Source organism: Curtobacterium sp. MMLR14_002 (assembly GCF_001864975.1).
GTDB classification, from domain to species: domain Bacteria; phylum Actinomycetota; class Actinomycetes; order Actinomycetales; family Microbacteriaceae; genus Curtobacterium; species Curtobacterium flaccumfaciens.
Genome location: NZ_MJGT01000116.1, coordinates 1 through 44,303, shown reverse-complemented (window position 1 = coordinate 44,303; position 44,303 = coordinate 1). Strand labels below are relative to the sequence as shown.

Annotated in this window: 34 protein-coding genes and 1 other RNA gene; 18 read left to right on the top strand and 17 right to left on the bottom strand. The window is 71.3% G+C overall.

Annotation, left to right across the window (positions count from 1 at the left end):
* Nucleotides 1–51 precede the first annotated feature (51 nt).
* From glgB to BIU91_RS16805, 3 genes are all read right to left on the bottom strand, one after another.
* On the bottom strand, nucleotides 52–2,604 hold the full coding sequence (gene glgB, locus BIU91_RS16815; RefSeq protein WP_139196508.1) for a 1,4-alpha-glucan branching protein GlgB: 2,553 nt from the start codon (nucleotides 2,602–2,604) through the stop codon (nucleotides 52–54).
* A complete protein-coding gene (locus BIU91_RS16810; RefSeq protein WP_171907870.1) occupies nucleotides 2,601–4,601 on the bottom strand; it encodes an alpha-1,4-glucan--maltose-1-phosphate maltosyltransferase in 2,001 nt (666 codons plus the stop codon). Before BIU91_RS16810 ends, glgB begins: the two co-directional genes overlap by 4 nt.
* A gap of 174 nt (nucleotides 4,602–4,775) precedes the next feature.
* Nucleotides 4,776–6,875, bottom strand: a complete 2,100-nt coding sequence (locus tag BIU91_RS16805; protein ID WP_071406369.1) for an alpha-amylase family glycosyl hydrolase — start codon at nucleotides 6,873–6,875, stop codon at nucleotides 4,776–4,778.
* Between the two features lie 59 nt (nucleotides 6,876–6,934).
* Here BIU91_RS16805 and BIU91_RS16800 point away from each other — a divergent pair, with 59 nt between their 5' ends.
* The 4 genes from BIU91_RS16800 to BIU91_RS16790 all read left to right on the top strand — a co-directional run bounded on the left by BIU91_RS16800 (nucleotide 6,935) and on the right by BIU91_RS16790 (nucleotide 9,837).
* On the top strand, nucleotides 6,935–8,116 hold the full coding sequence (locus tag BIU91_RS16800; protein WP_071406368.1) for a cysteine desulfurase family protein: 1,182 nt from the start codon (nucleotides 6,935–6,937) through the stop codon (nucleotides 8,114–8,116).
* A 15-nt stretch (nucleotides 8,117–8,131) separates the two neighbouring features.
* Nucleotides 8,132–8,314 (top strand): hypothetical protein, encoded by a 183-nt coding sequence (locus BIU91_RS18660; RefSeq protein WP_139196507.1) that lies wholly within the window; start codon nucleotides 8,132–8,134, stop codon nucleotides 8,312–8,314.
* A gap of 32 nt (nucleotides 8,315–8,346) precedes the next feature.
* Nucleotides 8,347–9,150: a hypothetical protein gene (locus BIU91_RS16795; RefSeq protein ID WP_071406367.1), complete on the top strand. Its 804-nt coding sequence runs from the start codon at nucleotides 8,347–8,349 to the stop codon at nucleotides 9,148–9,150.
* Between the two features lie 189 nt (nucleotides 9,151–9,339).
* Nucleotides 9,340–9,837, top strand: coding sequence for a hypothetical protein (locus BIU91_RS16790; RefSeq protein WP_071406366.1), 498 nt, complete (start codon nucleotides 9,340–9,342; stop codon nucleotides 9,835–9,837).
* Here BIU91_RS16790 and BIU91_RS16785 read toward each other — a convergent pair.
* Complete coding sequence (locus BIU91_RS16785; protein ID WP_071406365.1) at nucleotides 9,830–10,465, bottom strand: hypothetical protein; 636 nt, start codon at nucleotides 10,463–10,465, stop codon at nucleotides 9,830–9,832. The two genes, BIU91_RS16790 and BIU91_RS16785, sit on opposite strands and share 8 nt — an antisense overlap.
* Nucleotides 10,466–10,616: 151 nt before the next feature.
* Here BIU91_RS16785 and BIU91_RS16780 point away from each other — a divergent pair, with 151 nt between their 5' ends.
* The gene (locus BIU91_RS16780; protein ID WP_216099684.1) at nucleotides 10,617–11,111 is read left to right on the top strand and encodes a GNAT family N-acetyltransferase; all 495 of its coding nucleotides are present in this window, start codon (nucleotides 10,617–10,619) and stop codon (nucleotides 11,109–11,111) included.
* Between the two features lie 143 nt (nucleotides 11,112–11,254).
* Here the strand turns inward: BIU91_RS16780 and BIU91_RS16775 are convergent, their stop codons facing one another.
* Complete coding sequence (locus BIU91_RS16775; RefSeq protein WP_071406363.1) at nucleotides 11,255–12,277, bottom strand: LacI family DNA-binding transcriptional regulator; 1,023 nt, start codon at nucleotides 12,275–12,277, stop codon at nucleotides 11,255–11,257.
* Between the two features lie 68 nt (nucleotides 12,278–12,345).
* Here BIU91_RS16775 and BIU91_RS16770 point away from each other — a divergent pair, with 68 nt between their 5' ends.
* From BIU91_RS16770 to BIU91_RS16735, 8 genes are all read left to right on the top strand, one after another.
* Entirely contained in the window at nucleotides 12,346–13,233 is an 888-nt protein-coding gene (locus tag BIU91_RS16770) for a sugar phosphate isomerase/epimerase family protein (RefSeq protein WP_071406362.1), read from the top strand.
* Nucleotides 13,234–13,235: 2 nt separating this feature from the next.
* Nucleotides 13,236–14,231 (top strand): Gfo/Idh/MocA family oxidoreductase, encoded by a 996-nt coding sequence (locus BIU91_RS16765; RefSeq protein WP_071406361.1) that lies wholly within the window; start codon nucleotides 13,236–13,238, stop codon nucleotides 14,229–14,231.
* A gap of 45 nt (nucleotides 14,232–14,276) precedes the next feature.
* Complete coding sequence (gene prfB / locus BIU91_RS16760) at nucleotides 14,277–15,386, top strand: peptide chain release factor 2 (protein ID WP_071244840.1); 1,110 nt, start codon at nucleotides 14,277–14,279, stop codon at nucleotides 15,384–15,386.
* A 61-nt stretch (nucleotides 15,387–15,447) separates the two neighbouring features.
* The gene (gene ftsE / locus BIU91_RS16755) at nucleotides 15,448–16,203 is read left to right on the top strand and encodes a cell division ATP-binding protein FtsE (RefSeq protein WP_017888215.1); all 756 of its coding nucleotides are present in this window, start codon (nucleotides 15,448–15,450) and stop codon (nucleotides 16,201–16,203) included.
* On the top strand, nucleotides 16,200–17,114 hold the full coding sequence (gene ftsX / locus BIU91_RS16750) for a permease-like cell division protein FtsX (protein ID WP_027465852.1): 915 nt from the start codon (nucleotides 16,200–16,202) through the stop codon (nucleotides 17,112–17,114). The genes ftsE and ftsX overlap by 4 nt, the downstream gene beginning before the upstream one ends.
* Nucleotides 17,115–17,244: 130 nt before the next feature.
* Nucleotides 17,245–17,721: an SsrA-binding protein SmpB gene (smpB, locus tag BIU91_RS16745; RefSeq protein WP_027465851.1), complete on the top strand. Its 477-nt coding sequence runs from the start codon at nucleotides 17,245–17,247 to the stop codon at nucleotides 17,719–17,721.
* A 95-nt stretch (nucleotides 17,722–17,816) separates the two neighbouring features.
* Nucleotides 17,817–18,193, top strand: a transfer-messenger RNA (tmRNA) gene (ssrA, locus tag BIU91_RS16740).
* A gap of 162 nt (nucleotides 18,194–18,355) precedes the next feature.
* Entirely contained in the window at nucleotides 18,356–19,231 is an 876-nt protein-coding gene (locus BIU91_RS16735) for a hypothetical protein (protein WP_071406360.1), read from the top strand.
* Nucleotides 19,232–19,247: 16 nt separating this feature from the next.
* Here BIU91_RS16735 and BIU91_RS16730 read toward each other — a convergent pair whose 3' ends face one another.
* From BIU91_RS16730 to BIU91_RS16710, 5 genes are all read right to left on the bottom strand, one after another.
* Entirely contained in the window at nucleotides 19,248–20,552 is a 1,305-nt protein-coding gene (locus BIU91_RS16730) for an LLM class flavin-dependent oxidoreductase (protein WP_071406359.1), read from the bottom strand.
* Complete coding sequence (locus BIU91_RS16725) at nucleotides 20,553–21,938, bottom strand: PLP-dependent transferase (RefSeq protein WP_071406358.1); 1,386 nt, start codon at nucleotides 21,936–21,938, stop codon at nucleotides 20,553–20,555. It abuts the gene before it with no gap.
* An 88-nt stretch (nucleotides 21,939–22,026) separates the two neighbouring features.
* Nucleotides 22,027–22,740, bottom strand: a complete 714-nt coding sequence (locus BIU91_RS16720; protein ID WP_071406357.1) for a M50 family metallopeptidase — start codon at nucleotides 22,738–22,740, stop codon at nucleotides 22,027–22,029.
* 163 nt (nucleotides 22,741–22,903) lie between these two features.
* Nucleotides 22,904–24,718 carry a glutamine--fructose-6-phosphate transaminase (isomerizing) gene (gene glmS, locus BIU91_RS16715; protein ID WP_071406356.1) on the bottom strand — a complete coding sequence of 605 codons (1,815 nt, stop codon included), beginning with the start codon at nucleotides 24,716–24,718 and terminating at the stop codon, nucleotides 22,904–22,906.
* 466 nt (nucleotides 24,719–25,184) lie between these two features.
* Nucleotides 25,185–27,884: a LuxR family transcriptional regulator gene (locus BIU91_RS16710; protein WP_071406355.1), complete on the bottom strand. Its 2,700-nt coding sequence runs from the start codon at nucleotides 27,882–27,884 to the stop codon at nucleotides 25,185–25,187.
* A 526-nt stretch (nucleotides 27,885–28,410) separates the two neighbouring features.
* Here BIU91_RS16710 and BIU91_RS16705 point away from each other — a divergent pair.
* A complete protein-coding gene (locus BIU91_RS16705; RefSeq protein ID WP_253183791.1) occupies nucleotides 28,411–29,994 on the top strand; it encodes an MFS transporter in 1,584 nt (527 codons plus the stop codon).
* Nucleotides 29,995–30,012: 18 nt separating this feature from the next.
* Here the strand turns inward: BIU91_RS16705 and BIU91_RS16700 are convergent, their stop codons facing one another.
* From BIU91_RS16700 to aroA, 4 genes are all read right to left on the bottom strand, one after another.
* Nucleotides 30,013–30,801, bottom strand: coding sequence for an inositol monophosphatase family protein (locus BIU91_RS16700; protein ID WP_084741405.1), 789 nt, complete (start codon nucleotides 30,799–30,801; stop codon nucleotides 30,013–30,015).
* Between the two features lie 19 nt (nucleotides 30,802–30,820).
* Complete coding sequence (locus tag BIU91_RS16695; protein ID WP_139196506.1) at nucleotides 30,821–31,993, bottom strand: hypothetical protein; 1,173 nt, start codon at nucleotides 31,991–31,993, stop codon at nucleotides 30,821–30,823.
* Nucleotides 31,994–32,359: 366 nt separating this feature from the next.
* Nucleotides 32,360–33,406 (bottom strand): ribosome small subunit-dependent GTPase A, encoded by a 1,047-nt coding sequence (gene rsgA / locus BIU91_RS16690; RefSeq protein WP_071406353.1) that lies wholly within the window; start codon nucleotides 33,404–33,406, stop codon nucleotides 32,360–32,362.
* Between the two features lie 3 nt (nucleotides 33,407–33,409).
* Nucleotides 33,410–34,795, bottom strand: coding sequence for a 3-phosphoshikimate 1-carboxyvinyltransferase (gene aroA / locus BIU91_RS16685; RefSeq protein WP_071406352.1), 1,386 nt, complete (start codon nucleotides 34,793–34,795; stop codon nucleotides 33,410–33,412).
* 81 nt (nucleotides 34,796–34,876) lie between these two features.
* On the opposite strand from aroA, the gene BIU91_RS16680 reads away from it, so the two are divergent.
* Both BIU91_RS16680 and BIU91_RS16675 read left to right on the top strand, forming a co-directional pair.
* Entirely contained in the window at nucleotides 34,877–35,728 is an 852-nt protein-coding gene (locus BIU91_RS16680) for a sigma-70 family RNA polymerase sigma factor (protein ID WP_071406447.1), read from the top strand.
* Nucleotides 35,725–35,967: a zf-HC2 domain-containing protein gene (locus BIU91_RS16675; RefSeq protein ID WP_027465838.1), complete on the top strand. Its 243-nt coding sequence runs from the start codon at nucleotides 35,725–35,727 to the stop codon at nucleotides 35,965–35,967. Before BIU91_RS16680 ends, BIU91_RS16675 begins: the two co-directional genes overlap by 4 nt.
* Nucleotides 35,968–36,033: 66 nt before the next feature.
* On the opposite strand, the gene BIU91_RS16670 is transcribed toward BIU91_RS16675, so the two are convergent.
* A complete protein-coding gene (locus BIU91_RS16670; protein WP_071406351.1) occupies nucleotides 36,034–37,473 on the bottom strand; it encodes a LamG-like jellyroll fold domain-containing protein in 1,440 nt (479 codons plus the stop codon).
* 74 nt (nucleotides 37,474–37,547) lie between these two features.
* Nucleotides 37,548–38,129 (bottom strand): hypothetical protein, encoded by a 582-nt coding sequence (locus BIU91_RS16665; protein WP_071406350.1) that lies wholly within the window; start codon nucleotides 38,127–38,129, stop codon nucleotides 37,548–37,550.
* A 114-nt stretch (nucleotides 38,130–38,243) separates the two neighbouring features.
* On the opposite strand from BIU91_RS16665, the gene BIU91_RS16660 reads away from it, so the two are divergent.
* Nucleotides 38,244–38,684: a GNAT family N-acetyltransferase gene (locus BIU91_RS16660; protein WP_027465835.1), complete on the top strand. Its 441-nt coding sequence runs from the start codon at nucleotides 38,244–38,246 to the stop codon at nucleotides 38,682–38,684.
* A gap of 76 nt (nucleotides 38,685–38,760) precedes the next feature.
* Here BIU91_RS16660 and BIU91_RS16655 read toward each other — a convergent pair whose 3' ends face one another.
* Entirely contained in the window at nucleotides 38,761–42,522 is a 3,762-nt protein-coding gene (locus tag BIU91_RS16655; RefSeq protein ID WP_171907869.1) for a multifunctional oxoglutarate decarboxylase/oxoglutarate dehydrogenase thiamine pyrophosphate-binding subunit/dihydrolipoyllysine-residue succinyltransferase subunit, read from the bottom strand.
* A gap of 177 nt (nucleotides 42,523–42,699) precedes the next feature.
* Here BIU91_RS16655 and BIU91_RS16650 point away from each other — a divergent pair, with 177 nt between their 5' ends.
* Nucleotides 42,700–44,139 carry a GuaB1 family IMP dehydrogenase-related protein gene (locus BIU91_RS16650; RefSeq protein WP_071406349.1) on the top strand — a complete coding sequence of 480 codons (1,440 nt, stop codon included), beginning with the start codon at nucleotides 42,700–42,702 and terminating at the stop codon, nucleotides 44,137–44,139.
* Nucleotides 44,140–44,303: the final 164 nt, after the last annotated feature.

The following is a 44,303-nucleotide window of genomic DNA, read 5'->3' as shown; positions in this document are numbered from 1 at the left end:
GGCACCGGGCCTCCCGTCGGTCGGTCGGTCGCGTCGCGGACGCTGGCCGGGCTACTGGGCCAGCTTCAGCCAGACGGCACCGAGCGGCGGCACCACGAGGTGCGCCGAGGCGGGGCGGCCCGCCCACGGGGTGTCCTCGGCGGTGACGACGCCGAGGTTGCCGACTCCGGAGCCGCCGTACTCGGCAGCATCGGTGTTGAGCACCTCGTGCCACTCGCCGGCGGTCGGCAACCCGAAGCGACGCTCCACCGGCACGCCGGAGAAGTTCACGAACACCGCGACCCGGTCGTCGCCGTCCTTTCGCAGGAACCCGAGGGTCGAGTGCGGTGCGTCGCCGCCCTCGAGCCACTCGAAGCCGTCGGCCGTCGAGTCGTGTGTCCAGAGCGCGGGGGAGTCCTTGTACACGCGGTTGAGCTCCGCGACGAGGTCCTGCACACCGCGGTGGCCGGGCTGGTCGAGGAGCCACCAGTCGAGGCCCTTCGCCTCGGACCACTCGGCGGGCTGGGCGAACTCCTGGCCCATGAAGAGCAGCTGCTTGCCGGGGTGCGCCCACATGAACGCCAGGTACGCACGCACGTTGGCGAGCTTCTGCCACTCGTCGCCGGGCATCTTGCCGTACAGGGAGCCCTTGCCGTGCACGACCTCGTCGTGACTGATCGGCAGCGTGAACTGCTCGCTGAACGCGTAGACGAACGAGAACGTGATCTCGTCGTGGTGGTAGCTGCGGTACGCGGGGTCGCGCTGCACGTACTCGAGCGAGTCGTGCATCCACCCCATGTTCCACTTCTGCCCGAAGCCGAGTCCGCCGGCACTCGTCGGCTGGGTCACGCCCGGCCACGAGGTGCTCTCCTCGGCGATCATGACGATGCCGGGGTAGCGCTTGTACGCCGTCGCGTTCGTCTCCTGCAGGAACGAGATCGCGTCGAGGTTCTCGCGGCCGCCGTGGATGTTCGGCAGCCAGTCGGAGCGGGAGTAGTCGAGGTACAGCATCGAGGCCACCGCGTCGACCCGCAGGCCGTCGATGTGGAACTCCTCGAACCAGTACAGCGCGTTCGCGACCAGGAAGTTGCGCACCTGCGGCTGCCCGAAGTCGAACACGTAGGTGCCCCAGTCGAGCTGCTCGCCGCGGCGGGGGTCCGGGTGCTCGAACAGCGCGTAGCCGTCGAAGCGGCCGAGGGCCCACTCGTCCTTCGGGAAGTGCCCGGGGACCCAGTCCATGATCACGCCGATGCCGGCGGAGTGCAGGCGGTCGATCAGGTAGCGCAGGTCGTCCGGCGAACCGAAGCGTGCGGTCGGCGCGTAGTACCCGGTGACCTGGTAGCCCCACGAGCCGCCGAACGGGTGCTCGGCGAGCGGCAGGAACTCCACGTGCGTGAAGCCGGTGTACTCCATGTGCCCGATGAGCTGGTCGGCGACCTCGCGGTACGACAGGCCGGGGCGCCACGAGCCGAGGTGCACCTCGTAGACGCTCATCGGGGCGTCGTGCGTGGTGGTCTGTGCGCGCCGCTCCATCCACGCGGCGTCGCCCTCGGACCACGTGTACGTGGACTCGGTGACGACGGAGGCCGTGGCGGGCGCGATCTCGGCCTCGCGGGCGAACGGGTCGGCCCGCTCCACCCAGCCGGAGTCGGTGAGGATCTGGAACTTGTAGCGCTGCCCGACGACGGCGCCGGGCCAGAACAGCTCCCAGACGCCGAGGTCGCTCAGACGGCGCATCGCGGTGGTGCGGCCTTCCCAGCCCTCGAAGTCGCCGATCACGCGGACGGCGGTGGCCCGGGGCGCCCAGACGGCGAACGCGACACCGTCGACACCGTCGACCGTGCGGGCGTGTGCGCCGAGGTGGTGCCAGAGCTGCTCGTCACGGCCCTCGCCGAACAGGTGCAGGTCGAGCTCGCCGAGCGTCGGGGCGAACCGGTACGCGTCGTCGGTGGTCCAGGTGGCGTCGTCCTCGTCCGTGGACTCGTCGTAGTCGTACTCCGACTCGACGCGGTAGCGACCGAGGGTCTCGGCAGTGGCGCCGGCCCAGAGCCCGTCACCCTCGTGCGTGAGTTCGATGTCGTCGCCGTCGGGGCGCACGAGGCGCACCGCGCGGGCCAGGTGCCGGACGACGCGGACGCTGGTGCCGCCGTCGACCGGGTGCGGGCCGAGCACGTCGTGCGGCTGGGACCAGCGGCCCTCGGCCACCTGCAGACGCAGCCAGTCCTCGATCGGAGCCGGACGCGGATCCGTGGCCGTACCGGTGGCGGCCGGAGCCGAGGCAGCAGTCGGCGCCGGAGCAGCAGCGCTGGGGGCGACGGGCGCGTCGACGGAGGCCGGGCGGACCACGGGTGCAGCGCCGCCGGTCGGGGCCGTCGGGGCGTCCGACGATGCCGCGGCTGCCACGGACGGCTGCCGCGGGTGCGTCGGGTCGGCGGGGTGCCCGGCGAGCGTGGCGGACTCCGACACGCCGCGGTCGGGCGCCTCCCGCTGCGCCGGCGGAGCGCCGGGCAGGTCCTCGTCGGGCGCGGACGCCTTCGGCTCGTACCGCGGCACGGCCGGCGGCGGAGGCGGCACCGGCGGGACGGCCGGTCCGCGCTTCGTGGGGTCGGTCGGTTCGGGGGTCATCGGTGGGGTCCTTCCACGACGAGCAGGTGCACGGGCTCCTGGAACGCGTCCAGGCGGACGTAGTTCGACGCGCCCCAGGTCCAGCGCTGACCGGTCACGACGTCACGGACGTCGAACAGGCCCTCGGTCGGCAAACCGAGTGCGGCGAGGTCCAGGTGCACGGTGGTCTCACGGGCGGAGTGCGGGTCGACGTTGGCGACCACGATCACGGTGTCGGGGCGTCCTGACCGGATGTACTCGCCCGACAGGTGCTTCGAGTAGACGACGATCGCCGGGTCGTCGGCGGCGTGCACGTGCAGGTTCCGCAGCTGTCGCAGCGCGGGGTGCGCCGCCCGGAGGCGGTTGAGCATCGTCACGTACGGCGCCAGGGACGCACCCTCGGCCTCGGCCAGGGCGAAGTCGCGCGGCTTGTACTCGTACTTCTCGTTGTCGATGTTCTCTTCGGAGCCCGGTCGGGCGACGTCCTCGAACAGCTCGTACCCGGCGTACATGCCCCACGTCGGCGCACCGGTGGCGGCGAGCGCCGCCCGCACCTTGTAGCCGGCACGGCCGCCGAACTGCAGGTACTCGGTGAGGATGTCGGGCGTGTTCACGAAGAGGTTCGGGCGCAGGTAGTCGCTCGTCTCGTGCGAGAGCTCCGTGAAGTAGTCCTCGATCTCGTCCTTCGTGTTGCGCCAGGTGAAGTACGAGTACGACTGCTGGAAGCCGGCCTCGGCGAGCGCGCGCATCATCGCCGGGCGGGTGAACGCCTCGGCGAGGAACACGGTGTCGGGGTGCTCGTCGCGGATCTCACGGATGACCCGTTCCCAGAACCAGAGCGGCTTGGTGTGCGGGTTGTCGACGCGGAAGATCCGGATGCCGAATGCGATCCAGTGGCGCAGGACACGCTCGACCTCGGTGACCAGGCCCTCGGGGTCGGTGTCGAACTGGATCGGGTAGATGTCCTGGTAGCGCTTCGGCGGGTTCTCGGCGGTCGCGATGGATCCGTCGGCACGCTGCGTGAACCACTCCGGGTGCTGCGTGACCCAGGGGTGGTCGGGGGAGCACTGCAGCGCGAAGTCGAGCGCGACCTCCATGCCGGTGTTCTTCGCCGTCTCGACGAAGTCGCGGAAGTCGTCCTCGGTGCCGAGGTCGGGGTGGATCGCGTCGTGCCCGCCCTCGGGGGAGCCGATCGCCCAGGGGCTGCCGGGGTCGTTCGGCCCGGGCGTGAGCGTGTTGTTCGGCCCCTTGCGGGCCGTGGTGCCGATGGGGTGGATCGGCGGCAGGTAGATGACGTCGAAGCCCATCCGGGCGACGGCGGGCAGCCGGCGGGCCGCGGTGCGGAAGTCGCCGCTCTTCCAGGAGCCGTCGGGGTTCTTCTTCGCGCCTTCCGAGCGCGGGAAGAACTCGTACCAGGCGCCGACGCCGGCGCGGGTGCGTTCGACGTCGAGCAGCTGGGTGGCGGAGTGGGTCCGGAGCGAGGTGAGCGGGGCTTCCTCGACCTCGGCGACGATCCGCGGGTCGTCGACGGCGGCCAGGCGCTCGGCCGGGTCGAGGTCGGTGTCGCGGACGCGTGCGGCGGCACGGGTGGCGGCGGGGGAGTCGGTCTCCTCGGCCAGCCGGTCGAGCAGCACGGCACCGTCGAGCAGGGTCGCCTCGGTGTCGACGCCGGCCGCGATCTTCAGGCGTGCGCCGTGCAGCCAGCTCGCCCAGTCGTCGGAGTACGACTCGACGTGCCACGTCCAGACGCCGACGTGGTCGACCTGCACCGTGGCTTCGTAGCGGTCGGTGCCGGGGGCACCGAGGGTCATGGGGACGGTGCGGGTTCCACCGTCTGGGCGTTCGAGGACGAGGTCGGCGCCGATGATGCCGTGTCCTTCTCGGAAGACGGTTGCACCGAACGTGATCACCTCGCCGTCGAATGCCTTGCCGGGGAAGCCGTTCGGCGTCCTCGGGGCGAGCTCGGTGATCGGGATGCGCCCGATCTTCGGGCGGCGGGGTCGGTCTGCGGTGGCCACGGAAGCGACGCTACCCGGCGAGCGGCTCCGCGTTCCCCGGAATCGGCCCGCTGTGGAGGGCCGGGCGCGCCGTGGAGCCTGTTGAGGACCGGACGGGAGGCCCGTGGCGGGGCCGCCACGGGCCTCCCGTCCGCCACCCGGTCGCGACGCCGGGCCGCACCCGCCTGCTCGGCGCTACGCCACCTCGAACAGGTGGATGCCGGGGCCGTAGGCGGTGAAGACCTGCCCGGCGGGACGGAGGCGCTCGTGGTCGCGGTGCTTCTCGCTCGACCAGGCCAGGCGGTACCCGAGGACGTCCTCGCGCACCGGCAGGGTCAGGTCGCGGGTGCGGCCGCTGCCGTGCACGACCACCAGGACGCGGTCGAAGGGCTCGTGCTCCGGCGTCGACTCGACGAAGTACTGCAGGGCGCGGTGCACCGGCTGGTCCCAGCCCTCGATCGTCATCGGGTGCCCGTCCGGCCCGTACCAGGACATCCGCGAGGCCCCGGGGGTCTCCTGCCCCTCGACGCCGAAGCGGGTGGGGCGGAGCGACGGGTGCGCCTGCCGGAACCGGGCCAGCGCGGCGACGGCCTCGGTCATCGTCTCGGCGTCCTCGTCGTCGGACCAGTCCACCGGGGTCAGGTCGTCGGACACCACGTAGGCGTTGTTGTTGCCGTGCTGCGTGCGGCTCCGCTCGTCGCCGGCGGTGAGCATCGGCACCCCGGCGGAGAGCATCAGGGTCGCCACCAGGTTGCGCATCGACCGGCCGCGCGCGGCGCGGACCCCGCGGTCGGCGGTGTCACCCTCGATGCCGTGGTTGAACGAGCGGTTGTCGTTCGAGCCGTCGCGGTTGTCCTCGCCGTTGGCCTCGTTGTGCTTGCCGTCGTACGACACCAGGTCGAGCAGGGTGAAGCCGTCGTGCGCGGTGACGAAGTTGACGCTCGCCAGCGGGCCGCGGTCGGCGCCGAAGACGTGACGCGAGCCGGTCAGGGCTCCGGCGAGCGCACCGATCCCGGTCTGCGGCAGGCCGGTGCGGCGCTCCTCGGCGATGTCGGTGAGCCAGAACTGGCGGACCGTGTTGCGGAACCCGTCGTTCCACTCGCTCGTGCGGTGTCCGGCCGCGCCGAACTCCCCGGTCTTCCAGCCGTCCGGGCCGACGTCCCACGGCTCGGCGATCACCAGGGTGTCCTGCAGGTCGGGGTGGTTCCGGATGCGCTCGAGCAGCGGGTGCGACGGGTCGAACCGGTGCTCGCCGTCGCGGGCCAGGGCGGCCATCAGGTCGAAGCGGAACCCGTCGACCTGGACCTCGCGCGCCCAGTACACCAGGCTGTCGACGATGAGGTCCGCCGTCGCCTCGGCCGAGGTGTCGAGCGTGTTCCCGCACCCGGTGGTGTCGTAGTAGGTGTCCCGGCGGGGCGGGTCGGTCTGTGCCCAGCGGTAGCGGTTCGCACCGTCGATGCCGCGCAGGCTCGTCGTCGGACCACCCAGGCCCTCTTCCGCGGTGTGGTTGTAGACGACGTCCAGGACGACCTGGATGCCGGCCTCGTGCAGCAGCCGGACCATGCCCTTGAACTCGCGCAGGACGGCGTCGGCGCCCTCCTGCTGCGCCGGTGCCGAGGCGTGCGCGGCGTGCGGGGCGAAGAACCCGAGCGTGTTGTAGCCCCAGGCGTTCTGCCGGCCGGCATCGCGGAGCCACCGCTCGGTGTCGAACGCCTGCACGGGCAGCAGCTCGAGCGTGGTGACGCCGATGCGGTGCAGGTGCGCGATCGTGCTCTCGTGGGCGACCCCGGCGTACGTGCCGCGCAGGTGCTCCGGCAGGTGCGGGTTCGCGGCCGTCAGGGTGCGGACGTTCGCCTCGTAGACGACGGCACGGTCGAGCGGGACCTGCGGCTTCACGACGCCGCCCCAGTCGAACGCGTCGTCGACGACCACGCTGGTCCACCGGGGGCCGGCCGCCTCGTCGTCGCCGGTCGGCAGGATGCCCCGCGCGTACGGGTCGAGCAACGGACTCGTCGGGTCGAACTCGTGCCGCGGCCCCACCGGCCCGTCCACGAGCAGGTGGTAGCGGTCGCCGGGCACGACCCCGGGGACCTCGCCGGTCCACACGTCCGTGTCCGGCACGCGCTCGAGCGGGTACCGCGTCGGCCGCACGTCGGAGGGGTCGGCTCCGTCGGCGCTCCCCGCGCTCGCCACGACCAGGACGACGTCCGTCGCCGTCGCGGACCGCAGGGTGAACCGGGGGACGGTCCCGCCCAGGGAGAACCCCGGCGTCAGGTCGATCGCTGTCTCGTGCACGCGACAAGGGTACGAGGACCGGCGCGTATCCTGGACACTGCTCGATCCAGGGGGTGCATTTGTCGGTCTACCTCGACCACGCCGCGACGACGCCGATCCTGCCGGAGGCGCTCGCCGCCTTCACCGATGCCCTGGGCACCGTCGGCAACCCGTCGTCCATCCACAGCGCCGGTCAGCGCGCCAAGATGCTGCTCGAGGACGGCCGCGCCGCCGTCGCCCGCTCGCTCGACGCCGACCCCGTGGAGGTCGTGTTCACCTCCGGCGGCACCGAGAGCATCAACCTCGCCGTGAAGGGCCTGTTCTGGGCTCGCCAGCGCGACCGCCAGCGGCCCCGCATCGTCGTCCCGGGCGGCGAGCACCACGCCACCGTCGACACCCTGACCTGGCTGGAGACGCACGAGGGCGCCGTCATCGACGTGGTCCCGTTGGACGCGCAGGGTCGCGTCGACCTCGCCGGACTGGAGGCGCGGCTCGCCGACGCCTCGGACGTCGCCCTGGTCACGTTCCTGTGGGCGAACAACGAGGTGGGCACCATCCAGCCCGTGTCACGGATCGTCGAACTCGCGCACGCCGCAGGCGTGCCCGTGCACAGCGACGCGGTCGCCGCCTACGGGCAGGTGCCGGTGTCGTTCGCCGGGTCCGGCCTCGACGCGCTCAGCGTCTCCGCGCACAAGGTCGGCGGGCCCGTCGGCATCGGTGCACTCGTGCTCGGACGGAAGGCCACCGTCGAACCCCTCATCCACGGCGGGGGGCAGCAGCGGCAGGTGCGGAGCGGCACGCAGGACGCCCCGGCGGCTGCGGCCTTCGGTGTCGCGGCCAGCGCGGTCGTCGCCGAACCGATGCCGCACCCGTCGCTCGTCGCCCTGCGGGACCGCCTGGTCGCCGGGGTCCGTGCGGCCGTGCCGTCTGCGGTGCTGATGGGGGACCCGGTCGACCGGCTGCCGGGCAACGCGCACTTCACGTTCCCCGGGTGCGAGGGCGATTCGCTCCTGTTCCTGCTCGACGCCGCCGGGGTCGCGGTGTCGACCGGGTCGGCGTGCCAGGCCGGTGTGCCCGAGGCGTCGCACGTGCTGCTCGCGATGGGGCTGTCGGAGCAGGACGCCCGTGGTGCGCTCCGGATCACGCTCGGCCACACGACGACCGATGCCGACGTCGACGCGTTCCTGACGGCGCTGCCCGATGCGGTCGCGCGGGCTGGTGCAGCTGGGATGGCATCGAGGGAGCCGCTGCTCGGGCGGTAGTGGTTGACTCCGGGCATGCTTCGATCGTCCGCCGTGTGGGTCGTCTTCGCCCTGCTCGGCATCGTGTTCTTCGGGGTCTCGGTCGCGCTGTTCACCCACCCGGGATCCCGGCCCTTCGGGTTCGTCACCTTCATCTGCGCGGTCGTCGTCCTGGTCAGTGCTTGGGTGGGACACCGGCGATCTCGGCTGCGACGCTGACGCCGGTCCCTTTCCAGGGCATACTGCTGCTCGTGGTGCCGGGGCCGGACGACGTACACGACGCAGGGGACGTCCGCCGTCCAGCGCGAGTCCGACCGCCGCGGGACGACAACTGGTACCGCTCGACCGAGTGGAACGACGAGATCGCTGCGGCGTTCGAAGCGAAGCTCGCACGTGCGAGATCGTCCAGGCTCGAGTACATCCGCATCCAGGGGGTGACCCTCGCCCTGCAGGGCGACGCAGACGAGGGCGTCCGCGAGGTCGGTCGGGGGCTGCTCGTCCGGTTCATGGCGGAGATCGAGGCCGTCGGCGGGTCGCAGGCGCGCGTGAACGACGGCGGGGAGGTGCTCGCGATGTCGCTGGCGTTGTCGGGACGTCTGCGTGACGCCGCTGACGAGTACTGGAGCGTCCTCCGGCGGATCGCCGAGTGCGGCTCCGACTCGTTCACCACCGGCATGTCGGAGGTCCTCCTGGCCGAGGTGCTCCTGCAGCTCGGCGATCCCTCGTCGCTCGCCGAGGCGGACGCACTGCTCGCCGGCGCCGAGGACTCGATCCGGAGGACGGCGTTCTTCCGCGACCGCGTCGTCCGGTACCTGACAGCGCGGGCCCGCGTCGCGAGCCGGCTGGGCGACCCGGAGTCGGCATCCGGGCACGCCCACGCCGCACTGACCGTGCTCGGGATCGAGGGCAACCCGTTCCCTCGGCACCCGGGTGTCGGGGTGCCGACCGTTGATGCGGACCTGCGTGTGGAGCTGACGCGATTGGCAGAAGGGCCTCGGCCCGTGGCGGTTCGGCGACGGTCGTTCCGGTTTCCGTTCCGCAAGGGACGACCGTGACGGGCGAGTGATCCGGTGCTCCTCGCGTCGGCTGAGCAGGCACTGGCGGTCGCGCGGTCTCGGGCACGTGACGGCACTGCGGAAACAGCCACCGGGAGCGGCGAGGTGGACGGACGTCCGCCAGTAGCCTGAGCTCGTGACCTCTCCGAAACCGCAGGGCAGCGCCGACCTGCGCCGGGAGCGCTGACCGTGGCCACGAGCAGCGGTGAGCACCACCCGCGGAACGGCACCCGGCGGGACAGCCGCTGGGCCGTCCCGATCCGTCGGGTCTTCCCCTGGTGGTACCTCGGCGGTGCGGTTGCGACGATGGCGATCCTGATCGTGGTCGATCCCGACGGCAGCCAGGCCACGGTGGCCTTCTGGGGGCCGACGATCGGGATCGCGATCCAGGACCGCGAGCGAGCTGCGCGTGCTCGACTGGACAACGGCCTCCCGGTCGATCGACGGTCGCTCCTGTCGCCTCCGTGGCTCGAACCGACCTGCGCGGTGTTGCTCACCGGCGTGGCCGTCGGACTCGGCATGCTCATCAACGCGCTCTTCGGGCACGGCACGTCCGTCACGACGTGGGTCGGTGCGGGGGTGTTCCTCGGGAGCGCCGCGTCCTTGGTCGGTCTCCTGCTGGTCCTGAGGAGCCGACGCCGCCGACGGTCGAGCGGTGCGGACGGCCAGCCGGACGACGTCAGCTGACGGGGCGCTCCGAGAGGAACCGCCCCGCTCGTCGGTACTGCACGGCCAGTTGCACGAGCCCGAGCACCACCGCGAACGACGCGACGAGCTCGATCAGCTTGATGGGCAGACTGTCCGTGCTCACCGCCGTCGAGGCGGCGAACAGCATCACGGCGCCGAAGATCGGCAGGATCCCGAGCGTGGCTCGACGGTTCTGCACGGCCACCGCGACGACGATGTCCGCGTGCTCGTCGTCGATCGGCTCCTTGCCGGCGATCTGACGCCGCACCGACCGCTGCTCCGCGCGGGAGAGCGGGCTGCTCACCGATCGCCAGCGAGTGACGTAGTGACCGGAGCGGTAGGCCCACACGAAACCGACGATGCCGACGACCAGCCCGAGCAGCAACAGCACGAGTTGGACGAGCAGCTGCACGCCGCCGTCGCCACTCGCGTGGTCGCTCCCGTTGGCCGGCACCAGCACCAGTGCCAGGACCACTCCGACCGCCCACGACACCAGGACGAGTGCCCCCGCCCACACGAACACGCGCGTCCGGCGACGGCGGAGCCCGTCGTCACTCTGGCCGTCGGCGAGCCGGGCGGCGGCTGCCCACCGCTCGGCTCCGGCTGGGTCGGTTGCGGGGCTGGTCATCGTTCGGGTCCTGACGTCGAGAGTCTCTCGACTCTACGGGTCACGGTCGGTGCGGGTCGCGCGTGCGACTCCGGAAGCGACTGGCGTCGGATCCGCACGAGGGGATCGCCACCGACCCGCTTCGTTGTGATACTTGGACATGCTCGAGTTGGTGAGGCCGCAGACGGCGTTGTACGAGGCGTGGGCCGAAGCGCATGCCGAGTGGGGGCCGGGCGCGCACGAGGACGGATTCGGGATCACCGCCCACGACGACGTCGGTGACGAGGACGGGTTCCGCACCTGGGTCGGCCGACTGCACGCCAGACCCGGGGCCCTCTGGTGGATCGTCGAGGACGGCCGCGTCCTGGGCGGGATCGCACTCCGGGCGCCGGGAGACGCGGCCGGCGTGCAGCGGTTCGGCCACGTCGGGTACGGGATCCGCCCCTCGGCGAGGGGCCGAGGCGTGGCGACCTGGGCGCTGGGCCAGGTGCTCGCGCACGCATCGCGCGTCGGGATCGACCCTGTGATCGCCGTCTGCCGCGATGACAACGACGGCTCCATCGGGGTGTTGGAGCACTACGACGCCGTCCTGCTGTCGACCGAGCGCCGCGGTGGCGTGCGGCTGCGACGGTACGCGATCGCCAGGTCGCACCGGAGGCCCGGATGACGGGGCCGGGGCGGGTGTGCGAGGCGTGCGGAGGGAGACCGCGACAAGCGGGACGGACCTGCGCCGGGCCTCCCGGTCGGCCTTCCGGGTGCGCGCCGGACAGGCGGGCGCGCTGGGACCCCGGACCGTCGGCGACGTCGTCGTCAGCGGTCGCCGTCCGTCGGTCTCGGACCGCTCGTGGTGCGCCGCACCACGAGTGACACCGGTACTCGGTGCACGCGCGGCTCCGGGTCTCGCCCCTGCACGCGTTCACCGAGCCACCGTGCCGCCTGGGCCCCGATCGCGAACGTCCCGTTGTCGACCGTGGTGAGCGAGATGTGCCGGATGCTGCCGAGGTAGGTGTCGTCGTACCCGACGAGGGACACGTCGTCCGGGACGACGAGGCCGAGGTCGTCGGCCGCGGACAACGCGCCGATGGCGACGAGGTCGTTGTAGGCCACGAGCGCGGTCGGACGGTCGGCCACGCCCAGGACTCGTCGGGCCGCCGCGTACCCGCTCTCCTCGCTCATGCCGGCCGGCACCACGACGGCGTCGGCACCGTGGCGGGTCATGGTCGCGCGGAAACCCTGCTCGCGGAGCTCTCCGACGCGCCCCGGGCCGACGAGGTGACCGATCCGGGTGTGTCCGAGCGCGAGGAGGTGCTCTGTCGCGATCGAAGCGCCGGCATGGTCGTCGTTCACGACCACGTCGGCGTGCAGGTCGTCAGGCTCGTACGTCCCGGCGAGGACCACCGGGACCTCCTGGACCGCCCGACGGAGCGCGGCGTCGTCCTCTGTGGTGCCGACCACGACGATGCCGTCCACCTGTTGTCGCAGGAGCATGTCCACGGGCGAACCGCCCACGCGCCGTGTGGTCGCCGAGTCGACCAGGATGGGTGCCAGTCCGACGGTGTCGAGCGTCGCGGTGAGTCCGGCGAGCAGGTCGACGAACCAGGGGTTCCGCAGGTCGTTCAGGAGTACTCCGACCGTGCCCGTCCGCTGCTCGCCGAGGCTCCTCGCTGCGCGGTTCGGTCGGTAGCCGAGTTCGTCGACTGCTCGTTCGACGGCCGCCCGACGGGCGTCGCTGACTCCTGGGTCGCCGCGGAGCGCGAGTGAGACCAGCGACTTCGAGACCCCGGCGCGCTCGGCGACGTCCCGGATGGTCGGAGCGTGGTGCGGTCTCGACATGAGAGCAGGCTAGTCCTATTCTGGACCGGTCCAGTTAGTTCCAGTCCTGTCCAACGAAGCGAGCGCAGATGCCCCCGAAGATCTCCATGAACGTCACGACGACGTTCCACGGCAACGTCGTCCAGGACGTCCGCCTCGCGAAGGAAGCCGGCTACGGCGGCATCGAGCTGCAGAGCCCGAAGCTCTACCGGTACCTCGATGCCGGCTACGACGTCCAGACACTGCCGCCACTGCTCGAGGGCCTCGAAGTGACGGGGCTCGGTGCCGTGCTCGACATCGAGCGTCAAGGTGCCGGTCGCGACGACTTCGTCGCGGAGGTCGAGCGGATGTGCGGTGTGGCGACCGCCGTCGGTGCGCCCATCGTGCAGCTGTGCACCGGGCCGGTCGATTCCGCCGTCGTCCGTGACCACCGCGCTGGCCGGCTGGCCGACGACGACACCCGGTACCGGGCGACGCTCGGACTCGACGAGGACGCAGCGGTCCGCATCACCGGTGCGAACGTCCGTCTGGCGGCGGACATCGCCGCGGACCACGGGCTCGAGGTCTACCTGGAGCCCCTCGCCTGGGCGCACCTCAACCGATGCCGGCACGCGCTGGACATCATCGAGGAGGCCGGGCGCGACAACGTGGGGATCGCACTCGACACCTGGCACTTCTGGACGACCGGGGACACGCTGGCCGAGGTCCGAGCGCTGCCCGCGTCCATCATCAAGGCCGTCCACCTGTCGGACGGGTTCGACCTGGACCGCGACCGGACGGTTCCCGACCAAGCCGTCCACCGCAACGTCGTCATCGGTGGCGGCGCGATCCCGCTGCAGCAGTGGGTCGACGCGATCAAGGCCACCGGGTACGACGGATGGTGGGTCACCGAGATGTTCTCCGACCGGGCGAACGAACAGGATCCCGCCGTCGTCGCACGCACCATGCACGACCTGACCGCGATCCTGGTGGGCTGATCATGACGCAACGCTTCGCACTCGTCGGTGCCGGCTTCATCGGCGCCGTGCACGCCGCGTCCCTCGCAGCGCACCCCGACGTCGAGTTCGTGGGGATCCACGACGTCGACCGTGACCGCGCTGCATCGCTGGCGGCACGGCACGGCACGCGGGCACTCACCCAGGACGAGGCGTTCGATGCGGCGCAGGTCGACGCGGTCTTCGTCGCTTCCTCCACCGACACCCACGCGCAGCACCTGCACGCTGCCGCCGACGCCGGGATCGCCGTGCTCTGCGAGAAACCCATCGCTGCCGGGTACGCCGACGCGGTCGCGGTGGTGGAGCACGTGCTTGCCAGCGGCGTGCCGGCGATGCTCGACTTCAACCGGCGATGGGACCGTGACCACGCCGAGTTGCAACGCATCGTCGCCACGGGGGAGATCGGTGCGGTCGAACTCGTCCAGCTCAGCTCCCGCGGCCCGTCCCTGCCGCCGCTCGACTACCTGCGGGTCTCGGGTGGCCAGCTCCGCGACCAGACCGTGCACTTCTTCGACCTCGTGCGGTGGATCACCGGCGAGGACCCGGTGACGGTCGCGGTGGCGGGTTCGGCGCTCGTCGACCCGGCCATCCGCGAGTTCGGCGACGTGGACACATCGGTCACGACCCTCACGATGCCCTCCGGCGCGCTCGTGCAGATCGACAGCGTGCGGCGCACCGGCTACGGCTACGACGAGCGCATCGAGGTCATGGGATCGTCCGGACTCGTCGAGTCGCGGCGGAACCACCGCGGGAACGTCGCTCGTTACACCGATGGGCAGATCGTCGCGGACGGACTCCACGACGGCTGGTTCGAGCGTGTGCAGCCCACCTACGCCGCGACGCTCGCCGCCTTCGTCGCGTCGCTCGAGTCCGGATCCGAGCCGCCGGTCTCCCTGGAGGACGGGCTCAGGGCCCAGGCCATCGCCGAGGCGGCCACTCGTGCCCTGTCGTCGGGACGGACGGAGCACATCGACTACTGACCCCCGGTCGGCCGAGTCGGACTCGCGCCGGTAGGATCGATGACCATGGTCGAACTGGACTTCACCGAGCAGCTCTCCGCCCTTCGCGAGACCTTCGGCAACATCCGCTCGGTGGTCGACGTCGACCGCCTGCAGCGTGAGATCGCCGACCTCAGCGAGCAGGCCGGGGCCCAGGACCTCTGGGACGACGTCGACCACGCGCAGCAGGTGACGAGCGCGCTCTCGCACCGCCAGTCGGAGCTGAAGAAGATCACCGACACCGAGCAGCGCATCGACGACCTCGAGGTGCTGGTCGAGATGGCGAACGAGGGCGACGACCAGGAGTCCGCCGACGAAGCGCTCGCCGAGCTCAAGGCGATCCAGAAGATGATCGGCGACTTCGAGGTGCAGACGCTCCTCGACGGCGAGTACGACGACCGTCCGGCGGTCATCACGATCCGCGCCGGTGCGGGTGGTGTCGACGCGGCGGACTTCGCCGAGATGCTCCTCCGCATGTACCTCCGGTACGCCGAGCAGCACAACTTCAAGACCACCGTGATGGACACCTCGTACGCCGAAGAAGCGGGCATCAAGTCCGCGACGTTCGAGATCGACGCCCCGCACGCGTTCGGCACGCTGTCGGTCGAGGCCGGCACCCACCGCCTGGTCCGGATGTCGCCGTTCGGTGCCGCCGGCAAGCGCCAGACGTCCTTCGCCGCGGTCGAGGTCATCCCGCTCATGCCGGAGACCGCCGTCATCGACATCCCCGAGAACGACATCCGCGTCGACGTGTTCCGCTCGTCGGGCCCCGGCGGGCAGTCCGTCAACACGACCGACTCCGCGGTGCGCCTGACGCATATCCCGACCGGCACCGTCGTCTCGATGCAGAACGAGAAGTCGCAGATCCAGAACCGTGCGGCCGCCATGCGCGTGCTGCAGTCGCGCCTGCTCCTCCTGAAGAAGGAAGAGGAGAACGCGAAGAAGAAGGAACTCGCCGGCAACATCACGGCGAGCTGGGGCGACCAGATCCGCTCCTACGTCCTGGCGCCGTACCAGATGGTCAAGGACCTCCGGACGGAGCACGAGGTGAACAACCCCTCAGCCGTGTTCGACGGCGATCTGGACGGCTTCATCAACGCGGGCATCCGCTGGCGCAAGCAATCCGCTGCCGAGTAGGGGTTCCTGAGCCGCGCGCCTCGCTTGCTTTCCAAGCGGGGCGACCTACCCTGATCCGGTCATGATCAAATTCGACCAGGTCACCAAGGTCTACTCGGGCAACCCGAGTCCGGCGCTCGACAACCTCACCCTCGAGATCCTCAAGGGTGAGTTCGTGTTCCTCGTGGGCGCGTCCGGTTCCGGCAAGTCCAGCTTCCTGCGCCTCGTGCTCAAGGAGGAGAAGCCCACCAGCGGGCAGATCCACGTGCTCGGGCAGCGCCTCGGGTCCCTGGCATCGCGGAAGGTCCCGTACTTCCGCCGCAACCTCGGGGTGGTCTTCCAGGACTTCCGTCTGCTGCCGAACAAGAACGTGTTCGACAACGTGGCGTTCTCGCTGCAGGTCATCGGCAAGAGCAAGGGCTTCATCAGCGAGGCCGTGACCGACGTGCTGAAGCTCGTCGGGCTCGCCGGCAAGGCCACTCGCATGCCGCACGAACTCTCCGGTGGTGAGCAGCAGCGTGTGGCCATCGCCCGCGCCGTCGTGAACAAGCCGGCGATCCTGCTGGCCGACGAGCCCACCGGAAACCTGGACCCCACGACGTCCGCCGGCATCATGGCGCTCCTCGAACGCATCAACCAGGGAGGCACCACCGTGCTGATGGCGACGCACGACGCCAGCATCGTGAACCAGATGCAGCGGCGGGTCATCGAGCTCTCGAACGGCACCGTCCTGCGCGACGAACAGTCCGGCGGCTACCAGACCCAGGCCGTCCCGATCCAGCGAGGCACCGTGTCCAACACCACCGGCATCCAGACGATCCCGGGGCTCATCCGATGAGGCTCGGGCTCGTCATGTCCGAGGTCGGCTCGGGCCTGCGGCGCAATGCGTCGATGGTCGTCTCCGTCGTCCTCGTGACCTTCATCTCCCTGACCTTCGTCGGCACGGCGATCTTGCTCCAGATGCAGATCAACCAGATGAAGGGGTACTGGTACGACCGGGCGCAGGTCGCCGTCTACCTGTGCACCGACACCGACACCACAGGCAACTGCACCGGCGCGAAGGCCACCGCCGACCAGCGCGAGCAGGTCCAGGCGCAGCTCGACTCGTCGACGCTCAAGCCGTACATCGAGAAGACCTACTACGAGAACCAGGACCAGGCCTTCACCCGGTTCAAGGAGCAGTTCAAGGACTCGGCCGCGACGGAGTTCGTCAAGCCGGAGTACCTGAACGAGACCTTCTGGGTGAACCTGAAGAACCCGTCGCAGGCAGACGTCCTGGTCGAGAGCCTGTCGAAGGTCGCCGGCGTGCAGAGCGTCGTCGATCAACGCGGGTACCTGCAGCCGATCTTCAACCTGCTCAACGCCTCGTCGTACACGGCGATCGGCATCGCGGCGCTGATGCTCGTGGCGGCGGTGCTGCTCATCGCGACGACGATCCGCCTGTCGGCGTTCAGTCGACGGCGAGAGCTCGGCATCATGCGGCTCGTGGGTGCGTCGAACCGGTTCATCCAGACACCGTTCGTGCTCGAGGGGGTGATCGCCGCCGCCATCGGAGCGGTCCTGGCCGGTGGCGCCATCACCGCCGTGGTCTGGTTCTTCGTCCGGAACTTCCTGGCGGAGCGCTTCACCGGCACGGCGTTCATCGGCATGGGGGACGCGGCCATCGTGGTCCCCGCGGTGATCGTGATCGGGGTGCTCCTCGCCGCGGCATCGGCGTCGATCGCCATCCGCCGGTACCTGAAGGTCTGACGCACACAGCATCCGCGAACGGGCGGCGCGCCGGGAAGGTGCGTCGCCCGCTTCGTGTTGAGTAGTCTGTAGGGCTGCGCGGAACCACCCACGCAGCGCACTGCACCGGTCACCATCGAGAGGAGTCGTCATGGCGAAGGAACGCGGGGAGAAGATCGTCGCGACGAACCGTCGCGCCCGGCACGACTACCTCATCGAGGACACGTACGAAGCGGGCATGGTCCTGTCCGGCACCGAGGTGAAGTCCCTGCGGATGGGGCGCGCGTCCCTGGTCGACGGGTACGCCTACATCGACGGTGGCGAAGCGTGGATCGACGCCGTGCACATCCCGGAGTACACCGAGGGCACCTGGAACAACCACTCGCCGCGGCGGAAGCGCAAGCTGCTCCTGCACAAGCAGCAGATCGTGAAGATCTCGCACAAGACGGCGCAGGGCGGCTACACCCTCGTGCCACTGCAGATCTACTTCCACGACGGTCGGGCCAAGATCGAGATCGCCGTCGCGAAGGGCAAGCGCGAGTTCGACAAGCGCCAGGCCCTGCGCGAGAAGACCGACAAGCGTGAGGCCGAGCGGGCCATGCGCACCCGGAACCGCGTCGGAGAGTAGCGCCGACGCACCTCCTCGGCTAGACTGAGGGACTGCTCCGACAGGGGCATTGGCAACTCAACAGCGTGACAGCGGCTCGCACGTCCGGCCCGCATGGGGATGATCGGTTTCGACATTGCCTGTGTGCCGACGGGAAGCGGGCCGAGGACCCACGGTTATCTCGTAAACGATCCGTGGAAAACAACAAGTGCCAATTCCAAGCGCACTGACTTCGCTCTCGCTGCGTAAGCAGCCCAGCACATGAAGTCCGTCGGCCAGGTGACCGTCTTCTAACCTGATCCCGACGTCATCCAGAGGACTTGCTGCACGGTTGCGCCTCAGGGCCGTGCGGGACTTGCACTGAGACTGGGCCCGTCGTCCTAGAAGCCGGTAGCAAAGGACGGGGCCGAGCAGAACGAACTATCCGGATACGCCCGTAGAAGACGTCGAATTGCAGCGATGGACGGGGGTTCGATTCCCCCCATCTCCACCATTCGCCGAACGACGAACCGCTGTCACGCTGCGCCACCTGAACGCCCCGGCACCGTCCCCTGGACAGTGCCGGGGCGTTCGCTGTTCCGCCACGTCCGAGGACTACGCTCCGGAGCAGGCGCGCAGAACACGCTCGCGTCGAACCCGAACGAGAGGTCAGCACGTGGTGCAGGAGATCGCGATCCGTGTCCGTCTGCGGGAGCAGGAACGAGTGGTGCTCAGCGAGTACGAGCGGATCGTGGGCTCCGTCGCCACGGTCGCCGCTCTCGCCGCATGGCTGCCGAACCCCGACACCCGTCTGGTCGTTCGCGGCCGCGGCGCGGAGCCGGTTCGCCTCGAGACCGTCACCTACGGCTCGGTGGTCGAGATGCTCGTCGTGCTCGACCAGCGCTCCGCCGGGGTCGAACGTGCCGCCGCAGCCATCGCCGCGCTCATCGAGTCGGTCCGCCACGAGCACGTCGCCGACGACGTCTCCGGGGTCGCCGGGGAACTCGATCGGCTCGACCGCGCTGCCCCGCGCGGACGCTCAGCCGTGGAACGCGCCCTGCGCACGTTCCTCGAGGGGGCACGGTCCGACGTCCTCGAGCGTAAGACGACCACCCGGGTCCGGACCGCGCAGGCGCTGCTCCGACTCGCCGAGGCGGACGCGGTCCTGACGGTCGAGCGGGTCGCCGACGCCCTGGCACCGGTGCTCGAGGAGCACGCGGTCGACGTCGAGCTGGACACCGGCTCGGCCGTGGTCGTCGAGCCGATCGACGGGGTGGAGTCGCCGGAGACCGAGGCTGCGGCCAGCGACGCCGACGCCGACGCCGACGCCGACGCTCACGTCGCGCAGGCGGAGCCGGAGGCCGTGTCGGCCGTCCTGCCGCTGCCGACGGGTGCGAGCAAGGCGAAGTCGAAGAAGGACGACGGCAAGAAGAAGTCGAAGAAGGACGACGACGGCAAGAAGAAGTCCAAGAAGGACGACGACGGCAAGAAGAAGTCGAAGAAGTCGAAGAAGGACGACGACGCGAAGAAGAAGTCCAAGAAGAAGAAGTAGCTCGCAGCCGCTCCCGCTAGAAGTCGAACAGGTTCGCCCGGATCCCTCCGGCGCCGTACTCCCGTCGCAGGAGCCCTCGGCGCCGGAGCACGGGAACCAGGTCGCCGAACATCCGGTGGATCTGCGCCGGGTGCAGGTCGCCCGAGAAGATGATCCCGTCGTTGTCGGCGTCGCTGCCGAGCTCCTCGATGAAGTCCGCGAACTCGTCGGCGGTCCCCACGAACCCCGAGCGTGACGCGATCCGCCCCTGCCGCGCCTTGCGGGTGAGCAGCTCCCGCAGCGGTGCGTCCGGGGTGTCCCCGAGCAGCCCGCGGATCGTGCCGGCCGAGACGTGCTCCCCGAAGGTCCCGTCGGGCACCGGGGCGTCCAGGTCGAGTGCGAGCAGATCGGTCTCGGAGTCGCTCGACCACGCGATCGCCGCCGCACGCAGCGCGTAGTCGGTGGGGTGCTCGGACGCCGCGACGATGCGGTCGGCCTCCTCCGGTGAGGACACGATCACGGGCTTGAGCACGAACAGGATCCGCAGGTCCGCGGTGGACCGCCCTGCGGCCTCGGCTGCCGCGATCACCCGGGCGCGGTACTCCGTGACCGCGGCGGCGGACAGCGGTGCGAGTGCGAGCTGCACGTCCGAGTGGGTCCCGGCGAACGCGAGCCCTCGACCCGAACCACCGGGGGAGACGACCACGGGGTCCGACGCCAGCGGCAGGGCGTTGAGCGGACCGTCGGCGGTGAAGTGGGCGCCCTCGTGGTGGAACGCGTCGAGCGCGTCGCCGTCCGCGAAGTGCCACGAGTCCGGTGCGCCGACGTACGCGTCGCCCCACGAGTGCCAGAGCCGGCGGAGCAGCGTGATCCACTCCTCAGCGCGGTCGTACGCCTGGTCGTGCGGCAGCGGCGGCAGGCCGGCGTGGCGTGCACTGCCGACGTCGGTGACGACGTTGATGCCCAGCCGGTCCGAGGACAGGTGCGCCAGGGTCGCGAACTGCCGTGCCGCCAGGTACGGCGGGGTGATCCCCGCGTTGACGGTCGGCGCGATGCCGATGTGCGAGGTGGCGGCGAACAGGTACGGGGCGAGCAGCAGCGGGTCGTGCTTCGGGCCGCCGTACGCCTGCCGGATGCGCAGGTCGAGGGTGGCGGGGGAGCCGAGCGAGACGGCGTCCTCGGCGATGACCAGGTCCATGCCGGCCTGCTCGAGCGTCCGGACGGACTGCTGGTACAGGTCCGGCTTCGTCCAGTCGTGGCCCCAGTCCCAGTCGGACCGGCCCCACGCCTGCGGGCCGAAGCCTCGCGAGAAGAAGTACCCGAAGTGCTGCAGCTCGGCCATTCAGCGCTCCTGCCGGTCGAGGGCCGGCCCACGGACTGCCGTGCGCTGCGCGTCGGACGCTCCACGTGCCTCCAGGCCGGCGGCGGCGTCTGCGGACCGCACCGCGACGAGCCCGCGTTCCAGGTCGCGGAGCAGGTCCGCGACGTCCTCGATGCCGACCGACAGCCGGATCAGGCCGTCCTCGATGCCCTGCTCGGCTCGCTCCTCCGGCGTGCGGCCGGCATGCGTGGTGGTCGCCGGGTGCAGGATCAGCGAGCGGACGTCGCCCAGGTGGGTCATCCGGCTGAACAGCTGCACGGCGTCGATGAACGCCCGCGCGGCGGCTTCGCCACCGGCGAGCGTGAAGGCGAAGACGGACCCGGCCCCGCGGGGCAGGTAGCGCTGGGCGAGGTCGTGGAACGGACTGGAGGCCAGGCCCGCGTGGTCGACGCTCGTCACCTCCGGCTGCTGGTCCAGCCAGGACGCGACGGCCAGCGCGTTCGCGCAGTGGCGTTCCACCCGCAGCGACAGCGTCTCGATGCCCTGGCGGAGCAGGAACGCGTTGAACGGCGACGGCGCCGGGCCGATGCGTGCGGCGACGACGTCGCGGGCGAACACGGCGAAGGCCCGGTTGCCGTACCGGTCGACGTAGCTCTCGCCGCCGAGGGACCGTTCGGGGCTGGTCAGGTGGGTCCAGCGCTCGGGGGCGGCGGACCAGTCGAAGCGGCCGCCGTCGACGACCACGCCGCCGAGTCCGGCGCCGTGCCCGGAGAGGAACTTCGACGCCGAGTGCACGACGATGTCCGCACCGTGCTCGACCGGGCGCACCAGGTACGGCGTGGCGAGGGTGTTGTCGACGATCAGCGGGACGCCGGCGCGGTGCGCGGTCTCGGCGACGCCGGTGATGTCGAGGACGTCGTTCTTCGGGTTCGGGATCGTCTCGGCGAAGAACGCCTTCGTGTTCGGTCGGACCGCGGCGGCCCAGGCGTCGAGGTCGCGGGCATCGGTGACGAAGTCGACCTCGATGCCGAGCCGGCCGAGGTTCTGCAGCAGCAGCCCGCGCGTGCCCTCGTAGATGCTCCGGGCGCTGACGACGTGGTCGCCGGCCTGCAGCAGGCCGAGGAACGCCACGGTCGCCGCCGCCTGACCGCTGCCGACCAGGATCGCCTGGACACCGCGTTCGAGCAGCGCCACGCGACGCTCGACGTCGGCGTTCGTGGGGTTGCCGAGGCGCGTGTAGGTGTAGCCGTCGTCGGTGTCGGCGAAGCGGTCGCGGGCCTGGTCGAAGTCGTCGAACAGGAACCCGGAGGACATGTGGATCGCGGGGACCCGGGCGCCGTGCCCGGCGTCGGGCACGAAGCCGCCGTGTACCTGCTCGGTCGCGAAGCCGTGGTCGTCGGTCGCCATGGGACACCTCCGGGGGTCGTCTGGCGGTAGCCTCGCAGCCGCTCGGCGCGGACAGGCGATTGCGGCCCCCGGTTACGCGAGCGCAGCCTCAGACGAGCGCGCGGACCCCGGTGACGACAGTGTCCCAGACCTGGAGCAGCGGCTCGCGCGCCAGCCACACCGCGACGGCGTTCACGGCGACGAACAGCACGAACCACAGGGACGCCGGCACCCGCATCTCGGCCGCGGCGATGTGGAAGTCGGTCTGCACCCGGGCACCGGTGAGCAGCCAGCGGCCGACCTGCACCACCGAGCGCAGGCCGTCGACGACGAAGAACGCCCCGACGGCCGCGACGACGAGGACGGTCGCCTCGGACGGGCGGACGGCCACCCACAGGGCGAGCGCGTCGAAGCCGAGCACGACGAGCAGGCCGAACCAGTTCCGGACGAACGCCAGCGCCACGAGCCCGATGACCGCGAGCACCACCACGGGCAGCCAGCGGGAGCCGTGCAGCACCCCGGTCACCAGGAGCACCCCCGCCCACAGGGGTGCGCTGTACCCGGCGTACAGGTTCAGGATCCGCACGAGCCACCGGATGCCACCGGGCACCCGGCCGAGCTGGACCCAGGCCTCGCCGGACCCGTCCGGGTGCAGCTCGATCCGCTGGATCCGCCCGCCGAACGGCACGACGACGATCGCGTGCCCGACCTCGTGCGCGATGGTCGCGGCGATGCGGGCCACCCGGCCGACGAACGGCACGAACGGCAGGACGGCGCCGACGAGGAGCGCGACGAAGACGAGGGGCGGGGCTGCGGTGGTCAAGTGACCAGCATCGCAGCCCCGCCCAGGAAGACCCTGCGGGACCGGCGTCAGGGGAGCCCGGGCGTCGTCAGCACCACCGTGACCAGGACCACGGTGCCGGCGATCGCCAGGGCGGTGAGGACGGCGAGGAAGACCGTCAGGCGGTTCACGCGTCGGCGCCCGGCTATTCGACCGTCACCGACTTCGCCAGGTTCCGGGGCTTGTCGACGTCGCACCCGAGCTGCAGGGCGAGTTCGCGGGCCAGCATCTGCAGCGGCACGACGGCCTCGAGCGGACCCCACGGCGCGGTCATCGCACCCCAGGCCAGGTCGCCGGTGCCACGGCGGCCGAGCGCGGGGATGTCCGCCGACTCGCCGCCGATCGTGATGACGAAGCCACCGCGTGCCCGGACCTCGGCGATCGCCGACTGGATCTTCGGCTCACCGTGGTCGATGACGACCACCGGGGTGCCGTCGTCCACCAGCGCGAGCGGCCCGTGCTTGAGTTCGCCGGCGGGGTACGCCTCGGCCCAGCGGTAGCTGAGCTCCTTGAGCTTCAGGGCGCCCTCGGCGGCGTACGGCAGTCCGGCACCGCGGCCGAGGAACAGGAAGCCGGTCGCCTCCTTGACGCTCGACACCAGCAGGGGCATCCGCTCGGCGGACACCCGCGCGGCGTGCTCGATCCGGGCCGGCAGGTCGAGCAGTTCGTCGACGAGCACCTGCGCGCGGGACGGTTCGATGCGGCCGGAGGCGACCATCGCGGAGATCATCGCCGCGACCCCGACGACGACCTGCGCCGTGAACGTCTTCGTGGCGGCGACCCCGATCTCCGGGCCGGCGTGGCAGTCGAGCACGGCGTCGGCCCGTCGAGCGAGCGAGGAGTGCATGTTGTTCGTCAGCGCGAGCACCGGGTGGCGGTCCTCGAACCGGTCCAGGGCGCGGAGCACGTCCGCGGTCTCACCGGACTGGCTGATCGCGACGACCAGGGTTCCCGGACCGAGCACGGCCTGGTCGGCCTCGCTCGCGACGACGATGTCGGTCGGCACCCCACCGATCCCACGCAGTGCGGTCGCGATCACCTGGCCTGCGTTCAGCGACGTGCCGCAGGCGACGATCGCCAGCCGGTGGAAGCCGGCCAGGCCGAGGCCCACCCACATGCTGCCGTCGGCGGTGCGGCGGGTCACCCGGTCCAGGATCGTCGCGACGACGTCGGCCTGCTCGTCGATCTCCTTCGCCATGTGGTCGGTGTGGTCGCCGAGGTCGAGTGCTGCGGCGGCGAACGGGGACGGCGTGGGGAACGGCACGGGCACCGTGATGCCGTCGGACGACCAGGTCCAGGCCTCACCGAGCTCGACGACGTCGCCGTCGCGCAGCGCCACGAACGTCTCGCACCACTCGGCGATCGCGCCGATGTCGCTCGCCACGAAGTCACCGCGGCCGGAGCGTGCGACGACGAGCGGCGAACGGTCCGCCGCCACGACCATGCGGCCGTCCCGGGCGTCCAGGACCACGATCGCCCACGAGCCCTCGAGCTGCGCCGTCGCGATCTGCACCGCGAGCATCAGGTCCGGGTCGACCGCCAGCGCCCGCTCGACCAGGTGCGCGATGACCTCGGAGTCGACGTCGGACCGGAAGCGGTGGCCCTGCGCCTCGAGCGTCTGGCGCAGCCGGTCCGCGTTCTCGACGATGCCGTTGTGCACGATCGAGATCCGGCCGGTGCAGTCGGCGTGCGGGTGTGCGTTCGCCTCGCGCACGGCACCGTGCGTGGCCCAGCGGGTGTGACCGATGCCGACGCCGGTGAGCGCGTCACCGGAGCGTGCAGCGACGAGCGTGCGCAGGTCGCCGACGCGGGAGACCGAGCGGATCGTCTCGGTGCGGCCGACGGCCGTCCGGACGGCGATGCCGGCGGAGTCGTACCCGCGGTACTCGAGTCGTTCGAGTCCGTCGAGCAGGTAGGGGGTCGCGTCGTCAGACACGCGGGCCGCGATGATGCCGCACATCGGCTGTCCCTTCGGGGGAACGAGGGTGGGTGGAACGGGGAGGTGGGACTGGTGCGGCACCGACCGCCGTCGGGTCTGCCGCGCGTCCGGGGCCTCCCGGCCCGGGAACCGACGCCCGTCCTCGGATCAGGCGAGGACGGACGTCGGTGTCGTTGGGCCGAGGGGTTCGGGTACCGGACGGGGTACCGCGGGCTGGCCCCCGGGGGAGGGGCACGGCGGTCGGTGCAGGAGAAGCCTCACCCGCCGCCGACCACACGGCAACACCCGTCGGACGCTCTTGCGGTTCCCCGCGTGCGGGGGCACACCGCGCTGCGGTCGCGTGCGGACTCCCGCAAGCGCGCGCAGACAGGAGGCCCGGTACCAGCTGGTACCGGGCCTCCCGCGCGGTCTTCGCTCTGAGCGACGCGCCAGCGGCGCGCGGACCCAGCGCCGGGCGAGCCTGCGAGCCCGGTTGGATGTGTCTCTCCTACGTGAGGAGCGCGACCAGGTGCGATCGCGATCGCGCGCCGACCTTGCGGTAGATCTGCGTGAGCCGCAGTTCCACCGTGCGCTGCGACATGAACAGCGACGAGGCGATCTCGCGGTTGCGGTAGCCCTCGGTGACCTTCTGCACCACCGCACGCTCCTCGGCGGTCAGTGACGTGAGCACCGCCGACGCGTCGGGGGCGCTGCGCGGCGTCCCGGGGAACGCCGGCGAGAGCACCGGTGCGGACCGGATCGACGACGAGCCCGTGCCGAACTGCGGCATCGCCGCAGCCGGCGCCGGCGTCACGAGCGGTCGACGCAGGCCGGCCGCTTCGTACGCCGCCGCGGCCGCCGCGCCGAGACGCGGTCGTTCCGCCGGGTTGCCGACCGCGGCCAGCGCCGCGAACGTGCGAGCCCGCTCGTACTGCGAGTCGTGTGGCTGGAACAGTTCCAGCGCACGGCGACGGGCCGGCTCGCGGGTGGTGTCGTCGGCGACGAGCGCGAGGCTCCGCGCCAGCACCAGGGCACCCCAGCGCCCGGGCCGGGCGTGGTGGTCCGCCGCCAGGCGGGCCGTGATCGTCCGGGCGTCGTCGATCCGTCCGAGCCGCACGTACGCCTCGACCAGGTCGCCGAGGTGCCGGAGCACCGCGGGGTTCCGGAGCGACCGACCGATGGCGTCGGCTGCCTCGAGCGCGGTGGCTGCCTCGTCGAGGCGGCCGTCGAGCAGCAGGACCTTGCCGCGGAGCGCGTGCAGCTTCGCCGTCGCACCCCAGAGCCGACTCGTCGAACGGTGCTCGAGGCACCGGTCCACGACGTCGAGCGCCTCGGCGGAACGGCCCTCGGCGAAGTGCCGCCACGCGACGGCGATCGCCCGGGAGGGCTCACGCAACCGCTCGGCGACGGACGAACCGGACTCCCACACGTCGATCGCGCGGAGCGCCTGCCGGAAGTTGCCGGAGCGCACCTCGTTCTCGGCCGTCAGGTAGCGGGCCGCCTCGGTCCACACCGCCGCGGTCTCCGGCCCCCGGGCGAGCACGAGTGCGAACACCCGTCGCGCGCTCCGGTAGCGCTCGCCGATGCTCAGCGCGTGGGCGAGGAGCAGCAGGGCCGGGTCCGACATCGCCACGAGCTCCGACGTCGCGAGCCCGTCGTGCAGTTCGGTGTCCGGCGGCAGCACGCCGTCCACGGCGGCGATGAGCTCCCGCGCGGTCGTCGCGATCTCGAGGGTGTGCGCGGACGCCGACCCCTCGAGCGGTTCGATCCGGTGCAGCAGGTCCTTCGCCTGGTCGAGCTCCCACGCCTCGGCACGGAAGCACGCCACCATGGCCATCAGCCCGGCGACGGCGTCCACCTCGGCCGGGTCGGTCGCGTCGACGGGGACGAGCAGCTCGTCCGCGTGCACGGCGTCACCGCTGAGGTACTCGGCCGAGTACTGCAGCCGGAGCCGGCGGACCTCGTTCGGCGTCGTCCGGAACGGACGGAGCGCCGCGAGGTACCGCGCGGCGAAGCCGAGCATGCGCTTGCCGAGCATGGCCTCCGCGACCCCGAGGAGCGCGACGTGCTCGTCCTCGGTCCCGCCACCGATGTGCAGGGCACGTTCGGTCAGCGCGATCGCGGCGTGCACGTTGCCGTCCACGACGTACGACCGTGCAGCCTGGAGCAGTGCGACCACGTCGGGGACGTCGTCGACGAAGCTCCGGTGCCACGCGGCCGACCGCGGGTCGTTCTCCGCGCTCGCCGTGGCCAGCTCGGCGTGTGCCGCACGACGGTCACGGGCGGGCATCCGCCAGTAGAGCGCGGAACGCACGAGCGGGTGCCGGACGGTGACGCTCTGCCCGCGGACGGTCGCGAGACCGGCCCCGACCAGGTCGTCCAGCTCGTCCCGGTCCCACGCCGTGGTCTTCGCGACGGGCACCAGGGCGAGCTTCGCGAGGACGTCCAGATCGCGTCCCGCGGCGGGCCCGAGTGCGAGCGCCGCGATGGCCTCGGTCGTCGGAGTGGGTCGGAGCGGGAGCACGATCGGCTCCGCGCCGGTGAGCTGCTCCCGGGTGAGCACCGCGAGCTGTTCGCGGAGCGCGCCGGGGTTGCCACCGGTCTCCTCGGCGAGGACGGCGAGGACGCCGTCGTTCGCTTCGGCGGGTGCCATGGCCCGGGCGAGGATCAGTGCCTCGTCCGAGGGCAGCGGTTCGATCCGCAGGGTCGGCAGGGCCGCGAGCGGCCCGTCCGACGGCACCGAGCGGACCGTCGCCACGACACGCAGGGCGGTGCCCGCGAGTCGTCCGGCGAGGAACGCGATGAGTTCCTGGCTCTCCGAGTCCATCCGGTCGAGGTCGTCGATGAGGACGAGCGTCGGCGGGAGGGTCAGGGCGTGCACGGCGTCGAGGAAGTCGTGCGCCGCCGCCAGCCCGGCCGTCACGGCGGCCGCGGTCCCGCCGGCCTGCAGCAGGTGGGCGATGTGTGCGGTCGCTCGGGGGTCGTCGAGCGCGGTGAACAGGGAGGTCACCCCGGCCAGAGGCCAGCGGGATTCACTCCCGTTGACACCGACCCGGACGACGGGGAGGGAAACGCGGTTCGAGACCGCGTCGAGGACGCTGCTGCGTCCGGAACCAGGGTCGCCGACCACGACCATCGCGGACTCCCGTGGGAGCACTGCGAGGGTCGCGATCCGGTCGACCTCGAGACGTCGACCGGTGAGTGCCATGACTCACCGGCCTCCGGGTCCGGAGGCGGATGCTGCGAGGAGGGCGTCGGCGAACACGGGCGTCGCTGCGACGGGGCGCACGGAGGCGGACCGGACTGCTGCACGGCGGGTGACCGTGGCGGAGTGCGGACGAGCGGCGGCGACTGAGCGCGCGCCGGAACTGTCGTGGATTGGATGCGGTCGACGAGTGTGGGTGCACTCGGTTCCGCTCGGGAACGATGATGTCATCGTCTGTATCACCCCTCGGGTTAGGGTCTTCGGACGAACACGACCGGTCTGTTCCGCCGTCCGGATCTAGGGAATCCGAGAGCGTCACGTGACCTGCCGTCTGGAGCACGATAACTCAGGTACCGGCCCGCCGAGCGGACTCCGGCTCGCAGATGTCCAGAACGGTGCCCCCAGTACGGGGGGGCCACGAGGGGGGTGTGGCACCCGCCCTCTGCACCCCGATCCGGGTCCGCCTGACGGAACCGGGGTACAGCTCTGTCCGGACCTCGTTCGTCGTCGCAGGTGTAGCACGGACGGGATGTCCAACGCTGAACCGACCGACGCCCGCCTCGATGACCGCACCCGGTGGCGCGCCTTCGCCGTGTGCGTCGCGGTGGCGGCCCTGACGATCCTCGACCTGTCCAAGGTGAACGTCGGGCTGCCCTCGATCGAGCAGTCCCTCGGGGCCACCAGCTCGTCGCTCCAGCTCATCGTGGCGGGGTACGCGCTGGCGTTCGGCCTCGCCCTGGTGCCCGCGGGTCGGCTCGGGGACCTGAAGAGCCGGCGCGTCATGTTCATCGTGGGGCTCAGTGCGTTCACCGGATCGAGCCTGCTGTGCGCCGTCGCACCGAACATCGAGGTCCTGATCGTCACCCGGATCCTGCAGGGATTCGCCGCCGGGATCCAGATGCCCCAGGTCATCGGACTGGTGCAGCAGCTGTTCCGCGGACCGGAGCGGGGCCGCGCGTTCGGGCTGTTCGGGGCGATGATCGGCATCTCCACCGCCCTCGGGCCGACCATCGGCGGTGGCCTCATCGCGATCGGCGGCGAGGAGTCCGGCTGGCGGCTGCTGTTCTGGATGAACGTGCCCCTCGGGATCGCCGCACTGCTCTTCGCCGTCCGCCTGCTGCCGAAGGGTGCCCAGGGGAAAGCGCAGGACCGTGAACTGGACGTCGTCGGCATCCTGCTGCTCGGCGCGGCGATCATCACCCTGATGCTGCCGTTCGTGCTGACCAGCGGCGGTGGTGGTTCCGCGACCCGCTGGTTCTGGTTGGTCGGCTTCGCGGTGTTCCTCGTGCTGTTCGTGCTCTGGGAGCAGCGGTTCAAGCGGCAGGGCAAGTCGCCGGTCGTGCACTTCGAGCTGTTCCGGCTGTCGTCGTACCGCAACGGTCTGTCGATCGTGGCCGTCTACTTCGCGGCGCTGCCGGCGTCGTTCCTCATGGTCACGCTGTACCTGCAGGAGGGCCTCGGGCTCTCGCCCCTGTTCGCGGGCATGGTGAGCATCCCCTTCGCCGCGACGAGTGCCGTCGGCTCGTACATCGGCGGACGGATCGTCGACCGGGTCGGGCGGGCGCTGGTCGTCGCCGGGCTCGGGATGGTCGTCGTCGGCTTCCTGCTGCTCATGGTCGCCGCCGTCGCCACCCCGCCGGAAGTCACCCCGTGGGCGATGGCGGGCGCGTTCCTGGTGGGCGGGCTCGGTGGCGGGTTCGTGGTGTCGCCGAACCAGACCCTGACCCTGGCCGAGATCCCCGTCGAGCAGTCCGGGGTGGCGGGGTCGATGCAGCAGCTCGGCCAGCGCGTCGGCACGGCGATCGGCACCGCGGTCGCGACGAGCATCTTCTACGGGATCGTGCGGAGCGAAGCAGCGGGGTCGGGATCTGGCGGGTCCGGAAGCCGTCTTGACGCGTACCACGACGCGTTCCGCAGCGGCACGACGTTCACGGTGTCGCTGATGGCGCTCGCACTGGTGCTGGCCGGCGCGGACCTGGTGACGCGTCGGCGGGCGGCGCGGCGGTCGGACGGGGACTGCGAGCACGCTGGCGCGGCCGCGGGGTCCGAGCGCGCCGGGGCGAACGGATCCGCCGAGCGGACCGAGGCGCCGGGGTCCGCCGAGCGGGGCTGACCTGGCCGCCGACCGTGCCTAGGAGTCGCGGCGGATGACCTCGACGACGGCGTCGTGCACCAGGCCGTTCGAGGCGAGCGCGCTGCCGTGCCACGGCCCGGGATCGCCGTCGAGCGAGGTGAAGCGGCCGCCGGCCTCTTCGACGATGGGGACGAGGGCCGCGATGTCCCACGGCTTCAGGTCCGGTTCGCCGGCGACGTCGAGGACGCCCTCGGCCACCATCATGTACGACCACATGTCGCCGTAGGCCCGGGTGCGCCAGACCCGGCGCGACAGGTCGACGAGCGGCTCGAGGCGGTCGTCGTCGTCCCACTGCTGGATGCTGTTGTAGCTCAGGCTCACGTCGGCGAGCTCGGACACCCCGGAGACCCGGAGCGGTCCGTCCAGCGAGAACGCGCCGGAGCCCTCGGCCGCCCACCAGCGCTTGCCGAGGGCGGGAGCACTGACGACGCCGAGCACCGGGCGGCCGTCGACCGCGAGCGCGATGAGGGTCGCCCACACCGGCACGCCGCGCAGGTAGTTGGCGGTGCCGTCGATCGGGTCGACCACCCACTGGCGGTGCCCTTCGCTGACGGCCTCGGCCCCGGTGTCCGCCGTCGTCTCCTCGCCGAGGAACGCGTCGTCCGGTCGCTCGGCGGCGAGCCGCTCGCGCAGGGCCCGTTCGACGGCCTGGTCGGCGTCGGTGACGTGCGTGCTGTCGGCCTTCTTCGTCACGTGCAGGTCGGCGGCACGGAAGCGCTCGAGGCTGATCGCGTCGGCGGTGTCGGCGAGGGAGCGGGCGAAGTCCAGGTCGGCGCTGAGGTCCACGTCGCCCAACCTACCGTCGCTACGCGGCGACGACCTCTTCCTCCTCGAGCCGGGTGACCTCGCGCTCGCGGGCGATGCGGGTCCGGCGGGCGACGAGCCCGTGCACCACGACGCAGAGCAGGAGCGCGGCGGCCAGCCAGAGGGCGAGCACGAGCGACGACCGGCCGAGCGACGCGTCCGGGAAGTACTGCAGGTCCTGTGCGGCCTGCAGCCACGCGGCACCGCTCCAGAAGGTGTGCAGGGCGGCGAAGAACCCGGGCTGGAACGCCGGCTGGAAGATCCCGCCGGACGACGTGAAGTTCAGCATCACGAACAGCATCGTGAGGATCGGGGTGGTCCACCGTCCGAGCACGGGGTGCAGCCCGACGCCGAGTGCGACGATGATCGAGTCGTAGAGCCAGGCGAACAGGAACACCTGCCAGTGGTGGGTGGTGATGACGCCGTAGATCGGTCCGGCGACGATCACGCCGATGCCGGCGACGACCCCCGCGGTGGCGAGCCCGATGACCGCGGTCCACACGGCACGGAGCTTCGTCGCGACCGAGGCCACGGCGATCGCGGACGCGTACCCGCCGACGCTCAGGGCCACGAGCAGGAAGAACAGCCCCTGGCCGGTGGTGTCCTGGTCGCCCGTGGGCACGACGTCGACGACCCGGAACGGCACGTGCTGGTCGTAGGCGATCGGCAGGAACACCTTCTGCGCGGCGCTCGCGGTGGTCTCCGACGCGGCGGTCGAGACGTAGAGCGTGGCACCCGTCGCCGTCGGTGCGTACACGGCGGCGAGGTCGCGGTCGCGCACCTGCTGCTCGGCAGCCTTCGTCGATGCGACGACGTGGGCCACGAGGGCGCCGTCGGACTGGTCGGTCACGGTCTGGGCGAACACCTGGGTGGCCGCGCCCTGGCCGACGATGCCGACGGGCAGTTCCTGCGGGGCCGGAGCGTGGAAAGCACCGAGGTAGGCCAAGCCCATGCCGGCGGCCAGGAACAGCGGCACGAGGATGTGCGAGGCGAACGTCAGCAGCACACGACCGAGGCCGGCGGGGCGCAGGACGCTGTCGGACCGCTGCGGCTTCGGGGCTCGTGGGGACTTGTGGGTGGGGGAGTGGTGCGCGTGCGACGTCGTCGTCGTGCTCGGGGACGGGGCGTCGACAGCGGGGGTCGGCGCAAAGTTGTACTTTGCAACTTCAGACACGACCGCAACTGTACAACCCCGATGCGCGCTTGTCGACGTCGGCCCGGTGCCGAGGCATCGTCCCGTGCGAGTTTGCCCACTCCGTGCGAGGCCCACGAGCCCGCACGGAGTGCACAACGTCGCACCGTTCGTGCGCCCCTCGCACGGTGCGAGGTCTGCACGGTGCGAGGGGGCGCGGGAACCGGAGTGGTCACGACTCACCGCGCGCCGACGCTCGAGTGGTCACGAACTGTCGAGTGCCGCCTCGCCAGCCGACAGTTCGTGACCCCTCGACGCACACACCGCGGGGTGTCGTGACCAGCCGCCGCCCAGCCGCCGACCAGCGCCGGCCGGCGACGACAACCGCCGGCCAGCGCCCCCGGCGCGCTACTCGGAACCGGGGTCGGACGCGCCCATGCCGGTCAGCAGCGCCCGGAACGAGTCGAGCCGCTCGACGCCGGTCGGCCCGAGCTCCCCGTCCTGCACCCGGTCGACGATCTCCCAGTCGTGCGCCTGCGCCAACGGGATGCCGTCCCGCGCGGGCCGCACCGGCACGGCGTGCGACGCGAACGCCCGGAAGACGTTCGCGGGGTCGACGTGCCCCAGGCCGAACGACCGCACACCCGGCGTGTCGATGATCCACCCGCCGTCACGGACCTGCAGCGCGATCGACGACGACGACGTGTGCCGCCCCCGCCCGGTCACGGAGTTCACGACCCCGATCGCCCGCGTCGAGCCGGTCAGGGCGTTCACCAGGGTCGACTTGCCGACGCCGGAGTGCCCGACGGTCACGGTCACCTTGTCGTCCAGGAGCTCGTGCAGCGCCTCGAACGGGACGTCGTCCGATCGGCTCGTCACGATCCGCAGATCCAGGCACGCGAAGTGCGCCAGGAACGCAGCCGGGTCGGCGAGGTCGGTCTTCGTGATGCAGAGGATCGGGTCGAGGCCGGCGTCGAACGCGGCCACCAGGTACCGGTCGATCAGGCGGGTGCGCGGCTCGGGGTCGGCGGCGGCCACCACGATGAGCATCTGGTCGGCGTTCGCCACGATGACGCGCTCGACCTCGTCGGAGTCGTCGGCACTCCGTCGCAGCAGGGTGGTGCGCTCGGCGACCTTCACGATGCGCGCGAGCGACCCGGGGTCGCCCGAGACGTCCCCGACGAGCGACACGTGGTCGCCCGTGACGACGGACTTCTTGCCGAGCTCGCGAGCCTTCGTCGCGGTGATGACGTGGTCGTCGATCAGCACGCCGAACCGCCCGCGGTCGACGTTCGTCACCCAGCCGACGGGGGCGTCGTCGTACGTCGGACGGGTCTTCGTGCGCGGTCGGTTGCCCTTCGGGTTCGGACGCACCCGGACGCTCGACTCGTCGTACTGCCCGTACGGCTCGTCCGCGTCGGAGTCGTCACCGTCGACGTCGTCCCACCAGCTCATGCGTCAGTCCCCACTCACCCGTGCAGCGGTCACCGAGGACGCCACGAGCGCCGCCCACAGCTCCGGGAACTGCGGCAGCGTCTTCGCGGTCGACCCGATGTCGTCGACGGCGACGCCGTCGACGACGAGGCCCACGATCGCCCCCGCGGTCGCCATCCGGTGGTCGTCGTACGCGCCCCAGGCGCTGCCGTGGAGCGGCGCCGGCTCGATCCGCAGGCCGTCGTCGAGTTCGTGCACCGCGCCTCCAGACCGGTTGAGGTCCGCCGCCAGCGCGGCCAGGCGGTCCGTCTCGTGCCCCCGCAGGTGGCCGATGCCGGTGATCTCGCTCGGGCCGTCCGCCAGCGCGGCCAGCGCGACGAGCGCCGGGGCGAGTTCGCCGCCGCGGCTCAGGTCGAGTTCGAGACCCGGCAAGGAGGCCCCACCCCGGATCCCGACGCCGCCGTCGACGACCAGGTCGTCACCGTCACGGGCCACGCTCGCCCCCCACAGGGGCAGGAGCGTCTCGAGGTCGGCGCCGACCTGCGTCGTCTCGGTGGGCCAGGTGCGGATGCGCACCGTGCCGCCGGCGACGAGCGCGGCGACCGCGAACGGCGCGGCGTTCGACAGGTCGGGCTCGATCGTGACGTCACGCGCGCCGATCGGGCCGGGGTGCACGACCCACTCGCCGACCGACGGCTCGTCGACGCGGACGCCGCGGGCACGGAGCGCCGCGACGGTCATCTCGATGTGCGGCATGCTCGGCAGGCGTTCGCCGACGTGGGTGAGGTGCAGGCCCTCGTCGAAGCGGGGGGCCGACAGCAGCAGGCCGGAGACGAACTGCGAGGACGCCGACGCGTCGATCGTCAGGGCGCCGCCGCGGACCGAGCCGGTGCCGGTGAACGAGAACGGCATCGAACCGCCGCCGTCGTCCGTGACGTCCACACCGAGGTCCACCAGTCCCTGCACGATGGCGTGCATCGGCCGCTTGCGGGCGTAGGGGTCGCCGTCGACCGTGACGGGCCCGACGGCCAGGGCGGCGAGCGGCGGCAGGAAGCGCATCACGGTGCCGGCCAGCCCGCAGTCCAGGCGGACTTCGCCGTGCATCGGGGCGGGCGTGATCCGGAGGTCCGGGCCGTAGGGGTTCGGGGCGGTGCCGGCCGCCGGCTCGAGCTCCTCGATGCCGACGCCGAGCGCACGGAGGCCCGCGATCATCAGTGCCGAGTCGCGGGAGTGCAGCGGGAGCCGGATCGTCGAGGGGCCGTCGGCGAGGGCCGCGAGCACGAGCTCCCGGTTCGTCAGCGACTTCGACCCGGGCAGCGCGACATCGCCGCGCAGCGGACCCCCTGCGACCGGGGCGATCCAGGGGTCGGCGGGCTGGGCCCCGCTGTGGGAATGCGTCGTGTCTGCCATCGGTTCACCAGGGTACTGAACGCACCGGGAGGATCAGTGGCGACAGCAACACTCGCACGAGAGCGGACCGGCACGGCGACCGTGCTGACCGCGGTGCCGACGACGCTCGGCACGCTCGGCCTAGACTTGGCGGCGATGACGACCGACGAACCGCAGGCAGCTCCGCACCACCTGGTCGACGAGACCGAGGTGCAGCTCGACGCCGTCGAAGAGGAGCACGAAGCCCTCGACGACGCCGCAGACGAGCCGGTCGACGCGAAGACCGTCTCCGAGGCGGAGCTGCGGTCCCTCTTCGAGGACCAGGCCCTGCCCTTCATGGACCAGCTCTACGGTGCGGCCATGCGGATGACCCGCAACCCGGCCGACGCGTCGGACCTGGTGCAGGAGACGTTCGTCAAGGCCTTCGCCGCGTTCCGCCAGTTCAAGCAGGGCACGAACCTGAAGGCCTGGCTGTACCGGATCCTCACGAACACGTTCATCAACACGTACCGCAAGAACCAGCGGAACCCGTACCAGGGCACCATCGACGAGCTCGAGGACTGGCAGCTCGGCGGCGCGGAGAGCGTCACCCAGTCGATCTCCGCCCGGTCCGCCGAGGCCGACGCGATCGACCACCTGCCGTCCTCCGCCGTGAAGGACGCCCTGCAGGCCATCCCGGAGGACTTCCGGATGGCCGTGTACTTCGCCGATGTCGAAGGCTTCTCGTACCAGGAGATCGCCGACATCATGAAGACCCCCGTGGGGACGGTCATGAGCCGCCTCCACCGTGGCCGCCGGCTCCTCCGTGGGCTCCTGGCGGACCACGCCCGTGAGACCGGCATCGTCCCGGACGCAGCGTCGACGGCGACGATGCGTGGACGGGGACGAGGCGCGGCACAGACGACGAAGGCAACCGCGACCACGGGTCGCACCGGACGGAAGGACGCACGATGAGCGGCTGCGACTGCTCGAAGGCGAAGGCCGAGCTCGAGGAGTTCCTGCACGACGAGCTCCGCCACGAGGACGCCGCGGACATCCGCGAGCACATGGACGGCTGCGAGGACTGCCAGACCGAGCACCGCGTCGGCGTCGTGCTCATGGAGACCGTCCGTCGCGCCTGCAAGGAGACCGCTCCCGACCAGCTGCGCAGCGAGATCCTCGCGCGCATCCGTGTGGAGCAGGCGACGCACTGACGGCTCGGCCGGGCTCGTGCCCGTCCTGGCTTCCGGCTTCTGGCCGGAGTTCGGCCTGGTCTGGCGTCAGCGTCCTGCCTGGAACGCCCGGGTGATCGCGGCCGCGTCGAGGACACGGTCGTGCACCCGGACCGTGTCCACGTCGCCCGTGTAGACGTAGTCCCCGGCGTTCGGCCAACCGGCCAGTGTCTGGCGTCCGGCGCGCCAGTGTCCCGAGTACTGCCGCAGGGTGACGGCGTCGGACCGGGTGCCCTGCAGCTGGCCGTCGATCCAGAACGCCATCGATCGCGACTGGAAGGTCGCGACGGCGTGGTGCCATTCACCGTCGGTGACCGTCGACGTCGATCCCAGCGTGAACTTGAACTGGGACCCGGAGCCCTCGACGCCGAAGCGCAGGACTCCGTCGGCACCGATGTACAGGTGTCGGTCGCGGTACTGCGACGCCGCGGAGCGGTCAGACCCGAACCCGAAGACCCGCCCGCCGTCGGTGTCCCGGGTGCGGAACCAGACCTCGATCGTGAAGGCGTTGGGCGCGTCGACCGCCGTGTCCGTGACCGCCCACCCTTCGGCCCCGTCCTCGGCCCAGAAGGTCGCGTACGGGTTCGTGGCGCAGTCGGCGTCGACCCGGGCAGCGGCGGGCGTGAAGGCACCGTCGGCCCCGGACCCGCTCGAGTCGACGACCTGCGGACCGTTCTTCTCGGCGAAGTCCCACGCGAGTGACGTGCCCGGCGCCGGCTGGTGGAAGCACCCGAAGCCGCCGGTGCCGAGCGCCGAGGCGGTCCCGGTCGAGCCGCTGAACCCGGCGCCCGCGCCAGCGCCGGCTCCAGCGAGCAGGGTGAGGGTGATGGCCAGTGCCGTGAACACCGCGACCGGCGCGGTGGTCGACGTCGGGGTGGTGACGGTCGCGGTCCGGGGCTCCGCGACCACGGGCGAGTGGAGGTCACGGCGAGGCGTGCCGCAGGTGCGGCAGGGGCGACCGGCGACGATGTCCCGATCAGCACGCCCGGCGACGACGAGCACGGCGGTGACGACGCCGGCCAGCAGCAGGGAGGTCCAGTCGCCCGCGCGGATCCAGACGCCCGGCAGCCCGATCCACGGGAACCGCAGCACCCCGACTCCGAGGACCGCCGCGGGTTCGACGGCCGTGCGGTCGGCCGTCGGGTTCGCGTCCCCGCGCAGACGCAGGCCCCCGTCCGGTTCGATGCGCTCGAGTCGGTGCAGACGGAGTCGATCCCGGTGGTCGGGGTCCTCGACGAGCAGCACCCGTCCGGCCTCGAGGTCATCGCGTTCGACGGGCATCGCGGCGACGACGTCCCCGGTCCGGATGCCGGGGGCCATCGAGTCGGAGACGACCGTCGTGACGTGCCACCCGAACGCCGCGGGGAGCGACGCCCACAGCGCGAGCAGCAGCACCGACCAGAGGGCCGTCCGCGCCGAGACCGCGAGGAGCAGCCGGGGCAGGTCGCCGACGCAGCGGACGTGACGGCGGGTGGCGACGTTCGGCATCGGCTGCTCCTCGGGTCGGACGGGTCGGGTGGGTCGGGTGGGTCGGGTGGGACGGATCGGTACGGGGACGGGGATCAGTCGGTCTGCGCTTCCCACACGAACGTGGTGCCGGCCTCGGACGACTGCACGTTGTTGGGTGCCCCCTCGCTCAGGTCGTAGCTGAAGCGGTAGGTCGTGCTTGCCGTGCCCGTCGCCGGCTTCCACGCGTCGACGCCGGTGCCGAAGGACTCGGACGCCATGAGGTCGGCGAGCGTCCCGTCGTGCACGGTCGTCCCCGTGGTGAAGGTGCTGCAGTCCCCGGCGGTACCCAGGGCGCCGCGCTCGACCTTCATGCCGACGTACTGCGCCAGTTCGTCGGCGTCGGCTGCGTCTGCGGCGTAGAGCTTCACGGTCGAGGCATTGGTGGTGTTCGCCGTCACCGTGATGCAGTTCGAGCCCGCGGACCCGGGCACCAGGTCGTCGACGTCGAACATCGCGACGCCCTGGTCGTCGTCGGTGAGGGAGACGGCCCCGGTGTGCCAGCTGTTCGCGGCGTTGTCGGTGCTGCTCGAGAAGGCGGCGTACGAGGCCGTGGCGATGAGTGCGCCGCTGGCGACGACGGCGAGGGGGAAGGCGATCCAGGCGGCGGTGCGGCCGTGGCGGGAGGTGATGTGCATGGCTGTCCTGTCGGTCGGTTCACCCGGCGGGTGATATGACAACAGCGTATATTAATATCAGTTGTTATGGAACCCCGTCGCAACACGACCGACGGCCCGGGTAGGTTGGCCGACATGACCCTCTCCGTCGAGTCGACCACCACCTGGTCCGACACGGACGTCGCCGACGTCGCCGCCCTCGTCCGCCTGCTCGGTCACGACGTCGACGACGCGTCGATGCGCGCCCGCCTCGACCGGCTCACCCCCGAAGCCGGGCACCGCACCTGGGTGGTCCGTGGTGACGACGGCCGGGTCGTCGCGGTCGCCGGCGCGCAGGTCACGTGGGCGTACGCCAGCGACGAGCCGACGGCGCAGCTGCTGCTGCTGGTCGTCGACGACACGGCCAGGAGGCTCGGCACCGGTTCGGCGCTCATCGGCACGTTCGAAGCATGGGCGGTCGAGCAGGGCGCGCGTCGCCTCAGCGCCGTCAGCGCGGCCGCGACGGACAGCGCGCACCGGTTCTACCAGAAGCGCGGGTACCACGACGCCGGGGTGCGGTACACGAAGATCGCGTAGCGTCGCTTTCCTGGCGAACGTCGAAGCGCCCCGTGCAGGAGTCCCTCGGACTCCCGCACGGGGCGCTTCCCCGTGACTAGGCCGACGCGCTCAGTGCCGTGTCGATGACGTCGGCGGCCTCCTGCGCGGAGCGCTTCGAGGACCCCGTGGCCGGGGCGGCACTCGCCGAGCGGGCCGCGACGGACAACGGGCGACCGCCCAGGTGCGGCGACAGGTTCATGCAGACGAACGGCCAGGCGCCCTGGTTCTCCGGCTCCTCCTGCGCCCACACGACGTCGGCGTCCGGGTAGCCCGCCAGGACCTCGAGGATGCGGTCGAGGGGGAGCGGGGCGAGCTGCTCGAGGCGGACGAGTGCGACGTCGGTGATGCCGCGCTTGTCGACCTCGGCACGCAGGTCGTGGTGCACCTTGCCGGAGTGCAGCACGACGCGGCGCACGGCGCTCTTGTCGGTGATCCGCGCGTCGTCCAGCACGGGCTCGAACGTTCCGGTCGTGAAGTCCTCGACCGCGCTCGTCGCCTGGCGGAGCCGGAGCATCGCCTTCGGGGAGAACACGACGAGCGGCTTCTGCGGACGGGCCCAGGCCTGTCGGCGGAGCAGGTGGAAGTACGACGCCGGGGTCGACGGGCGCGCGACGATCATGTTGTCCTCGGCGCACAGCTGCAGGTAGCGCTCGATGCGTGCCGACGAGTGGTCCGGCCCCTGGCCCTCGTACCCGTGCGGCAGCAGCAGCACGAGGCCGGAGCGCTGCCCCCACTTCTGCTCGGCGGACGAGATGAACTCGTCGATGACGATCTGGGCGCCGTTCGCGAAGTCGCCGAACTGCGCCTCCCAGAGCACGAGGGACTCGGGTCGTTCCACCGAGTAGCCGTACTCGAAGGCCATCGCCGCGTACTCGCTCAGCAGCGAGTCGTACACGTAGAACCGGGCCTGGTCCTCGGTGAGGTTCGACAGCGGCAGCCATTCCTGGCCGTTCACCCGGTCGTGGAACACCGACTGGCGCTGGACGAACGTGCCGCGGCGGGCGTCCTGTCCGGCGAGGCGGACGGGCTTGCCCTCGACCAGGATCGAGCCGATCGCCATGAGCTCGGCCATCGCCCAGTCGATGCCGCCGTTGCGCGTCATCTCGGTGCGCTTGGTCAGCAGCTGCTGCAGCTTCGGGTGGATCGAGAACCCTGCGGGCGGGTTGCTGTGCGCGTCGCCGATCGCCCGGACGAGTTCTTCGGACACGGCGGTCTCGTGCACCTCGACCTCGGAGTCATCGCGCTGCGCGGCCGGGCGTTCGAGCCCCTGCACCGCACCGTCGTCGTCGACCTCGATGACCGGGATGGTGCCGGTCTGTGCCTCGTGCGTCTCGGCGAAAGCACGTTCCAGTCGGTCCTGGAAGTCGCGGTGCGCCTCGTCGTACTCCTCTTGCGTGATGTCACCGCGGCCGACGAGGGCCTCGGTGTACAGCGTGCGGACGGAGCGCTTCGCCTCGATGAGGTTGTACATCAGCGGCTGCGTCATCGAGGGGTCGTCGCCCTCGTTGTGCCCACGGCGGCGGTAGCAGATCAGGTCGATCACGACGTCGCGGTGGAACTCCTCGCGGTACGCGAAGGCGAGTTCGGCGACGCGGGCGACGGCCTCGGGGTCGTCGCCGTTCACGTGGAAGATCGGTGCCTGGATCGTCTTCGCGACGTCGGTGGAGTACACCGAGCTGCGTGCCGACTCGGGCGGGGTGGTGAACCCGACCTGGTTGTTGATGACGAGGTGGACCGTGCCGCCGGTGCGGTAGCCGCGGAGCTGCGACATCTGCAGCGTCTCGACGACCACGCCCTGGCCGGCCATCGCCGCGTCGCCGTGCACGAGCACGGGGAGCACGCCGAAGCTGCCGGGTGCCTCGCGGTCCTGCTTGGCGCGGACGATGCCCTCGAGTACGCCGTCGACGGCTTCGAGGTGGGACGGGTTCGCGGCGATCGTCACCGGGATGCTCGAGCCGTCGGACGTGCGGAACACGCCCTCGGTGCCGACGTGGTACTTCACGTCGCCGGAGCCCTGACCGGACACCGTGCCCGGCAGCGAGGACCCCTCGAACTCACGGAAGATCTGCCCGTAGGTCTTGCCGGCGATGTTCGTCAGGACGTTCAGGCGGCCACGGTGGGCCATGCCGATCGCGACCTCGGCCAGTCCGGCTCCGGCGGCGTGCTGGATCAGGGTGTCGAGGAAGGCGATGGTGGACTCGCCGCCCTCGAGCGAGAAGCGCTTCTGGCCGACGTACTTGGTCTGCAGGAAGGTCTCGAACGCCTCGGCCTCGTTGAGCTTGCCGAGGACGCGGAGCTGCTCTTCCTTCGAGGGCTTCGAGTACGGCACCTCGATGCGCTCCTGCACCCAGCGACGCTGTTCCGGGTCCTGGATGTGCATGTACTCGATGCCGACCGTGCGGCAGTAGGCGTCGCGCAGGATCCCGAGGACGTCGCGCAGCGGTGCCGAGGTGGTGCCGGCGAGCCCACCGGTGACGAACTCGCGGTCGAGGTCCCAGAAGGTCAGCCCGTGGCTCTCGATCTCGAGGTCGGGGTGCGTTCGCTGGCGGTACTCGAGCGGGTCGATGTCGGCCATCAGGTGCCCACGGACGCGGAAGCTGTTGATGAGCTCCTGCACACGCGCGGTCTTGTTCACCCGGTGCGCCAGGTCGACGTTGATGTCGTTCGCCCACTGGATCGGCTTGTAGGGGATCCGGAGCGCGGCGAAGATGCCGTCGTAGAAGCCGTGCTCGCCGATGAGGCGCTCGTGCACGTGCTTGAGGTACTCACCCGAACCGGCGCCCTGGATGACGCGGTGGTCGTAGGTGCTCGTCAGGGTGATGGTCTTGCCGATGCCGAGCTCGACGAGGGTCTTCGACGCCGAGCCCTGGAACTGCGCCGGGTACTCGAGGGCACCGGCGCCGATGATCGAGCCCTGCCCCTTCGTCAGACGCGGGACCGAGTGCACGGTGCCGATGCCGCCCGGGTTGGTGAGCGAGATCGTCGTGCCCTGGAAGTCCGCCGGGGTGAGCTTGTTGTCACGGGCACGCTTGACGAGGTCCTCGTAGGCGGACAGGAACTGGCCGAACGTGAGGGTCTCCGCGCGCTTGATGCTCGGCACCAGGAGCGAGCGGGTGCCGTCCTTCTTCGGGACGTCGATCGCGATGCCGAGGTTCACGTGCGCCGGGGCGACGACGAACGGCTTGCCGTCGCGCTCCTCGTAGAAGACGTTCTGGCTCGGGAAGTCCTTGAGCGCCTGCACCATCGCCCACCCGATCAGGTGCGTGAAGGAGATCTTGCCGCCGCGGGCGCGTCGCAGGTGGTTGTTGATGACGATCCGGTTGTCGATCATCAGCTTCGCCGGGATGGTCCGGACGCTCGTGGCGGTCGGGACCGTCAGTGAGGCGTCCATGTTCGACGCCAGCGTCTTGGCCATGCCCCGGAGCGGGGTCGCCACGTCCTCGTGGGTCTCCTCGTGGTCGTCGGCGGCGTCGTTCGCCTCGGCCGGGATCGGCTGCGGTGCCGGCTGACGCGAGGTGGTCTTCGCCTGGATCGGGCCCGACTTCGCCTCGCCCGGGGTGTCCCCGGTGGCCGGCTGCTGTGTCGACGACTGCTGCTGGGCCGGTGGCTGCTGTGCCGGCGCCTGCTGCGCGGGGGAGCCCGCCGGAGCCGGAGCGTCACCGACCTGCGTGCGGTGGTAGCTCTCGAGGACCGGCCACCAGGACTTGTCGACCGACTCCTTGTCCGCGACGAACTGCTCGTAGAGCTCGTCGACGAGCCACTCGTTCGCCCCGAATTCGCCCGCGGTCTCGTCCGTTCCGGTCAGATGGCTCGACACAGCCGATCGCCCACTCTCCGTCGATAGATGCTCGTGTGTGTCGTGCGGAGCAACCCTGCGCCGCACAGGTGCCAAGCCTAGCCGCTCCGACATGTCCGTTCCGTGTCAGCCGCGGCGCGAGTCGGCAGCCCCCGAGCACCCGGTCGGGGCCCTGACGGGAGCCGTACAGTGGAGCGCATGAGGTTCTACGAGACGCGGCCGACGCACGACCTGACCTACTCCGACGTCTTCCTCGTCCCGAGCCGTTCCGGCGTGACGAGCCGCTTCGACGTCGACCTCGCGGCGAACGACGGCAGCGGTGCCACGATCCCGATCGTCAGCGCCAACATGAACTCCGTCACGGGCCCCCGGCTCGCCGCCACCCTGGCCCGCCGCGGTGGTCTGGGCGTGCTGCCGCAGGACATGCACCTGCAGGACCTCGACGCCGCGATCCGCTGGGTGAAGGACCAGCCGGTCGACTTCGACACCGCCTACGACATGGGTGCGCAGACCACCGTCGCCGAGGCACTCGAACAGCTCCTGCCGGTGGCCGGCCGCGGTGTGGTCGTCCGTGACGCCGACGGGGAGTACCTGGGCTGTGTGCCCGCGACCCGCCTCGGCACCGCCGGCCCCGACGCCGTCCTCGGTGATCTGCTGCACGGCGCCTCGACCGCGATCGACGCCGAGGACGCCGGCACGCCCCGCCACGTGTACGACGTGCTCGCGGCCGCCGAGGTCGACTTCGCGCCGGTGATGCGGCACGGCCGGGTCGTCGGCACCACGAGCCAGACGAGCGCGATCCGCTCCGACATCTACACGCCCGCCGTCGACGGTTCCGGCCGGCTCCGGGTCGCCGCCGCGCTCGGCATCAACGGCGACGTCGCCGCCAAGGCCAAGGCGCTGGCCGCCGCGGGCGTGGACGTCCTGGTCCTCGACACCGCGCACGGCCACCAGGACGGCATGCTCCGCGCACTCCGCACGGTCGCGTCGCTGCAGCTCGGCATCCCGCTCGTCGCCGGCAACGTCGTCACCGCCGACGCCGTCGCGCACCTGGTCGGGGCCGGAGCGGACATCATCAAGGTCGGCGTCGGCCCTGGTGCCATGTGCACCACCCGCATGATGACGGCCGTCGGTCGTCCGCAGTTCTCCGCCGTGCTCGAGACCGCCGCGGCGGCCCGCTCGCTCGGCGCACACGTCTGGGCGGACGGCGGGGTGCGCTACCCGCGCGACGTCGCCCTCGCGCTGGCAGCCGGGGCGTCCGCCGTCATGATCGGCTCGTGGTTCGCCGGCACGCTCGAGGCCCCCGGCGTGCTGCGTCGTGACGCCGCCGGCAAGGCGTACAAGGAGAGCTGGGGCATGGCCTCGGCCAAGGCCGTGCGTGAGCGGTTCGAGCGGCTCGACCCGTACGAGCGGGCGCGCAAGGCGCTCTTCGCCGAGGGGATCTCGTCGTCGACGATCTACCTCGACCCGGAGCGCCCGAGCGTGGAAGACCTGCTCGACATGATCACCACCGGCGTCCGCAGCTCCGCCACCTACGCGGGCGCGTCCTCCCTCGCCGAGTTCTCCGAGCGTGCGCTGGTCGGCATCCAGTCCGCCGCCGGCTACGAGGAGGGCAAGCCCCTGCCCGTCAGCTGGTAGCGCGCGCCGGACTTTCGCGCTGAGCGACAGCTCACGGGCGGCGCAGCGCGTGACGTGTCGCTGAGCGCGAAACGCACGCCGACGCCGTGGACACGCGACCACACGGCGGACGGGAGGCCCGTGGCGGTCTCGCCACGGGCCTCCCGTCCGTCTGCCGGTGCGTC

Bases quoted from the DNA above. Each gene is read 5' to 3' on its own strand.
- glgB (WP_139196508.1), bottom strand. From the start codon at position 2,604: ATGACCCCCGAACCGACCGACCCCACGAAGCGCGGACCGGCCGTCCCG.
- BIU91_RS18660 (WP_139196507.1), top strand. From the start codon at position 8,132: ATGCTTCGATCGTCCGCCGTGTGGGTCGTCTTCGCCCTGCTCGGCATC.
- BIU91_RS16785 (WP_071406365.1), bottom strand. From the start codon at position 10,465: ATGACCAGCCCCGCAACCGACCCAGCCGGAGCCGAGCGGTGGGCAGCC.
- BIU91_RS16775 (WP_071406363.1), bottom strand. From the start codon at position 12,277: ATGTCGAGACCGCACCACGCTCCGACCATCCGGGACGTCGCCGAGCGC.
- BIU91_RS16770 (WP_071406362.1), top strand. From the start codon at position 12,346: ATGCCCCCGAAGATCTCCATGAACGTCACGACGACGTTCCACGGCAAC.
- BIU91_RS16765 (WP_071406361.1), top strand. From the start codon at position 13,236: ATGACGCAACGCTTCGCACTCGTCGGTGCCGGCTTCATCGGCGCCGTG.
- prfB (WP_071244840.1), top strand. From the start codon at position 14,277: ATGGTCGAACTGGACTTCACCGAGCAGCTCTCCGCCCTTCGCGAGACC.
- ftsE (WP_017888215.1), top strand. From the start codon at position 15,448: ATGATCAAATTCGACCAGGTCACCAAGGTCTACTCGGGCAACCCGAGT.
- ftsX (WP_027465852.1), top strand. From the start codon at position 16,200: ATGAGGCTCGGGCTCGTCATGTCCGAGGTCGGCTCGGGCCTGCGGCGC.
- smpB (WP_027465851.1), top strand. From the start codon at position 17,245: ATGGCGAAGGAACGCGGGGAGAAGATCGTCGCGACGAACCGTCGCGCC.
- BIU91_RS16730 (WP_071406359.1), bottom strand. From the start codon at position 20,552: ATGGCCGAGCTGCAGCACTTCGGGTACTTCTTCTCGCGAGGCTTCGGC.
- BIU91_RS16725 (WP_071406358.1), bottom strand. From the start codon at position 21,938: ATGGCGACCGACGACCACGGCTTCGCGACCGAGCAGGTACACGGCGGC.
- glmS (WP_071406356.1), bottom strand. From the start codon at position 24,718: ATGTGCGGCATCATCGCGGCCCGCGTGTCTGACGACGCGACCCCCTAC.
- BIU91_RS16710 (WP_071406355.1), bottom strand. From the start codon at position 27,884: ATGGCACTCACCGGTCGACGTCTCGAGGTCGACCGGATCGCGACCCTC.
- BIU91_RS16705 (WP_253183791.1), top strand. From the start codon at position 28,411: ATGTCCAACGCTGAACCGACCGACGCCCGCCTCGATGACCGCACCCGG.
- rsgA (WP_071406353.1), bottom strand. From the start codon at position 33,406: ATGAGCTGGTGGGACGACGTCGACGGTGACGACTCCGACGCGGACGAG.
- aroA (WP_071406352.1), bottom strand. From the start codon at position 34,795: ATGGCAGACACGACGCATTCCCACAGCGGGGCCCAGCCCGCCGACCCC.
- BIU91_RS16675 (WP_027465838.1), top strand. From the start codon at position 35,725: ATGAGCGGCTGCGACTGCTCGAAGGCGAAGGCCGAGCTCGAGGAGTTC.
- BIU91_RS16670 (WP_071406351.1), bottom strand. From the start codon at position 37,473: ATGCCGAACGTCGCCACCCGCCGTCACGTCCGCTGCGTCGGCGACCTG.
- BIU91_RS16665 (WP_071406350.1), bottom strand. From the start codon at position 38,129: ATGCACATCACCTCCCGCCACGGCCGCACCGCCGCCTGGATCGCCTTC.
- BIU91_RS16660 (WP_027465835.1), top strand. From the start codon at position 38,244: ATGACCCTCTCCGTCGAGTCGACCACCACCTGGTCCGACACGGACGTC.
- BIU91_RS16650 (WP_071406349.1), top strand. From the start codon at position 42,700: ATGAGGTTCTACGAGACGCGGCCGACGCACGACCTGACCTACTCCGAC.